A 57,220-nucleotide genomic window follows, 5' to 3' on the forward strand; every position below is an offset into this window, starting at 1 on the left:
GGGATGTGGAGGCGCTTGGCTTCCTCGATCGCGATGGCTTCCTTGTTGGTGTCGATGATGAAGATCATGTCCGGCACGCCGCCCATGTCCTTGATGCCACCCAGCGCCCGATCGAGCTTGTCGCGCTCGCGCTGAAGCGTCAGACGCTCCTTCTTGGTGAAGCCGTGGGCTTCGCCCGACAGCATCTCGTCGAGCTTGCGCAGGCGCTGGATCGAGTTCGAGATCGTCTTCCAGTTGGTCAGCATGCCGCCGAGCCAGCGGGCATTGACGTAATACTGGGCCGAACGCTGCGCGGCATCGGCGATGATGTCCGAGGCCTGGCGCTTGGTGCCGACGAAGAGGACGCGGCCGCCGCGGGCGACGGTGTCCGAGACCGCCTTCAGCGCGGTGTGCAGCAGCGGCACCGTCTGGGCGAGATCGAGAATGTGGATGTTGTTGCGCGAGCCGAAGATGAACGGCGCCATCTTCGGATTCCAGCGATGGGTCTGGTGGCCGAAATGGACGCCTGCTTCGAGCAGCTGACGCATGGAATAATCTGGCAATGCCATGGTATTTTCCCTTTTACCGGTTGAGCCTCCACGGAAAAGAAGCAGCCGGATGGCTGCCACCGGTGGGACCGGACAGGCGAGGAAAGTCGACCGTCAGTCCCGAATTCCGTGTGTGGAATGACCGCGCCCATACACCTTCATGCGCCTTCGGGCAAGGTCAAAGTGCTTCGGCGACCCGGAGCGCGCCTGCAGCAGGAGCGTCACAAAAGGCGTTTGGAGGGACGGCCGTCGCCGGACTTTGCCGACTTTTGCCTCTATTCGCAGCGTGTCGCGTCGAAGAGGTCGAGCTGGCTCAACGAGCCGGTGAAGACATAGGTGCCGAAATCGAGGCGCAGATCGTCGGAGACGCCGTTCTCGTAGAGGACGTAGCTCGTCTGGAAGATCGGCATGCCGTCCGGATCGCTGTCGCTGTTGTAATAGGATTCGGCGATCTTCCAGGATTTCAGCCCGGACAGACGTTGACGGATGTCGGACGCGGGAGCCCGCGTCTCGGCCATTGCAGCCGGGTCCTTGTCGGGAGCAGTTTCCCCCGCTCCCTGCGGCGCCCGCTTGGGCGACGCGTCGGCGGCTGATCCAGGCGAGGCACCGCCCGGAACCGTGGTGCTGGGCGCCGTCTCTGCGGGTGTTCCGGCCTCGGCACCCGGTGCTGCCGGCACATGTGGTGTGATGATCGACGTACTGGTCAGGAGCTTTTCGGAATCGTCGTCGCCGTCGAACAGTTTCGTCTCGACGATCCGCTCGCCGGCCTCGGCCTTCGCGATGAGTTCGGCGGTATGCTGCATCGGAAAGGCCGAGCGCGGCAGGTCGAAGCTTCGCGCAACCGGCGCCTGCATCGAGACCCTCGTGGCATCCCCGTCATGACGCGCCTCGCCCCGAATCTCCTTTTCCGGCGATCCGTCGACGAAGGTCTTGGTCGAGAATTCAAACTCGGTGCCGGCACGGTTCTCGGTCGAGTTCGTCTGCTGATCCGTCAGGGTGATCTCTTCCTCCTGCTGGAAACGGGCGACGAAGCGGTAGTCCAGATCGTAGACGCCGCACTTGTCCGTTTTCAGCACCATGGCAATTCTGCCTTCGGCCGAGACGATCCCGCTTGATTCGGAAGCCAGGCTGAGATTGTAGACGGCCTGATGCGGCGCCAGCGGCATGGCAGCATGGGCTGCCGATGCCGAAAGCGTTGCCATGACGATCAAACTGCGGGACATCATGCGGGAGCTCTCTCGAAACGGTTCGCAGGCCAGGACAACACTCCTTGCGATCCCGGTTCTTTCGCATTGTCACATTCCAGCGAACAAAGGACAATTCATGACTGACGCCATCGATACCCGTCTCTCCAACGCCGGCGTGGTGTTGCCCGTCGCAGCCGCCCCCGCAGCGAACTACGTGCCTTATGTCGTCTTCGGCTCGTTGCTGCAGACCTCCGGCCAGCTGCCGATCGATGGCGGCAAGGTCGCGGTGACGGGCAAACTCGGCGTCGACGTGACGCTCGACGACGGCCAGGCGGCGGCACGTTACTGCGCGATCAATATCCTGGCGCAGGCAAAGGCCGCCCTCGGCGGCGACCTCACCCGCATCGTCCGGCTCCTGAAACTCACCGTCTTCGTCGCCTCTAGCCCCGACTTCACCGAGCAGCACAAGGTCGCCAACGGGGCGTCCGACTTCCTCGTCGCCATCCTCGGCGACGCCGGAAAGCACTCCCGCTCGGCCGTCGGCGTCACGGCCCTGCCGATGGATGCCGCGGTCGAGATCGAAGCGCTGTTCGAGATCCGGTGATGTCCATGGCCGTCGAAACGTCCCTCGACTGGCTCACCCGCCAGCCGATCGCCCACCGCGGGCTGCACGACGGCAATGTCGCCGTCATCGAGAACACCCTCGCGGCGGCAGCCGCCGCCATCGCCGGCGGCTATGCCATCGAGTGCGATGTCAGCCTGACCCGTGACGGCGTGCCGGTCGTCTTCCATGATCCGACCCTGGAACGACTGACCGCGGCATCGGGCCGGGTCGCCGACTGGTCGGCCGAGGAACTCTCCTATCTCAGGCTTGGCGACACCGACCAGAAGATTCCGACCGTCGCCGAGTTTCTCGCCTTCGTCGACGGGAAAGTTCCCGTGGTGATGGAGATGAAGGGCACAAGCCCCGAGGATGACTCAGCCTTCTTCGCCGGTCTCTGGCCGGTGATCGCGGGGTATAGTGGGCCGCTGGCGCTGATGTCCTTCGACGCCTGGCTGATCGACCAGGCGCTTGCCGGCTGCGACCTTCCCGTCGGTCTGACCGCCGAGGGCCTGCGGCCGGAACTGCTGGCGGCGCACAGGGCTCTGGTCGAGCGCGGCTGCAGCTTCGTCTCCTACAGCGTCCACCATCTCCCCAACACCTTCGTCGACTGGTTGCGCACGGAGCGGCGTGCACCCGTGATCACCTGGACGGTTCGCATGCCCGAGGAGGTCGCCCTGACGCGGGCCTATGCCGACCAGATGACCTTCGAGGGCTTTGTGCCGCAGGCGTGATGCTTGCAATGCACAAAGGGGGCGATAGCTTTCCGGCATGACACAGCATCAAGGGCCCGAAGCATCGGACGGATCGGCGGCAGAGCCGGGCTTCGCCATCCGTGTTGCCGGCGAGATCGGCAAGATACCGGCGGACGTCTGGGACAGGCTGGCGCGGGTGGAGGATCCGGCGGCAGCTTCCGAGAGTACTGGAACACTCTCCGACAACCCTTTTACATCACATGCTTTCCTGAAATTGATCGAAGACAGCGGTTGCGTCGGCGGTCGAACCGGATGGCAACCGCAGCACCTCGTCCTCGAGGATCCGGACGGCACGGTGATCGGTGTTGTGCCGGCCTATCTGAAGGGCCACAGCCAGGGCGAATACGTCTTCGACCATGGCTGGGCCGATGCCTTCGAGCGTGCCGGCGGGCGGTATTATCCGAAGCTGCAGATTTCCGTGCCGTTCACGCCGGCAACCGGGCCGCGGCTTCTCGTGGGAAATGCCGCAGGCGCCGACGTCCGCCGGCTGGCGCTGTGCGAAGGCATCAAGGCCTATGTCGGCCAGACCGGCGTCTCCTCGGCGCATGCGACGTTCCTGACGCCCGTCGACCTTGCGGCGATGGATGCGGACGATTTCCTCCACCGGACCGACCAGCAGTTCCACTTTCGCAATGAGGGCTTTGCGTCCTACGAGGATTTTCTGGACACCCTCGCCTCGCGCAAGCGCAAGGCGCTGCGCAAGGAACGGCGCGAGGCCCTGTCGGCCGGCATAGAGATCGAGTGGCTGACCGGCGCAGACATCACCGAGGAAGCCTGGGACGCATTCTTCGACTTCTACAACGACACCGGCGCGCGCAAATGGGGCCGCCCCTACCTGAACCGGACGTTCTTCTCGCTCATCGGCGAGCGCATGCCGGAGCGAATCCTCCTGGTCATGGCGAGGCGCGGCGGACGCTACATCGCCGGCGCGCTCAACCTCATCGGCGGCGATACGCTTTATGGCCGCTACTGGGGCTGCATCGAGGAGCATCCCTTCCTGCATTTCGAGGTCTGCTACCATCAGGCGATCGACTATGCGATCGCGCACAGGCTCGCCGTGGTCGAGGCCGGCGCGCAGGGCGAGCACAAGCTCGCCCGGGGCTACGCTCCCGTGACGACACATTCGGCGCACTACATCCGCCATCCCGGGCTTCGCGATGCGATCGAGGACCATCTGGAATTCGAGCGGCGCGAGGTCGAAAAGCGGCAGATGATTCTCGCCGAGCACACGCCTTTCAAAAAGTGCGAGGATTGACGGACAAACCGTTCCGTCAGAGACCGGCGACCGGACACGTGCTGGAGGGAGACGCCCGATGACGGAAACCTACGATCCGACGAACATCTTTGCCCGAATCCTGCGGGGGGAGATCCCGCGCCACGAAATTTTCGAGGACGAAGTCGCCCTCGCCTTCATGGATGTCATGCCCCAGTCGAAGGGCCATTGCCTGGTCATCCCGAAGGCGCCGTCACGCAACCTGCTCGACGCGTCCGACGACACCCTTGCGCAACTGATGCCCCGCGTTGCCCGCCTCGCCCGTGCCGCGCGCAAGGCCTTCGATGCCGATGGTATTCTCGTCAGCCAGTTCAACGAGGCGCCGGCGGGGCAGACGGTCTTCCACCTGCATGTCCACGTGATTCCCCGCTATGCGGGAGTGGTCCTTGTCCCGCATTCCGGCGGTATGGCCGATCCCGGCATGCTGGCGGAACAGGCGGCCCTCATCCGCGCCGCCCTCGACTGACGGAGACGCGTCGCGCGGCGGCCTGAAAGCCAGGTGTCAGCCCATGGCCAAGGGCACCCCGACCAGGATGGCCTCCGCCACCAGAATGCCGATGACGACGCGCCGTCCCGCCGCGAGGTAGGCGGCAAATCCGGCGGCCAGGGCGCCGATCCGCACGGCATCCGGAATCTCCGCCAGCGATCCAGAAGGGTAGAGCACCAACCGGCCGATGACGGCGGCGACCATGCCGGTGGCGACCGTCCGCGTCAGCGCGACATAGGGCGACGCGTCGTCGAGACGGCTTGCCGACAGGACGCCGAGATAGCGCCACATGTCCGTCGGCAGCCAGCCGGCGAGGAGGATGAAGACATACGGCCACCAGGTCGCCGTGAGGGAGTGGAACGACAGGTCGCTCATGCCGAGCGCCTCGCTTCGATCGTTCGCCCGATGACGAAGGCGAGCGCACCGCCGCCGATTCCCGCGATCAGGAGATCGAACTCCGGCGACAGCCAGTGTGCCGGCGGCACGCAGAGGATGCCGAGAAAGAGTGCCAGGCGCCCGGACAGATCGCGCGCGGAGCCGAACAGCGAGGTCAGGAAATAGACCGGCGTCAGGAAGGCCAGCGCGCCGGTCGCAAGCGCCGGCAATTGCCCCATCAGGTTGAAGACGAGAGCCACGACGATCGTGTTGACCGCCGTTAGGAGGATGGCGAACGAGCCGAAGAACAGCGCCCGCCGTTCCCGCGGCACCTGGTCCACCCGCTCCATCGCAAACACCCAGCCGGTGATCGCGACGAAATGCGACAGGAACAGCAGCGTGATCGTCCGCGTCTTCGGCGTCCGTATTTCGGCGAGCAGGGCCACCACCATCGGCATCAGGCGAACCGACGACAGGCCGACGGCGAGCGCCGCTGCGGGCAGCGATATGCCGGCCGTTATCGCGCCGACGAGAATGATCTTGGCCGGGAGCGCCCAGACGACGAAGGTCATGAACGACGCCTGCAGCCAGTCGATGCCGGCATCGCGCGCCAGCGCCGCAAAGCCGATGAAAGAGACGGTGAGAATGAGGGCCGGCGGGCTGAAGATCCCCAGCATGCCCTTGGCGACCCAGTGATAAGCCGAGGGCTCCGCTTTGCTGTCCTCGCTGGCGCTCATGTCTAATGTCCCATTCCCGGGTACCGCGTCGTGTCGGCGCGCAAAAAAGGGCCGCCCTCGCGGGCGACCCTTTGCCGTTTTCGAGCCGAGGCTCAGTCTGTCTTGCGGGGCGTCTTCACGGATGCGCGCCTGGTGGTCTTGACCGCCACGTCGCCCTCATCCTCGTCGTCCTCGCCGTCGTCGTCCTCATCGAACTCTTCGCCATCGGCCAGAACCTTCGCCCGGGCACCGGCACGCTTCGACTTGGGGTTCTCGTCGGCGATCGACTCGAGGGCGAGCTTCTTGCCGCCCTTCTCGTCCTCGACGACGGTGACCTTGACGGTACCGCCCTTCTTCAGTTTCCCGAACAGCACCTCGTCGGCGAGCGGCTTCTTGACGAACTCCTGGATGACACGGGCCAGCGGCCGCGCGCCCATGTGCTCGTCATACCCCTTGTCCGCGAGCCAGACGACCGCCTCGGGCGTAAGCTCGAAGGTGACGCCGCGCTCCGACAGCTGGGCCTCCAGCTGCATGACGAACTTCTCGACGACGCGGTTGATCTCCACGGGGCCGAGACCGGCGAACGGGATGATCGCGTCGAGACGATTGCGGAATTCCGGCGTGAACAGCTTGTTGATCGCCTCGACATCGTCGCCGGTGCGCCGTGTCGAGCCGAAGCCGATCGCCGCCCGTGCACCTTCCGCCGCTCCCGCGTTCGTCGTCATGATGAGGATGACATTGCGGAAGTCGATCTTCTTGCCGTTGTGGTCGGTGAGCCGGCCGTGATCCATGACCTGCAGCAGGATGTTGAAGAGGTCCGGATGAGCCTTCTCGATTTCGTCGAGCAGCAACACGCAATGCGGATGCTGATCGACGCCGTCGGTGAGGAGCCCGCCCTGGTCGAAACCGACATAGCCGGGAGGTGCGCCGATCAGCCGCGAGACGGTGTGCCGCTCCATATACTCCGACATGTCGAAGCGCAGGAGTTCCAGGCCGAGGGCGGAGGCCAGTTGCTTGGCGACCTCCGTCTTGCCGACGCCGGTCGGGCCGGAGAAGAGGTAGCTGCCGATCGGCTTGTCCGGCTCGCGCAGGCCTGCACGCGCCAGCTTGATCGTCGCCGACAGCGCCTCGATCGCCGCGTCCTGGCCATACACCACCCGCTTCAGCTGCGTGTCGAGATGGGCGAGGACTTCCTCGTCGTCCTTCGACACCGACTTCGGCGGGATGCGGGCCATCGTGGCGATGGTCGCCTCGATCTCCTTCACGCCGATCTTGCGCTTTCGCTGCGCCTCGGGGAGCAGCATCTGCGACGCCCCGGTCTCGTCGATCACGTCGATCGCCTTGTCCGGCAGCTTGCGGTCGTTGATGTAGCGGGCCGACAGCTCGACCGCCGCCTTGATCGCATCATTGGAGAACTTCACCTTGTGGAAGTCCTCGAAATAGGGCTTCAGCCCCTTCATGATGGCGATGGCATCGTCGATCGTCGGTTCCTTGACGTCGATCTTCTGGAAGCGCCGGACGAGCGCCCGGTCCTTCTCGAAGAACTGGCGGTATTCCTTGTAGGTGGTCGAACCGATGCAGCGGATGGCGCCGTTCGAGAGCGCCGGCTTCAGGAGATTAGAGGCATCCATGGCGCCGCCGGACGTTGCGCCGGCACCGATGACGGTGTGGATCTCGTCGATGAAGAGGACGGCGCCCGGATACTCCTCGAGCTCCTTGACGACCTGCTTCAGCCGCTCCTCGAAATCGCCGCGATACCGTGTGCCGGCGAGCAGCGTTCCCATGTCGAGCGAAAAGATCGTCGCGTCGGAGAGAACCTCCGGCACGTCGTTCTCGACGATCCGCTTGGCCAGGCCCTCGGCGATGGCCGTCTTGCCCACGCCGGGATCACCGACATAGAGCGGGTTGTTCTTGGACCTGCGGCACAGAACCTGGATCGTCCGGTTGATCTCCTCGGTGCGGCCGATCAAGGGATCGATGCGCCCGGATTTCGCCTTCTCGTTCAGGTTGATGCAGTAGGCGGTGAGAGCATCCTGGGTCGTTTTGCGCCTGCCTTCCTCATCGGGTCCCATGGTCGACTGGTCGTCCTCGGCGCCCCGCAGCGGGCGACTTTCCGACCCGCCGGCGCGCTTGGCAATGCCGTGCGCGATGAAGTTCACGGCATCGTAGCGGGTCATTTCCTGTTCCTGCAGGAAATAGGCAGCATGGCTCTCGCGCTCGGCAAAAATCGCCACGAGCACGTTCGCCCCTGTCACTTCTTCGCGACCCGACGACTGGACGTGGATCACGGCACGCTGAATCACCCGGTGGAAGCCGGCCGTCGGTTTGGAATCTTCTTCATGCCCGGTGACGAGGTTGGCCAGTTCGGTGTCGATGTATTCGACGAGGCTGGCACGCAGCACGTCGAGATCGACGTTGCATCCCTTCATCACCGCGGCTGCGTCCTTGTCCTCGAGCAGCGCCAGCAACAGGTGTTCGAGCGTGGCAAACTCCTGCTGCCGCTCGTTGGCGAGCGTCAGAGCCTGATGCAGAGACTTCTCAAGGCTTTGCGAAAATGTCGGCAAGCTTCACCTCAATTCTTTTCCATCACGCATTGAAGCGGATGCTGATGCTGGCGGGCGAAATCCATGACCTGCGTGACCTTTGTCTCCGCGACCTCGTAGGTAAAGACCCCGCATTCACCAACGCCATGGTTGTGCACATGCAGCATGACGCGGGTGGCAGCCTCGCGATCCTTTTGGAAAAAACGCTCCAGCACATGAATCACGAATTCCATCGGCGTGTAATCGTCATTCAGAAGCAGAACTCTGTAAAGGCTGGGCTTCTTCGTCTGCGGCTTGGTCCGGGTAATGACCGAGGTGCCCCTGTCGGGGTCCGTCCCCCGCTGCCGGCCCGCTTGTGAACGCAAGATGCCCGTCTCCAGCCCTTTTCCCGATCCGTCGATCACTGCCGCCACCTCTGTCATCCACAAGCTATGTAATGTGCCGCGTTCGGATTTTAAGGCATGTTCGATCGCCATGAAAGTTTCCCGACTGACGGCCATCGCATAGCCGAACGGTTTGCGATTCAAGATAATTTCCTCTCGTCCGGTTTTGGCCCGACTTCCGCTCTACAAGCGACCGATAAGTGCTCGGGTCACTCGATTTCCCCAGTTCGCCGGTGTGGAGCCTGGCCCGCCCGGATGCTTGTCCGGCGGCCGACAACACTCCGGCAACCATAAACGGATTGGTAATCCGCACCGCTTAGTCTCCCCTCTATCGAAGAGACGCCGATCAACGGCTTCCCGGTCGGCGCAGTGTCGATCTCGCGGAAAGTCCGGCGTGTCCCTTTTGACCGAACCGAGAGAGTTGCTCGTGCGTATAGGAATTCCAAGCCGCAAGGTTCGTCTGATCGGCTTGAGCAAGGTCGTTGGCGTCTGCGCGATCGCCACTGCGATCCTCTCGCAGTCCACCATGCTGGCTTCGGCCGACAGCAATGACGCCGCGTTCGTGATCGACGCCAACAATGGCAAGGTCCTCTACTCGGAGTCCGGGGATGCCCAGCGCTATCCCGCCTCGCTGACGAAGATGATGACGCTTTACATGCTTTTCGAGGCCATGGAGAGCGGCAGAGTGTCCAAGAGCACGCCGATGAAGGTTTCCTCCTACGCCGCCGCACGGCCGCCGACGAAACTGCGGCTGAAAGTCGGCTCGACGCTGAAGGTGGAAGAGGCGATCCTTAGCCTCGTGACGCTCTCGGCCAACGATGCGTCGGTCGTCATCGCAGAGCATCTCGCAGGGTCAGAGGCCCGGTTCGCGGAGCAGATGACGGCAAAGGCGCGCCAGCTCGGCATGCGGCAGACGACATTTCGCAATGCCAACGGGCTGCCCAATCCGGGGCAGGTCACGACCGCCCGCGACATGGCGACGCTCGGCATCGCCCTGCGCGAGCATTTTCCCCGCGAATTCGCCTACTTCAAGACGAAGTCGTTCAACTTTCGCGGCCGGACGATCAACGGTCACAACCGGCTGGTTGGCCGCATCCAGGGCGTCGACGGCATCAAGACAGGCTATATCAACGCCTCCGGCTACAATCTCGTCTCCTCCCTCCTGCGCGACGACAAGAAGATCGTCGGCGTCGTGATGGGCGGGAGTACGGGCGCTGCCCGTGACAAGAAGATGGCCAATCTTCTGACCAAATATCTGGCCCAGGCGTCGACCCGCACCGGCGGACCGCTGATCGCATCGCGTGCCACGGAGCCACGCGTCACCGTCGCCGCAGCGGCGCCGACTTTCAGCTACCAGCCGCCCTCGACCGTGCCGCTGCCACGCATGCGTGAAACGATCAACGAGCGCATCGCCGAGGCCTATGGCGCCGATGCGGATGCCGCCCATGCGATCGCGCGCATCGCCGCCCCCGCCAGGCCGATCGTCGGCCGTGCGGCGCTGCGCGCCGCGCTCGCCGCCCCTCGGCCCGCGCGCCTGGCGCCGGTCCATTCCCTCGCGCCGTCGCGTCCGGTGCCGCCCGGTGCCATTCCCGGCGGAGGCGACTACGATCCGATGACGACGGGGACCATACTGTCTCGTGCTGCGTCCCCCCAGCCGACCCCATGGGTCATCCAGATCGCGGCCATGCCGGAGAAGGACCGCGCCATGGACATGCTGGCAGAGGCCAAGGCGCGCAGCGGCGCGGCTCTCAGCGACGCGCAGCCGTTTACCGAAGTGGTCGCGACTGGCTCGCAGACGCTCCACCGGGCACGCTTCAGCGGCTTCCAGTCGAAGAACGAGGCGAACCAGGCCTGCGCGGCGCTGAAGCGTCACTCCTACAACTGCTACACCGTCGCCAACTAAGCGCCGCCGGATCCTTCCGCCGACGTCTGCCGTAGGAATTGAGATCCCGAGAGCGATCGACCGTCGATCGATCGGGAACCCGTATCCGCAATCCAAGCCACTAAGGCGCCTATCCAGCCGCGTTGAGGACTGCCGCAATGACCATCGATCAGGAAAGCCTCGGCCACATGGATCACGCTTCCAACAGATTTGGCGGGACCGTTGTCGGGATGCATCCCCTGCATCAGGCTTCGCGGCGCATCAACGAGTTCCGCGAGGGACGTTCGCTGCTCAAGGCGAAGGATCTCGTCGGCCTGCTGCTGTGCCACGGCGCACGGGCATGGCGCGCATCCCAGCCGGCAGCCTCGCCGCGGCTCGTCGTCTATTCACCCGTCGGCGACCGCGCCATTCGCTTGCGCATTCGCTGAGGCGTCCGCCGGAGCCTCACTCGCGAGCGACAGTTCGTAGCAAATGATGCGCCTGCATGCCTCGCGGGGCAGGAATTGCTAAATCAGGCCGAGTTCGGCGAGTTCGCGCCGAAACTCCGGCGGCAAGGCGTCCGAGCCGCCCTCCCCGACATCGCCCGGCGCTTCGGCTCCATCGAGATAGCGCCAGCCCTGGAACGCGCGACGGGGCTGCCAGTCGGTCAGGACGAAACGCGGCTCGAGCACGATGTGGCAGCGCTTGATGCCCTCGGCATCGACGACCGGCCGCAACTCCAGGATCGGCTGCCGAACCTGCACCTTCCCCTTGATCACCCAGTAAAGCGATCCGCCATCCAGAAGTTCGTGCGCGCGCTTCGGCAGCGAACGGGTCTGATGGATCTGTTCCTGCGGCAAGCCGCGACTGGCCGCGTCGCGCAGTCGATCCGCGACCCAGGCCTGCAGGTCCTCGACCGAATCCGCGCCGACGCAGAGCTTGACCATGTGAAGCGACATGGCGCCTTCTGCCGCGGCAGGCCGTTCGCCGTCAAGCGACGGTGTGGATCTTCCGGGTCTTGCCCCTTTGCCAGGCCTCCACGCCACGGTCGCATGTGATTGCCGGCAAGGCTTCAATTTGCGATGACCGTACCCGGACAAGGCACGGGGACCGGGCGGAACACATGACGAGTTTGGACATTCGGGACGGTATCGCCCTCGCCGTCTTCATCGGCGGTTGGTTCGCCTACAACTGGCTGACGGACAAAAGTCCCTGGTCTCGCCGGGGGCTCAGTCAGGCGATGAACGTCCAGCGCCGCCGCTGGATGCAGGTCATGCTCAGTCGCGATCTCAGGATGATCGACACGGCGATCATGGCGGGTCTGCAGCAGGGCACCGCCTTCTTCGCATCGACCTGCATCTTCGCCATCGGCGGATGCTTCGCCCTTCTCGGCTCCGGCGCCCAGATCGCCACCATCGCCGCCGACCTTCCCTTCCACGGCCAGGTCGAGCGCGGACTGATCGAGATCAAGCTCCTGGGCGAGGTGACCATCTTCGCCTATGCCTTCTTCAAGTTCGGCTGGGCCTACCGGCTGTTCAACTACTGCACCATTCTGATCGGCGCCGTCCCCATGCGCTCGGATGCCACGATCGACCCGGAGGCGGCGCAGCGGGCCGTCTTCCGCGCCGCGCGGATGAACCAGCTGGCGGCAAGGAACTTCAATGCCGGCCTGCGCGGCGTTTTCTTCGCCATCGCCTTTCTCGGCTGGTTCATCGGTCCCTATTTCCTGATCGGCACGACGCTTTTCGTGATGGCGATCCTCGCCCATCGCCAGTTTTTCTCACCGGCCCGCTTCGCCGTGGCCGACGACGACGAGGTCTTTCTTCCATGTCCGCCGCCGCAGAAACAGCCGACCCAGCCAACCTCGCTGACGGAATCCAGTCCCTGATCACGTCGATGGTGGCCGAGCGTGGTCCGGACAAGACGGTCTGCCCCTCGGAAGTCGCGCGCGCGATCGCCGGGTCGGACGAGACGCAGTGGCGCCTCTTGATGCAACCGATCCGCCGCGTCGCGGTCGCGATGGCCAGGGCTGGCACGGTCACGATCCGGCGAAAGGGTCGCACCGTAGATCCCGACGACTTCAAGGGGATCTACAGGCTGGGAACCGCCGGAGACGCGACGCTTGCGAGAGCGGACGATCCAGCCGGAGACCCCGTGACGGAGGGCGCAAGCGCTGATGGTGCGGGGAACAGCGCATCTGTGCGCCCCCTCAGCCAGTAGACCGCCAGGCCGATATATTCGCGCATCGAATCGTTCACCTTGTCGAGATTGCGCATCGATGAGGTCGAGGGCCGCCAGACGAGATTGCCGGCCGGCGTGCGGTAGTCGACGGGATAGGGAACGACGTCGAAGCCCGCCTTGCGGAAACACCCGACGCTGCGCGGCATGTGCTGCGCCGACGTGATCATCACCCAGATCTCCCCCGGCTTCGGATCTGCCAAGGCCCTGGCATAGACGGCATTCTCGTAGGTGTTGCGGGCACGTCCCTCGAGCACCAGCCTGTCACGCGCGATTCCCTGCGACAGGAAGAACTGTTCGGCCGAATCGACTTCCGGCACGTCCTCCTCGATGAGGCCGGCGACGCCGCCGCTGAACAGGAGTTTCGCGTCGGGAAAACGGAGTGCGAGCGCAGTTGCCGCCGTCATCCGGTCGGCGGCCTCGTTCAGCTCCACTTCTCCGCGAGTGCGCGCGACGCGCGTATCGAGCGCTCCGCCGAGGACGACGATTCCGGTGATTCTCGCAGGCAGTTCGGGCCGCGGAAACCGGTTCTCGAGGGCGGCGGTCATCAGGAGACCCAGCGGGCTGACCGAGACGACAAGGAGCAGCACGAGGACGAGCAGCGTCACTCCCGCGGCCAACCGTCTGAGGCCGAAGAAGCCGAGCACCAGGCCCAAGGCTAGAAGGCCGGCCATGACGACGAGCGGTTGGAGGACCAGCCAGGCCAGTTTGGAGACGATGAAGAACAAGCAGGCGACTTTCCGACGGAGGAGCCTTTTCCCTTAGCCGCAGATGTCAGGCCATGCCATCGCCGCCATCAAAAGACGACGGCGATGGCGGAAGTCGCGCGTCAGACGCGATCCCAGTTGGGCGCAAACGACGGATCGACCAGACGCTTGCGCCTCAGGGTCAGCGCCGTCAGCGCGGCCTGTTCGTCGGGGCTCAGCTCGAAGTCGAACACCGCCAGATTCTCCGCCAGGCGCTCCGGCGTCTTGGTGCGTGGGATGGCGGCGACCCCGTCCCGCTGGATCTCCCACCGCAACACGATCTGCGCCGGTGTCTTGCCATGGCGCGCGGCAATGCCAACGATTTCGGCATTTTCCAGGATATCCCCGCCCTGCCCGACCGGCGAGTAGGCGACCATGGCCATGCCGTGCCGTCGGCAGGCGGAATAGATCGCGTCCTGCGACAGGAAGGGATGGTACTCGACCTGATTGCAGGCGAGCGGTGCTTCCGAAAGGGCCGCGGCCTCGTCGAGCATCGCGCTGGTGAAATTGGCGACGCCGATATGCCGGGTGAGGCCGAGATCGATGGTCTCGTTCAAGGCATCGATCGATTCTTCGAGCGCTACGTCGGCGTTGGGCCAGTGAATGAGGAGGAGGTCGACAGCGCCGATGCCGAGCGTTTCGATCGCCTCCCTCGCCGAGGCCTGCAGCTTGCCCTCGGCGATGTCGGCCCACCAGACCTTGGTCGTCACGAAGAGATCGTCACGCGCGATTCCCGACTGGCGGATGCCCTCGCCGACCGCGGCCTCGTTCTTGTACATGCGCGCGGTGTCGATGTGGCGGTAGCCGGTCTCGATCGCCTTGGCGACCATCTCGCTGCAACGCTGGCCTTCCAGCGTGTAGGTGCCGTAGCCGATCGCCGGAATCCGTGCGCCGTTCGCTTCGATGATCTTCATGCCGATGCCTTTCTGTGCCATCACGTCGCCCCTGCGGACCGCCGCTCCTGTTGCCCAGGAGATAGGCGGATGATCCGGGTTTCCAGTCGACAAGAGATGACATAGCCGCAATGACGCATGGCGAGACCGGTATCGAGCCGGAAAAGAAGGGCGGACGGATCGAGGCGCTCGATCTGGCCCGTGGCGCCGCTTTGCTGGCGATGGTGGTCTACCACTTCACCTGGGACCTCGAGAATTTCGGCTATGTCGATCACGGACTGACCGGAAGCGGTGGCTGGAAGGTCTTTGCCCGCTGCGTCGCGTCGAGCTTTCTCTTCCTCGTCGGCGTCAGCCTGGTGCTGGCGCATGCCCGAGGCATCCACTGGCGATCGTTCTGGCGGCGGTGGATCGGGGTTGCCGCCGGTGCCGTGGCCATCACCCTCGTCACCTTCTTCGTCACGCCGCAGGGTTTCGTGTTCTTTGGCATCCTGCACGAGATCGCGCTGGCGAGCCTTCTCGGCCTCGCCTTCCTGCGTTTGCCCTTCGCTGCGACGGCCTTGGCGGCTGTCGCGGTCGTCGCTCTGCCACAGTTCCTCGCGACGGAACTCACCAACCCGAAATGGCTGGCCTGGATCGGCATGGCGGCGAAACCGCCGGTCTCCAACGACTATGTCCCGCTGTTCCCCTGGTTCGGCGCGGTGCTCTTCGGCATGGCCGCCGCACAGGCATCAAGCCGCCTCGGCCTCTGGGAGAAGCTGCGCGGGATGAACCCGGCTCTCCGCCCCGCCGCGCCCATTGCCTGGCTCGGACGCCATTCGCTGGTCTTCTACCTCCTGCATCAACCGCTGTTGTTCGGCCTCGTCGCGGGAGCCGCCCATCTGTTCCCGCCCGATCCCTCCCGCATCCTGCAATCGGATTGTCGCAGGGGTTGCATGGTGGAGCGGCAGGATGCCGCCTTCTGCACGCGCTATTGCAGCTGCATCAACGATCGCCTGGCGGGCGCGGACCTCCTGACGGCGTTGCTGGCCGGGACCACCACCGAAAGCGAGAACGCTACCATCGGCGGCATGGTGCTCGCCTGCTCGGCGCCGGATCCTTGACCCGCTTCAGCTTTCCTGCGGCACGCCGAGCTCGGCCATGCGGGTGAGGCAAGCCTCCTCGGCATTGTCGAGTTCGGCCATCAGCTCCTCGATATCGCGCCGCTTCTGCTCGAGCTCCAGCCGTTTTTGGCTGACGCGCCGGACGATGGCGCGCAGCTGCCCCGCCTCACCCGGCGGCGTCTTGTACATCTGCATGATCTCGCGGATCTCGGAAATCGAGAAGCCGAGCCGCTTGCCACGCAGGATCATCTTCAGGAGATGCCGGTCCGAATGCCGGAAAAGCCGCGTCCGCCCCCGCCGGATCGGCGCAATCAGCCCCTCGTCCTCGTAGAATCGGATGGTCCGCGTCGAGATGTCGAACTCTCGCGTCAGCTCGGTGATGGTGTAGTAGTCGCGCATCGAGATTCCCCAGGGACGACCTGTCTGGCGCATGACTTACGTAAAAGTCAATTGCCACCCCTGCCAGCAAATCTCGCCGTTGGCCGACTGGCCTGCGGCGTCACCCGAATGGACCCTGCGTCGCGACGGATGGCTCATTTCATGGCTGACGGTGATTGAGGGGCGGCCAGGTCCGGCGGCAGCTCCTGCACGCCGGCACCTCCGGCATGGCGTCGCTCGTACGGCCAGCCCTTCACTGCCATGGCGGTTTTCCGAACCAATACCGGGCACTTCTGCCACCCATGTCCTCTGTGCCTATGGGGCGCGACACATAACAGTGAAGGCGTCACATTTTCGAGCGGCCCGGGTTTTGGCGAGGATGAGGCCTGCAACACCTCACGAATTTCCTCCTCGGAGCGATCACTCGGTCGATTGCCCGCAACAGCTGCGTCACCCCTCTGCTTGTCTGCCGGGCGCACTTCGGGCTCTTATATCCAGCACGTCGAAGCAAGGCCGGATCGCAATCCTCAGAATCTTTTTGGTGACAGGGGCGTACGATGAGAATGGACGGCAAGGAACCCGCCCAACTCGACGCCGATATCGCAGCCGCGACATTCGACGCGCCATCGACCGAGGTGCGTCTGTTCATCGTCAGCGGCATGCGGTTCGTTCGCGAGGGGCTGGTTCGCTCGATCGGAAGGCGCAAGGGCATCTCCGTCGTCGGCTCCGGTGACTTCGGCGCGGCCGTCTCGCAGCAGCTCCTCCTCGCAGAGCCCGACGTCGTCGCGATCGATACTGCGGAGCAGAACGGGTTCGAGGCGGCGCGGGCCATCCGGGCCGGGGCCGGGCCGGCCACGAAGCTTGTCGCCTTTTCGGTTGCGGACACGCGTGACGCGGTCTTTGCCTGCGCCGCGGCCGGTTTTTCGGGATATGTGACCCGCGATGCGGAGGTCGACGACCTCGTTCGTGCCGTGCGGGAGGCGCGCGCAGGGCTGTTGACCTGCACCCCTCACATGACCGCCGCCCTGTTTGACTATCTGTCACACCTCCTGCAGCGGCCGGACCCGGCCACGGAGAACATTCTCACCCCGCGCGAGAACGAAATCCTCGACCTTGTCCATTCGGGTTGCTCCAACAAGGAGATCGCCCGCAAACTCGATATCAGCCCGGCCACGGTCAAGAACCACATCCACAATATCCTGGCGAAGCTCAAGGTAGACCGCCGGGCCAAGGCCGCGGCCGTCGCCCGCTCCTGAACTCCCTTCCCGCCATCGCGCGATTGCAGCCACGCTGTAGCCAGAACGGTCCAGGCTGGATCTAGACCCTTTGGACGCGATGCCTGGGCCAAACGGCTCTGTCGGCCATGCACCCTTTCGCGACCGCAAGTGGTCCGTACGATCGGGCCTCTCTAGCCCCCCGATGATCCATAGGAGCCTTTGTTCCGAGGAAGGCACGATCTGCCACCGCGACCTTTGGTCTTGCGGTGCAAGCTGTCCTTGACGGGAGACGATGCGATGCCTGTCACCCCTGCCTATCCGGGCGTCTACATCGAGGAAGTGCCGAGCGGTGTGCGCACGATCACCGGTGTCGCCACGTCCATCGCCGCGTTCATCGGCTACACGGCGCGGGGGCCGGTCAATGCCGGGACCGCGATCTTCAACTTCGGCGACTTCGAGACCGTGTTCGGCGGGCTCGATCAGCGTTCGCCGCTCAGCTATGCGGTCGAGCACTTTTTCCGCAACGGCGGCGGGCAAGCCGTCATCGTTCGTGTCGCCAGCGGCGCTGCGGCGGCCTCGATCGGGCTTTCCAGCGCCGCTTCCGGCGGCACCCACGTCCTCACCGTCACGGCCCGCTCGGAGGGCACCTGGGGCAACGGGCTACGACTCGCGGTCGACTACGACACGGCGATCCCGGCCAGTCTCTTCAACCTCACCGTCACCGAGTTCGTCGACCGCGGCGGCACCCTGCAGCCGGCGCGAACGGAGACGCACCGCAACCTTTCGATGAATTCCTTCGCGCCGAACTATGCGGTGGCGACCGTCAACGCCGCATCCGAGCTGGTGCGGCTGGAACGTACCGGAACCGCGGCGAGCCTGGCCGGGCTGGTCGACGGCAACGGCACCAGTACCAGCGGCGTGCTGACCGAGCCGGAGCTGGTGGCGTTGAACGACGACCGACGCCGCCTGCGGATCGCCCTCGACGGCGGCCTGCCGCGGGAGTTCGACATCTTCGATGCCGGTGGCTCGATCACCGGCGCCAACCTCAACGCCAAGCTCGACAATCTCGCGACCCGGATCACCAGCCGCGTCGTCGCGCTCGACCCGTCCCCGGCCTTTGCCGGCTTCACCGCGGTGCGCTCCGGCGCGACCATCGTCGCTACCTCCGGCACCGCCAATGGCAGCGGTGAGCGCTCGTCGGTGCGCTTCAGCCCCGCCAGTGTGCGCAGCGCCACGGTCGCCCTGAAGCTCGGAACGCTTGCCAATGGCCGGGAAGCCGATGCAGCCGCCCTCATCCGCCCGGCGGCGACGGGTACGGTGAGCGGCAGCCTCGCCGCGGTGAACATCGGCGCCCTGGCCCAACCGGCGGCGATCGCGGTCACCATTGACGAGCCGGGCGCCGCGAGTGACGGGCCGTTCACCCTGCCGCTCTGGGACGCGGCCGGCCGCCCGTCGACCCTTGCCGGCGTGGTCTCCGCCGTCCAGGCGGCGCTTGCCGCCTCACCGAAGGCGGCCCTGCGCGATGCCCGAGTCCTGCTCGTCGATGGCCAGATGGTCATCGTGTCGGGCGGCGCAAACCCGAGCGCCCGCCTGACCTTTTCCAATGCCGCGGCCGACACCACAGCAACGACGCTCGCTCTCGCGACCGGCGCGGCCAACGTCGCGGGCTATGCACTGGGACTCGGGGCGACGGTCGCCGCCCAGCTCAATCCGGTACCGGGCGACGACGGCCTGCCGCCGAGCGCGGCCGGGCTTGCCGGCAGCCGGGCGGCCAAATCCGGGCTCTATGCGCTCGAGGATGTCGATCTGTTCAACATCCTGACATTGCCCGAGCAGTCGGATGCCGCGCTTCTCTCGACGGCCCTTGCCTATGTCCGGGAGCGCCGTGCCTTCCTCCTCGTCGACCTGCCTGCTGAAACCAACACGCTGACGGAAGCGCAAGCCTGGCTTTCGGCGAACGGCTCGCTGCGCGACCAGAACGCGGCGGTCTATTTCCCGCGCATCCTCGCTGCCGACCCGCTCGATAACAACCGCTTCCGCACCTTTCCGAACTCAGGGGCGATCGCCGGGCTGTATGCGCGGACGGACGGCGAGCGTGGCGTGTGGAAAGCGCCGGCCGGAACCGACGCCGTGCTGCGCGGCGTCCGGGCGCTCGATTACGTTTTGACCGACCCGGAAAATGGCGTGCTGAACCCGCTGGGGATGAATTGCCTGCGCAATTTCCCGGGGTTCGGGCCCGTCGTCTGGGGCGCGCGCACGCTCCGGGGCAGCGACCAGCTCGCTTCGGAATGGAAATACGTGCCCGTGCGCCGCCTCGCCCTCTTCCTCGAGGAGAGCCTCTACCGCGGCACGCAATGGGTGGTCTTCGAGCCGAACGACGAGCCGCTCTGGGCGCAGATCCGGCTGAACGTCGGCGCCTTCATGAACAACCTGTTCCGCCAGGGCGCCTTCCAGGGCCGAACGCCGCGCGACGCCTATCTCGTGAAATGCGACGCGGAAACCACGCGGCAGAACGACATCAATCTCGGCATCGTCAACGTCGTCGTCGGCTTCGCGCCGCTGAAGCCGGCCGAGTTCGTCATCATCAAGATCCAGCAACTTGCAGGCCAGATCCAGGCGTGAGGGGAATTCGATGGCGCAGTTCAGCATCAACGCCCAGCGCTTCGACCCGTACAAGAACTTCAAGTTTCGCGTGAAGTGGGACGGGCGCTATGTCGCCGGCATCTCGAAGGTCGGGGCGCTGAAGCGCTCCACCGAGGTGGTCGAGCATCGCGAGGGCGGCGACCCCTCCACCGGCCGCAAGTCGCCGGGCCGGACGAAATACGAGGCCATCACGCTCGAACGCGGCGTCACGCACGATTCCGAATTCGAGAAGTGGGCAAACAAGATCTGGAATTTCGGGTCGGGCCTCGGCGCGGAGGCCTCGCTCAAGGATTTCCGCAAGGACATCATCATCGAGGTCTACAACGAGGCCGGACAGCTCGCCCTCGCCTACAAGGTCTTCCGCTGCTGGGTATCGGAATACCAGGCCCTGCCCGATCTCGACGCCAATGCCAATGCTGTCGCGATCCAGACGCTGAAGCTGGAGAACGAGGGCTGGGAGCGTGACACCGCCGTTGTCGAGCCCTCCGAGCCGACCTTCAGCGAGCCTGCGTGAGGGCGTGATGGCGCAGGGCATCCCCTCAGGCGCGAGCGGCCCGGGGTCGACGATCCGGGCGGTCGCTCAACTGTCCCCTGACAGGATCCTCGCGCTACACGATGCCGGTGCCGGTCTCGACGGGACCGAACGCGTGCTTCTCGCTTTGTCGATTCACCAGCCGGGTGGCGAGGCCAACGTCCCCCTCGGGATTCGCGACCGCATCCTGCTCGACATGTACCGCGTCACCTTCGGGTCCGTCATCGACGCCGTGGCGACCTGTTCCGCCTGCGCGTTGCAGATGGACGTTCCCCTCGATGCCGCAACGCTCGTGGTCGAGGCGAAACCCGATGCGTCGCCGCAGATCCTGGTCGACGACTGGAGCATCCTGGTCCGGCCGCTCGACACGGCCGACCTTATCCGGGCCGCCCTGTGCCAGGATCGGACCGCCGCGGCGCTGACCCTGGCCCATGCCGCGATCGTCTCGGCAACTTGTGAGGGAAAGGCCGTCGCGCCCGACGGACTGCCACCCGCGATCGCCCGCGCGGCCGAAGAAGCTGTCATGGCACTCGACCCCATGGCGGAGACGGTCGTCGACGTTGCCTGCCCTGCCTGCGGCAGCGTGACGCCCCTGGGGTTCGACGTCGGCGCATTCCTTTGGCGCGCGATCGACCAGGCAGCCTGCGGCCTGCTCGATGACGTGGCGACGCTCGCCCGCCGTTACGGCTGGTCCGAGCGGGACGTGCTGGCGATGAGCCCCCACCGACGTCTCCACTATCTTGCCGCGGCCGAGTGATGGGTACCACGCCTCCCCGAGTACTGCGAGAATGGGCCGGCTGCGCCATGGCCCGACGAGGTGGCGCATGACGCTCTTTGCACGTCTTGCCCTGCGTGTTTCGGGTGCGGCCCCCTTGCTGCAGCCCCGCACGGCAGTGCGTTTCGCACCCGCCGTGCCTCTCCACGGAGGCCCTTCCTTCGCCGCGAGCCCTGCCCCCTCGGTCTCAGCCGCCGCCCCCGTCCCCGCGCAACCCGCCGGGCCGGAGGGTCGCGCGCCGGTCACCGCGCCGGCATCAGTCGCGGCGCGCGGTCCAGTCGCCCCGTCACGGCGCGCCTTCGTGCCCGATGCCGCGCCGATGCGCGGCCCGGGCGCGACACCGTCCCGGCACGATGTGCCCGCCGCGCCGCTCGTTGACCGCGCAGTCCATCCCCTCTCGGCCATGCCGGCCGCCACGGCGCCCGCGGCTGACGGCGAACCGAGAGGCGTCGTGGCGGTTTCCCGCGATCCTGTCGCACCGGTTCCGCTTCCGATGGCGCCGGCGCCCACTCCGGCGGCTCCCTTTCGCCCGGCTATCGCCGCGTCCGAAGACGGTGCCGCATCCCCGAATTCAGATCTTCCCGCGCGCGCGCCGCTAGCGACGCCCCCATCGGCGCCCCCATCGGCACCGGGACGCGGTCGCCTGGACCGGATCGCGCCACCCCATGCGGAGCTCGCGACCGTCGTCGAGGTGCGGATCGGCGCGATCGAGGTTCACACCCCGCCCCCGCCAGCGCCCGTGGCGCGCGGGGAAAGTCGCCTGATGTCGCTCGACGCCTACCTCGCCCGAGGGCGGCGCCGATGAGCAACGCCCTCGCCATCGCCTCGGTGACCCGGGTGCTGCAGGATCTCCTGCACTCCGGCCTCGTTTCCTCGGGCATCAGCGGCGCCGTCGGCGGCACGATCACCGTCACCGCGCTGCCGCCGAACCGGATCCTCGGTGAGAGCGGACAGGCGACGGAAACCACGCAGCTCAACCTCTTCCTGCACCAGGTCACCCCGAACTCGGCCTGGAACAACCGGGATCTGCCGACGCGCGACGGCCGCTTCGACCGCGTCGCCGATCCCATGCTCGCGCTCAATCTCGGCTATCTTCTCACCGCCTACACCGAGACGGAACTCCAGGGCGAGATTCTGCTCGGCCACGGCATGCAGCTGCTGCATGAGAACGCCGTGCTGTCGCGCACCTTCATCCGCAACATCCTCGCCAATCCGCCGGGCGGCGGCCTGGGCAGTGCCGCTCTGCAGGCGCTGATGAATTCCGACCTCGCCGACCAGCCGGAACTGATCAGGATACGCCCGCAACCGCTGTCGATGGATGACATGTCGAAGCTGTGGACAGCGTTCCAGACCCAATACCGCATCACGGCCGCCTATGACGTCTCGGTGGTGCTGATCGAGCGGCAGCGGCCGAAGCGGACGCCGCTGCCGGTGCTTTCGCGTGGTGAGCGCAATCCGGAAACGGGCCGCGATGCAGGCATCGCCGTCCAGCCCTCGCTGATCCCGCCGGTGCCGACCCTCGGCGAGATTGTACCGGAACGGCGCATCGCGGCCCGCCTCGGTGACCGCGTGACGCTTCGGGGACACCATCTCGCCGGCGAGGCCATGGCCACCGAATTCGTCGAGGAGCGGAGCCAAAGTGTGCTCCTCCTGCCTGCCAGCCTGCAGGCGGATGGCAGCCTCGGCGTCGACCTGCCCGACCCGCCGTCCCTCGCCGGCCCGCCGCCGCCGCCGCCACCGGCAAGCTCGCCGCTGAATCCGGCGAACTGGCGGATCGGCATCTGGCGCACGGCGGCGGTGATCGAGACGGCCGGGGAGATCTCAAGGACGAACGCACTGCCGCTCGTGCTCGCGCCGCTCGTCCAGCAAATCAGCGCAAACCTCGTTGCTGCCGTCACGACCTTCACGGTCACGGTAAGCCCGCCGGTGCGGCGGGGACAGACGGCGGCGCTCATCGTCGGGACGCGAAGCCTTGGCGCGGCTGCGTTTGCCGGTGCCGCGACCACGACCCTCAGCTTCAGCGGCGGCGGGTTCACGGCCGGGACGACCTTCCCGGTCCGCCTTCGGGTCGACGGGATCGACAGCCTCCTCGTCGACCCGACGGTAACGCCGCCCGTCTTCGACCCGACGCAGGAGGTCGCGATCGCATGAACGCGCCCGATCGCCCGACCCGTAGCGAACTGAACCAGCGCGACCTCGCCGCGCAGCTGGGCCGTATCGAGGCGCTGCTGCAGCGGGCACTGGAGCGCGCGGAAGGCGCCAGTGCGGCGGATGTACCGGATGTACCGGATGTCGCGCCGGATCCGGCCGGGATGGTGGCGCGACTTGCGGCGATCTTCCGCCTGTCGGATTTCGAACGCGACATCCTGCTGCTCTGTGCCGCTCCCGAGCTCAGCTCCCGGGCCGGCGAGCTCTGCGCGCGGCTGCACGGGGACCCGCAGCGCCGCTTTCCGACCCTGGCGATGGCGCTCGCGGTGCTGCCGCACCCGCACTGGAGCGCCCTCGCCCCACACGAGCCCCTGCGTCGCTGGCACCTCGTCGTCCTCGTCCGCGACGGGTCGCTGACCGACGCGCCGCTCGCCCTCGATGAGCGCATTCTGCACGCCTTGGCCGGCGTCGGAGGAATCGACGAGCGCCTCTCGCACCTGCTCGAACGGGTGGCCGCGTCGGGGCGTCTCTCCCCGTCGCACGCGACCGTCGCCGAGCGGATCGGTGCGCTGTGGGCGCCGACGCTCGAACACATCCCGATGATCGAGCTGATCGGGCCGGACGCCGAGGCAAAATTCGCCATCGCCGCCACGGCAGGCCAGTCGCTCGGCCTCTCGACCTTTCGCATGCGCGCCGAGGATATTCCCGCCACATCGGCAGAGAGGACCACGATCGCCCGGATCGTCGGACGCGAGCTCGCGCTCGCCGAAGCCGTGCTGGTGCTCGATTCGGGCGCGGCCCGCGACCGCTCGGACCGGGTGATCGCGCATTTTGCCGCAAGCATTCCGGGCCCGGTCATCCTTGCGCTCGAAGAGCCGCTGTCCGATGCCACGCCGCGCCGGATCCGCCTCGACGTCGCCGCGATGTCGGAAGAGGAGAACCGTGCCGCCTGGTTCGACGCGCTCGGCCCCGGCCATCCGGAGGTCGATCGGCTCGCCGCATCCTTCCGGCTCGATGGCGCACAGATCGCCGCGGCGGTGGCGAATGCCGAGGTCGGCAGCACGGGCGATGTCGGGACGCGGCTGTGGAATGCCTGCCGGCTCGGCGCCCGACGCCGGCTCGACGACCTCGCGCAGCGGATCGACGCGCGCGCGACCTGGGACGACCTCGTGCTGCCGGCGCCGCAGGTGGCGACGCTGCGCCAGGTCGCGATGCACGTCCGACATTCGGGAACGGTCTATCGCCACTGGGGATTTGCCGAGAAGGCGAACCGGGGGCTTGGGATCGCGGCTCTGTTTGCCGGTCCCTCCGGCACTGGCAAGACCATGGCCGCGGAAGTGCTGGCAAACGAGATCGCGCTCGACCTCTACCGCATCGACCTCAGCCAGGTGGTCAGCAAGTATATCGGCGAGACGGAAAAGAACCTCCGCCGCATCTTCGACGCCGCCGAAACCGGCGGCGCCATCCTCTTGTTCGACGAGGCCGACGCGCTGTTCGGCAAGCGCTCGGAGGTGAAGGACAGCCACGACCGCTACGCCAATATCGAGGTCAGCTATCTCCTGCAGCGCATGGAGGCCTATCGCGGCCTCGCGATCCTGACCACCAACCTCAAGACGGCGATCGACCAGGCCTTCATGCGCCGCATCCGCTTCCTCGTGCACTTCCCGTTCCCCGAGGCAGCACAGCGGGCGGAAATCTGGCGTCGCATCTTTCCGCAGGAGACGCCGACGGCCGGCCTCGACCATGCGCGCCTTGGCCAGTTGACGATCACCGGCGGCAATATCCGCAATGTCGCGCTCAATGCCGCCTTCCTCGCCGCGGACCGGGGCGCGCCGGTATCGATGGACGACATCCGCCGCTCGGCGCTGGCGGAATACGCCAAGATCGAGAAGCCGATGACCAGCACCGAACTCGGAGGCTGGTCATGAGCCGCCGCGTGATCTTGGACATCGGACGCATCGTCGTGCAGGGGCCGGCCCCGGCCGATCCCGTCGCCTTCCGCAAGGCCGTCGAACGCGCGGTCGCCCGGCACATCGCCGCGGCGGGCCCGGGCGCGATCGAGGGCGGTCGGCACAAGGGCGGCCGCATCGACCTGTCGACCGGCGAGCCGGCGCCGCTCGGGCGCGCGATCGCCGCCTTCGCTTTGGGGAGGCCGCGATGAGCGCCGCCCGTCTTGCCCTCGTCCCGAGCCCGGCGGTGCCGCCGAAGACCACCGTCACCCCGGCCACGCTGGCGGTACAGCGCAAATGTGCGACTTGCGAACACGAGGACAGGCTGCAACGTCGCCCGCGCGCCGGGCAGGCCGGCGGGCCGCTGGCGCGTCTTGGGGAGCGGCTCGAAGGAGCGGTGCAGCCGAAGCTGCGGATCAACGCGCCGGGGGACCGTTACGAGCAGGAGGCCGACCGCCTCGCCGACCTCGCCTTCGCCGGCCCGCCGCAATTTGCCCTGCCGCGGTTCGACGCCATCGGCCTGACGGCGCCGGCCTCGTCGCTGGGAATGGGGGTCACGCCGCTGCAGCGCCATGTCGATCCGGCGGCAGAGCGGACGATTGTTCAGCGCGACGCCGAGGACGTGGTGCCGGACGTCGCCGACAGGGACGACGAGGGCATGATGCAGATGCGCCGCAGCGTCGCCGCGCCGGCGATGGAGCATGCCGCGGACGCGTCGCCGACGTTTGAACGCGAGGTGGAGACGGCGCGCGCAAACGGCGATCGACTGCCGCCGGCGCTGCGCAGCGACCTGGAAAGCCGGCTGGGTGTCGATCTGTCGCGGGTCCGGATCCACACCGACCAGCGAGCGGCCCGTCTCGCCGCGTCGGTCGACGCGCTTGCCTTCACCGTTGGCAGCCATGTCTGGTTCGGCGCCGGCCGTTTCGATCCGGCCTCCGACACCGGGCGACGCCTTCTCGCGCACGAGCTCGTGCACACGCTGCAACAGGAACCGGCGCAGATCCGGCCGGCCCAGGTCCCTGCCGCACCGCTTGCGCAGAGACCGGCGGGCAACGGCTTGGACGGCGGTCCGGCCGAGACGGCAGTCGCCGCCGCCGAGCCGGGCCTGGTGCAGCGTGCCGACACCTTCGTTCCGGAAGGCCTGCCGTCGGGCGAGGACATTCACCAAAGCGTTCTCGGCCGGATCGCCAGCGACGGGAAGAACGGCAACCTGTTCACCGAAGTGCGCATTCCCGGTGCCAGCAAGTCGGCGGTCGGGGCCGACCGGACCGGCCGCGCCGATCTCTACATGGTCGAGAGCGGCGAGAAGACGACGATTGCGGTCAACATGGATGCCGGCGAACCCGTGGCGTTCGCCTCCCACAAGGATCTTCGACGGGGTGGCGCGGCCTTCTCGCACGCGACGCTCGGCGCCCCCAAGGGCGCGAAGAAGGGCGGCTCGGACTGCGGCGTCGACGCCAACAACAAGAGCAAGAAGGTCTGCCGGCTGGACATGGTGCCGAAGGACATCCGCTTCGGCGACCTGAAGCCACCGGCGCCGGTGGAGATCCTGCTCGGCAAGGGCCAGATCTCGAACTATCGCAAGGGCGTCGCCAACACGGCATCGGCGCTGAACACCTTCATCACCCAGAACCCGACCCTCGCCGATCCGGAAAAGACCGCGCTCGGGCAGCCCATTCAGTGGACGCCCGATACCGGCACGATCGACGAGAAGGCGATCACGATTCCTCCGTCGGTCGCCTTCGGCACCGAGAACAAGTTTCCGAAAGTGCCGCTGCGGCTCTATCGCGGCCTGAAGCGCGACGATCCGATCTCCGGCCTGAAAGGCCAGATCGCCGTCTACAAGGACAAGGAAGCCGGGATCTGGGCCTATGAATGGATCCCGACCGAAATCCCTGTGTCGGTGAAGGCGCCGACTTCGTCGAAAAGCTTCAAGGATGCCGTCGAGCGGATCAACGAGCTGATCGGCGATCTCACCGCGCCGCCCGAGAAAACGGGAATGGGCAAGTTCGCCCGCCGCAGACGTTCCCCTGCAGACGGGCGGATCGTCGCGCCGCAGATTCGCGTGCAGCGCAAGGGCACGCGCAGCTTCGATCCGGTCGAGTGGCCAAAACAGTATGGCGACTGGAAGACGAGCGCCAAGCCGCTGATCGAGACCGACGCCGGCGCGGTTCCACGCGTCACCTCGGCGATCGTCGAGGTCAAGGAGCGTTCGAAACTTCCGCTTTCGCTGCCGCAGAGCTTCGACAAGACGGCCAAAGACTACCGCAAGCTCGAACGCTGGAGCACCTGGGGCGGCGTATTCGGCCGGCTGCGCAGGGCGCTCGGTCCGCTCTTCGTCAAGTTTACCCGGTTCTACGAGAAGGCCCGCGACAAGTTCGAGGAGTTGCGCAGGTCGAAGGCGGAGTCAAAACCCGGCAGTGGCATCTTCGGGGCGATCCTGCGCGGCGCCTTCAAGATCGCGACGAACTTCGTCAGGGTGATCATCCAGCGGGTCGCGGCCAATATGAAGACTGCGCTGACGACCGCCGGCAAAGTGCTGTTCGACGATTTCTTCCAGGACACCTTCGTCGAGAAGCTGATCGAGGCGAAGACCGACCTTGAGGCGAAAGTCGCAGAAATCGAGGCGGAGGCGCAGGGCGCCGTCGACGACAAGATCAACGCGATCATCAAGCCCTACGAAGAGAAGATCAACTTCATCACCACCCTCGCCCAGGAGCTTGGCGACCTCAACAGCCTCGTCAGCAAGGTCCGATGGGGAGCAAGGGTGATTCAGTGCCTGACGCCGCCGGGTGTCGGCTGCCTCAAGCTGATCCTGCAGGAGGCGGCGGAGAAGGTGCTGGAGATGGTCGCCGGGACCTGCTGGTTCCAGCAGAACTTCATCGTGCCGATCTTCAAGAAAATCTCGTTCTTCACGTCCTTGCCGCGCACGCTCAGCGACTTTCTGATCGGCAAGATCAAGGAGATGCTGCCGTTCGACGCGGCGCTGAAGGAAAAGATGTTCCCGAAGCAGGATGTCTCCGTCGCTCTCAGCAACAAGGACATCGACTGCGAGTCGCACCCCATCACCAAGGAGCAGCGCGAGCTCAACCTTCTGTTCGACGCCTATGGCCCGCAGAAGGTTCGCGACCTGATCAAGCTCCTGGAGAAGGGTGGCGTGGACGAGAAGAGGGCCATTTCGATGGCGGAGATCGCCAAGCTGCGCGGCCTGCTCGAGAAGATGAAGAAGGGCGAGCTGACGCAGCAGCAGATCAAGGACGCGCTCGCCAGGCACGACCCGGCGAAGGGTTTTGGCAATCCGGCCATCGACGGGGTAGTGACCACGCTGAAGGGCAGCGGCGGCGCGGCCACGGGCCCCGCGACAGCGGGTGGTGGCACGTCCAGTGGTACCGCGCCGGCAGGTGGCGGGACGACTGGTGGCGGGACGCCGGGCACGGGCGGCGGCGGGGCGTCGCAGGCGCGGCGGGTCGCGGCCAAGGACGCGGTTCCGACGTTCAAGGGCGACGGCACGTCAAACTGTGCCCAGATCGACGTCGACGGCGGCCATGTCGACGACAAGAACGGTCAGGAAACGAAGATCAGCCTCCATGGCTGGGCCAACAGCACCTATGTCGGCGAGATCTACGATGTGCCTGCCACGGTCGCGAGCGTCACCGACCGGGACGATGCGGCCGGCAAGCGGCGCATCATCAGGTACAGGCTGAAGCAGGGGGCCCAGTTCAAGCACAAGGTCGCCGGGTGCAAGGATTTCGGCTACGCGGCCGGCACCGAGGCACCGCAGACCTTCGAGCTCGCGCCGGCCCCGGCAAAGGCGGCGGCGCCATGAGCGCGCGCGCCGCCCGTCGCCTGTTGCGCCGCCGGGGCACGTCCGCCGGGCCGGTCGCCGTGCCGGCCATCGTCAACCGCGTGCTCTCCCGGACCGGCCAACCGCTCGACGCGGCGACCCGCGCGCATTTCGAGCCACGCTTCGGGCACGATTTCTCGAAAGTCCGCATCCATGCCGATGCGGAGGCCGGGCAGTCCGCCGCGGCGGTCAGCGCAGATGCCTATGCCTATCGCCAGGATATCGTCTTCGCGCCCAACCGTTACGCGCCAACGACGATCGCCGGGCGGACCCTCCTGGCGCACGAACTCGCCCATGTCGTGCAGGACGCCGGCATGCCGACCGCCGGCCCGCCCGTCGCGACGACGGCGCCATCGGACGCCGCCGAGCGCGCCGCGGATCAGGCGGCCTCGATGGCGCTCTCCGGCGGCTTGCCGACCTCGGCTCTACCGCCCCTGACGGGCAAGCCGGCCGGTGGGCGTCTGCATCGCCAGTTCGCCGGCTGTGCCGACATGCTGGCGGAACCGAACCAGAGCATGCTCTCGGGCAGTCTCGTACACCGCCTCATCGGGGTGCACTTCGCGGCGACCGCGAAGGGCGCCGTCGCCGTCGCGATTCCCGGCGGATCCGCCGGGCCGCTGCGGTCGATGGGACTCTGCGGCGGCGACGACAAGGTCATCAACCCGCAACTCGTCGGCGGCATGAGCGGCGCGGGCTTCCCAGACCTGGCGCGGATCACCCCGGGCGGCATTCTTCAGGTGGCGGAGATCAAGCCGGCGACGACAGAATGCCTGATCGACGGCGAAGAACAGCTGATGCGCTATATCGACCAGGGCAATGCGCGCGACGACGGCCAGACAGCGTGGCGCGCCTCGCGGGGCATCAGCGTCGTCTCGCCGATGTTGCCGGGCGCCTATACTCCGCCGACCATCGCCTTGCCGGGCTTCGTCATTCGGACCGCCTGGTGCGGGCCGGGCTTGATGGCCTACAACGTGAAGCGGCATGGGCGCGTGCCCGTGCCGGCGACCCGCCGGGTCGGCGTCCGCGAGCGCAACCGCGAGCGGGTCCGGATCGAGGCCGACCCGCGGCTCGTGCCCGTCGTCGTCGGCGCCGGGGCGACTGCCGCCGTCGTGGTCGCGGGCCGGGCCCTGTGGCCGCATTTCTGGCGGGTGGTGGCGACGCGCTTCGCCATCCGCGGTACCGCCATGCTCGCCCTCTCGGCCGCGGACGGCCCCTTGCCGGTCGGCGAGCTTCTGAGCCTCGGCATCGCCCTCGTCACCGTCGCGCAGATCGCCTCCGACTGGAACGATCTGTGGCGAGAGGCCGACGCCGTCGCCAGCCGGGAGGGCGCATGATGCTTGCGGGAACCGCGCCATGACCTCCTTTCCCAACTCCCCCAAGCTCGTCAAGGGCGGCATCGTGGAGGTCGATGCCGGGAGCTCGGCCGTGCTGCGGATCATCCCGCTGCAGTACAATCCGGACAGCGTCAGCCGGACGCTGCAGGTCCAGGGCGTCGGCGACAACAGCCAGCGCTCCGAGGCACTGCGCCTGCGTGGGCCGCCGGTGGAAACCGTGCGGATAGAGGCCGAGATTGACGCGACCGACGAGTTGGAGACGCCGGGCAGCCACCAAGCCGCCGCCGAATTCGGGGTATTCCCCAAACTCGCGGCACTGGAGCTGCTCATTTACCCGACCAGCGCGACTCTGCAGCGCAACAACGGCCTTGCCGGCAGCGGCACGCTCGAGATCGCGCCGATGGAGACGCCGCTGACGCTGTTCGTCTGGAGCAAGAACCGGATCCTGCCCGTGCGCATGACCGATTTCAGCGTGACCGAGGAGGCGTTCGACGCCGCGCTGAACCCGATCCGCGCCAAGGTCAGCCTCGGCATGCGCGTCCTCAGCATCGACGATCTGGGCTTTGCGCACCGCGGCGGCGGCATTTTCATGAGCTACCTGCAGGCCAAGGAACAGCTGGCACGCAGGGCGCCGAGCGGCGCGCTCGGGACACTCGGGATCGGAGCCTTGTCATGAACGATCCGGTGCAGGCCCTCTTCCAGGCTGGCCTGTTGAAGGCGACCTCGTTCCCGCCGACGAGCCGCTATCACGGCGTGCCGACCGCCCACCTGGCATTGCCGGACGGCACGGACGTCGTCTATCTCCGCCGCCGTATCGTGCCGCCGCCGGAGCGTTTCGCCACCCTCACCGAGTACATCGTCGTCCAGGGTGACCGGCTCGACCGCATCGCGGCGGCGGCGACAGGCGATCCCGAACAGTTCTGGAGCCTCTGCGACGCCAATGGCGTGCTGCGGCCGAACGCGCTGACCGAGACTGTCGGCCGCCGCATCCTCATCACGCTGCCCGAGGGCGTGCCAGGGCCGGAGGGGGGCTGACCATGGCGATCAAGAACCTCAATCTCACCCTGATGATTGGCCCGGGCGTGCCGTTGCCAGCGCCGCGCGAGGTGATGGATGCGCTGTCCTCTGTCGAGGTGACGCAGGCCTCCGGCGACGAGGAGAGCGGCTTCGACCTCACCTTCACCCTCGACAAGCGTTCGCCGCTGTCGACGCTGTTCCTGATCTCGGGCGGTGCCAGCATTCCGCTGGTGCGGGTCATCCTCGTGGCGACGCTCGGCGGATCGGCGAACGTCCTGATCGACGGGGTGGTCACCCATCATCAGGTCGAGCCCGGCGCCAACGGCGGCCCGTCGACGTTGAAGATCCAGGGCAAGGACCTCAGCGCGGTGATGGGCTTCATCGACTTTTCCGGACTGCCTTTTCCCGCGATGCCCCCGGTTGCCCGCGCCGCGCTGATCCTGGCGAAATATGCCTGGCTCGGCATCATTCCCATGACGATCCCGAGCATTGCCGAGGACCTGCCGATCCCGACCGATCGCATTCCGCTGCAGATCGACAAGGACCTGGATTATCTCAGGCTGCTTGCCCGTTCCTGCGGCCATGTCTTCTACATCGAGCCCGGCCCGAAGCCCGGCGTGAGCGTCGCCTATTGGGGACCGGAAATCCGGGTCGGCGCACCGCAGCCGGCGCTGTCGATCGACATGGACGCGCACAGCAATGTCGAGAGCCTGTCCTTCCGCTACGAGACGGACCGCAAGGAAATTCCGATCGTCTTCATCCAGGAATCGATCAGCAAGGCGCCGATCCCGATCCCGATCCCCGACGTGACGCCGCTCAATCCGCCGCTCGGCGCAATCCCGCCGCTGCCGCCGAAGATCACGCTCCTGAAAGACACCGCGAACCTCTCGATCCCCGGCGCCCTGATGCGCGGCATCACCTATGCCGCCGAGCATTCCGACGCGGTGTTCGCCAACGGCACGCTGGACGTCCTGCGTTATGGCCACGTGCTGCGCTCGCGCCGACTGGTCGGCGTGCGCGGCGCCGGCCTGGCCTTCGACGGGCTGTATTACGTGAAGAAGGTGACGCATCAGCTGGAGCGGGGCCGCTTCCGGCAGAGTTTCGAACTTGCCCGCAACGGCGTCGTCTCCACCGTCCCGAGGGTCGCGGCATGACGGAGACCGGCCCCTTCCTCGGCAAGTTCCGCGCGATCTGCGTCAACAACGTCGATCCGATGATGCTGGGCCGTATCCAGGTCATCGCACCGGACGTCTCGGGGGTGATGCTGTCGAGCTGGGCGATGCCGTGCCTGCCGGTCGCCGGCCTGCAGATGGGGATCTACACCGTGCCGCCGCCCGGCGCCGGCGTCTGGCTCGAGTTCGAGCGCGGCAACCAGGACTACCCGATCTGGGTCGGCTGCTATTGGGGCTCGGGCGCCGAGGTGCCGGCGCTCGCCCGGCTGGTACCGCCGGCGGTGCCGGGCATCACCCTGCAGACGACTCTACAGAACGGCATGACGATCAACGACGTCCCCGGCCCGACCGGCGGAATCATGCTGAAGAGCGCCACCGGCGCGAAGCTGATCGTCAACGATACCGGCATCTACATCCAGAACGGCAAGGGGGCGAGCATCACCATGGTGGGGCCGGCGGTGACCGTCAACGGCGGCGCCCTGACGGTGATCTGAGGAGGAAGGGAAGGACATGCCCGGGTTCGTTCTGCATGTCGGCGCCACCGTCCTCTGCTCGCATGCCGGGCAGGCACAGCCGACGACGCCGGTGCCACGCGTGCTGGTCGGCGGGCAGCCGGTGGTCACCATCGCAGCGCCCTGGGTGGTTGCCGGCTGCACCATGCCGCCGCCGCCCGCGGGCAACGGCCCCTGCGTCACAGCCCAGTTCGTCAGCGCGGCTCTGCGCGTCACCGCGCTCGGGCAGCCGGTCCTTTTGCAAACGTCTCAGTCGCTCTGCGTGCCGACCGGGACACCGCTGATGCCGGTGGTCACGCAGATCCGCGTGATGGGGAGCTGAGAGATGCACATCGCCTATCCCCTCCACATCGACGACCGCGCCCGAACCGCCTCGGCGACCGACAAGGCCTATCTGCTCCAGCTGGTCGTGTCCGTCAACGTGGTGGAAATTGAGTGTAGCTGAAGCGGCTCCGTTTCAGGCGACTTCGGTGGAAATCTGTTCGGGTTTTGCAGTGTTGCCCATGGCCATGAGGTCGGCCATGGGTTCGGTCTGCATGTAGCGGTTCTGGATCTGCCATTCGTCGTTGGCCTCGAGAAGGACGGCGCCGATGAGCCGGATGATGGATCCCTCGTTCGGGAAGATTCCGACGACGTCGGCACGCCGCTTCACCTCCTTGTTCAGGCGCTCCAGGGAATTCGTCGAATGGATCCGGGTCCGGTGCTGACTGGGAAAATCCATGTGCGCCAGCACGTCGGTCTCGCTGTTGTCGATGAAGGCCCCGAGCTTTGGACACTTTCCCCGAAGCTGGTCGGCGACGTGGCGCAGCGCCTGGCTGGCGCTAGCACGATCGGGCTGGGCGAAGGCTTGGCGCAGCGCGGCCGCCGCCATGCTCTGCTGCGCCTTCGGGACATACGACAGGGCGTTGCGCATCCAATGCACCCGGCAGCGCTGCCAGGAGGCGCTGAACACCCGGCGAATGGCGGCTTTCAGCCCTTCGTGAGCATCCGAGATCACGAGCTTCACGCCGGACAGGCCGCGGCGCACGAGGCTCTTGAGGAAGCTCGACCAAAACGTCTCCGCTTCCGAGGGGCCGATGTGAAGGCCGACGATCTCGCGCTTGCCGTCCGTGTTCACGGCCACGGCGATTATGGCGGCGACCGAAACGATGCGTCCACCCTCGCGCTGCTTCAGGTAGGTCGCATCCAGCCAGAGGTAGGGCCAGTCGCCAGTGAGAGGACGGTCGAGGAAGCCGCCGACGCGTTCGTCGATGTCTTTGCACAGCTTCGATACGGTGCTCTTGCCGATCCCCGACAGCCCCATGGCCTGTACCAGATCGTCGACCCGCCGGGTGGAAACGCCGCTGATCCAAGCTTCCTGAATGACGGCAACCAAGGCCTTCTCCGAGAGCTTTCTCGGCTCCAGGAACGGCGGGAAGTAGCTGCCCTGCCGAAGCTTGGGTATCCGAAGCTGCAACGAGCCGAGCCGCGTGTCGAGCGAGCGGTCGCGGTAGCCATTGCGATAAGTCGCCCGTTCCTGCGTCCGTTCGTGGCGCCCGGCGCCGATCATGCCTTCAACGTCGACCTCCATAAGGAGCTGCATCACGCTCTCGGCTATCGTTCTCAGGAAATCGCCGTCCCCGGCTTTCGCAAAAAGCTCGGCAAGCGGTAGTCTGTCCTCGGTCATCGGGTTCTCCGGTCAGGTTGAAGTCTCGCAACTCCACCTTAGCCGCCCTATCCGGTGACCGCCTCAGCCACACCTTTCAATGTCGGAATTTCCACCACGAGCGCGGACACTACCCTCCAGCTCATCGAGCAGGTCCTGTTCACCCAGCCGGGGGAGCGGGTGAACCGGCCGGACTTCGGCAGCGGCGTGCTGCAGCTGGTCTTCGCGCCGAACAGCCCGGAATTGGCCGCGACGGCCGAGTTCCTGGTCAGGGGCGCGCTGCAGCAATGGCTGGGAGACCTGATCCTGGTCGAGGACGTTTCCGTTACCTCCGATGATGCCCGCCTCAGCGTCGCGATAACCTTCATCGAGCGCCGCAGCGGCGATCGCACCACGGCGGAATTCACCCGGGAGGCGGCGCCATGATCTACGCCTGCTGTACGCCGCGTCGTCTCGAAACCGTCCGGTCCGACGGTAGTTTCAATGGCATCGACGTGCTCGAAGTCCTCGACCTCGGCGCCCCGGCCGGTACGCCCCGGCAGCGCACGCTGCTGCTGCGGCTGCTGCTGCCGGCGGCGGGGCTTGGCCGCGACAATGTGCTGATCGAGGGCGGCGAGCGGGTCGTCGGCATCGAAGTGCTCTGGGCGCATCCGGCCGACGCCATCCCACCGGCCGATCTCGGCGCGGAGGACGGGGCATTCTTCGCCGCCCTGCCAGGCGCGGCGGATACGCTCGTCGTGCGCACCGGCATCGCGGGCGACTACTCGACCTATACGCTGCGCATCGTCCGCTCGACGCTCGATCCGCGCGCGCCGGACAGTTTCGATCCGCCGCTCTCTGCCGTCGATTTCTCGTTCAAGGTCGAATGCCCCAGCGATTTCGACTGCCGCAGCGCCGACACCTGCGCGCCGGAACCGGCCGAGGAGCCGGCGATCGACTATCTGGCCAAGGACTATGCCAGCTTCCGCCGGCTGATGCTCGACCGCATGGCACTGCTGATGCCCGGCTGGCGCGACCGCACGCCCGCCGACCTCGGCGTCGCTTTGGTGGAGACGCTGGCCTATGTCGCCGACCATCTCAGCTACCAGCAGGACGCGATCGCGACCGAAGCCTATCTCGGCACCGCGCGGCGCCGCGTCTCTGTCCGCCGCCATGCCCGGCTGGTCGATTACCCGATGCACGACGGCGGCGCCGCGCGCGTGCTCGTCCAGCTCGCCGCCACACCGGCGGCAGACGACACCGACCCGGCGAACCCGATCATCGTTCCGGAACACACGATGCTGTTCACCCGCGTGCCGGGAGCGACGGACCGCATCCCGATCACCAATCCGGCCGGCGGCAAGCCGCACCCTCTCGACGTCGCATTGCGCAGCGACCCGACCGTCTACGAGACGATGCATGCCGCAACCCTCGTGAAGGCGCATGCGCACATGACGTTCTACACCTGGAGCGACGCCGAATGCTGCCTGCCGACCGGCGCGACGCGCGCGACGCTGAAGGGGCATTTCCCGCGACTTGCGCCGACCGCCCCCGGGGGGCCCGGCGACATGCTTGTCTTCGAAGAAGTGGTAGGCCCGCGCACCGGCAAACCGGAGGACGCCGATCCGGCCAAGCGCCACGCCGTCCGACTCCTTGCGGTCAAGGCCTTCCAGGACAAGACGGATCCGGGCGATCCCGACGTGCCGCTGACCGACCGGGTGACCGGGGACGAGATTACCGAACTGCTCTGGCATGCCGACGACGCCCTGCCGTTTGCGCTCTGCATTTCCTCGCACTCCGATCCCGATCTCGGCGAGGTGCCGGTGGCGGACGTCACCGTCGCGCGCGGCAACATCGTCCTCGCCGACCACGGTCGCACCATCGCGGACGAGACGCTCGGGACGGTGCCGGAGCCGCACCTCTTTCTTGTCGCCGACGAGTCCGACCAGTGCGCACGGCCGAAGCGGGTCGCCGTGCCGCCGCGCTGGCGGCCGGGCCTGTCGCTCGGGCCACTGACTCACGTCTTCCCCTATGCCGCGGACATCCCGCCGCCTTCGGCCCGCGCCGCCCTGACCTGGACCGCTGCCGAGCTTCGCCCGGCCATCACCGTCACCGAAACCTCCTCCCCCGGCAGCCCACCTTTCACGGCCGAGCGCGACCTTCTCGGCAGCGATGGCGCCGACCGGACTTTCGTCGTCGAGGTCGAGGACGACGGCCAGACCACACTGCGCTTCGGCGACGGCCGGCACGGCCTGCGGCCGCGGTCGGGCGCGCGCTTTGTTGCGACCTACCGGATCGGCCAGGGCGCCCGCGGCAATGTCGGGGCCGAGGCCATCGCCCACATCGTCAGCGACGACTTGCGCCTTGCCGCCCCGCGCAATCCCCTCCCCGCCGCCGGCGGCCTCGACCCCGAGGGCGTCGAGACGGTTCGACAGCGTGCGCCCTTCGCCTTCCGCACGCTGGAGCGCGCGGTGACGCCGGAGGACTATGCGCACCTTGCCGAGCGCGATCCGGCGATCCAGCGGGCCGCAGCGACCTTCCGCTGGACCGGCAGCTGGTACACCGCCTTCGTCACCGCCGACCGGACCGGCGGCCGCGCGGTCGACGACGGCTTCAAGGACGCAACCCGGCGGCGTCTCGATCCCTATCGCATGGCCGGCATGGACCTCGAGATCGATGCCCCGCGCTTCGTTCCGGTCGAACTCGACCTGACGGTCTGCGTGGCGCCTGACTATTTTCGCGCAAATGTCGCCGTGGCGGTGCGAAAAGCGCTGGGCACAAGCCCTGACGGCCTCTTCCACCCAGACCGCTGGACCTTCGCCCAGCCGGTCTATCTCAGCGCCATCATCGCCGTCGTGCAGGCAATCGCCGGCGTTCGGTCAGTCGAGGTCACGCGCTTCCACCGCCAGGGACGACCGGATGGCAAGCCTCTCGATATCGGCCGGCTCGACATCGGCCGGCTCGAGATCGCCCGGCTCGACAACGACCCCAACCTTCCGGAGCAAGGCGTGCTTCGCCTCACCCTTGGAGGCGGCAAATGAGCGAGATCATCGTCGGCGACGCGAGACTGCCGGCCGGCGAAGGCAGCTGCGGATGCTGTTCCGGCACCGGTGCCAGCCTCCCCACGCCACGCAGCAATGCGCCGGGCCAGCGCGCGATCGCCTATCGCGTCGGCACGCATTCGGCGTTCAAGGCCACCATGCTGGCCCGGCTCTCCGCCCGCGAGTTCAAGGCTCTCAGCGGGTTGAGGACGCGCGACGACGATGACCCGAGCATCGCGCTGCTCGACGCCTTTGCCACCACCGCCGACGTCCTCTCCTTCTATCAGGAGCGCATCGCCAACGAATCCTTCCTGTCGACGGCGACGGAGGCCTTCTCGGTCGCCGCCCTCGCGCGGCTGATCGGCTACCGTCTCAATCCCGGCGTCGCCGCCTCGGTCGACCTCGCCTTCACCATGGAGCCGGCGCCCGGCGCGCCGGAAATGGCGGTCGCGGTCACGACGATCCCCGCGGGCACCAAGGTGCAGAGCGTGCCGGGTCCCGGCGAGCGTTCGCAGACCTATGAGACCCTCGAGGACATCGAGGGCCGCGTTGCATGGAACGCCCTGAAACCCCAGCAGATGGTCACCCATCGCCTGCGCCGCGACGACCGGATTGCCTTCCTCAAGGGGGCAGCGGTGCGGATCGCCGTCGGGGACGTGGTGCTCCTCGTCGGCCCGGAGCGTATCGCGGCGCCGGGCGACGAGCATTGGGACCTGCGCATCGTCGTGTCGGTCGAGCGGGATGTCGAGGCCGACCGGACGACGATCACCTTCGACCGCGGCCTCGGTGTCTGGGTGCCCGACAGCCCGCCCTCGATCGATCCGACGCTCTATGTGATGCGGCGACATGCAGCCCTCTTCGGCCACAACGCGCTGCATCCTTCGGTGCTTCACCCCGACGTCGCGGCCAATGTCGTGGGGATCGGCAAAAAAGGCGACTGGGACTTCAAGATCGAGGACGAGACGATCTACCTCGATGCGCCCGTCCCCGGCGTCGTGCCGGGCAGCTGGGTCGTTCTCACCCGCGCCGCCTACACCGAGCTCTACCGGGTGGTCGCCGTCGCGGAGACCGGAAAGTCGGGCTACCTGATGTCGGGCCGGACAAGCGCCCTGGTTCTCGACACGGATGAGAACCTGACGAAATTCGACGGCGCCGACTATCGCCGCACCGCCGTTCTCACCGAAAACGAGAGCCTCGACCTTGCCCGTGCGCCGATCGTCGAGCCGGTCTGGGGCGACGACATCGTACTGGATGGCCCGGTGGAGGGGCTTTCCCCCGGCCGGAGACTGGTCGTGCGCGGCCGGGCGCCCCGGGTCCGCGCCGATGGCGCCCTCGCGCTCGTCGACGCGCAAGGCGACGAGTTCAAGCCCGGTGATGGCGAGCGCCTCAGCGTCGTCGGGCCGCCGGTCGAGGTTTCCCCCGGCCTGCTGCGTTGGCGCCTGCGCACCTCGGAGGGTCGCGAGGGCACGCTCGACCGCGCCGTGAATGCGGCGCCGCTGCGTTTCGTCGCCGCCGGCCGGGACGACCCGGTGATTGCCGAAGTCGCCATCCTCGGCTCCCTCGACGCCACCGACCCGATCCACGGCCGCCTGATCCTGGAACGGTCGCTGATCCATGCCTATGACCGCGGCTCGGCTGAAGTCCTCGCCAATGTGGCCCCGGCCAGCCATGGCGAGAGCGTCACCGACATTCTCGGCAATGGCGATGCCAGCCGCCCGAACCAGCGCTTCGCCCTGCGCCAGGGCCCGCTGACGCATGTGCGCTCCCCGGCGGGCGGCAGCGCGTCGACGCTGACGGTCCGGGTCAGCGACGTCGCCTGGACGGAAGTGCCGGACCTTTTGGGAAGCGGCCCCCGCGACCGGGTCTACACCACGCGGCTGGAGGACGACGGGACGACGGTCGTCGCCTTCGGCGATGGCGTCACCGGCGCCCGGCCGCCGACCAGCCGCGACAGCATCGTTGCCTCCTACCGCAAGGGGATCGGCCTGGGCGGGCTCGCGACCGCCGGCCAGATCACCCTCCTGGCGGCGCGCCCGCTCGGCGTGAAATCGGTGACGAACCCGCTGGCGGCAGAAGGCGCGCAGGATCCCGAGCGCGTCGAGGACACCCGCCGGAACGCGCCGACCAGCGTGCTGACGCTCGGCCGAGCGGTCTCGCTCACCGACTACGAGGACTACGCCCGCACCTATCCCGGCGTCGGCAAGGCGAGAGCAGACCTCCTGTGGCGCGCCGGCGGCCGGCGCATCGTCATCACCGTCGCCGGCCCCGACGGGCGTGCGGTCCAGGCCGGCGGCGACCTGACCCTCGGTCTGCTCCGGGCCGTGCGCCGTCACGGTGATCCCAACGTCGCGGTCGAGGTCGTGCCCTATCGGCCCGTCGCGGCGCGGGCTCGGATCCGGGTCAAAATCGCCAGCGACCGCCGGCCGGACGACGTGCTGCCCGCCGTCGCGGCGGCGCTGCAGGAGGCCTTCGGCTTCGCGCGCCGCTTTGCGCAGCCGCTGTTTCTCAGCGAGGTGATCAGCGTCGCCAGCGCGGTGCCGGGGGTCGTCGCCGTCAACGTCACCGCGCTCTACCGATCCGTGCCGCCGCTCGAGACGCCGGTGCGGCAGGCCAGCCTTCCCGCCGCGTCCGCCGAGATACTCGATGGCGTCGCGGTCGGCGCGGAACACCTGACGCTGTCGGCCCTCGAGGAACTGGAGGCGATGCCGTGAGCTTCGACGCGAAAACCCTCTACGAACTGCTGCCGGCCATCTACCGCCTGCGCGATGCCGGCGAGGGATATCCGCTGCGCGACCTCGTCGCCGTGCTGGCCGAGACGGCTGCGATCCTGGAGGAGGACCTCGAGCAGCTCTACGACGACCAGTTCATCGAGACCTGCGCCGACTGGGCCGCGCCCTATATCGGAAGCCTCGTCGGCTACCGCACGCTGCATGGCGTCGTACCGCGCATTTCCAGCCCGCGGGCGGAGGTGGCCAACGTCGTCGCCTTCCGCCGCCGCAAGGGCACCGCCTCGATGCTGGAGGAACTCGCCAACGACGTCACCGGCTGGCGCGCCCGCAGCGTCGAGTTCTTCGAACGCCTGGCGACGACGCAGTATCTCGACCACCTCCGGCCCGGGAGCGCCTACACCGCTGATCTGCGCGACTGGGAGGCGCTCGAGCGCGCCGGCTCGGCCTTCGACCGGCAGCAGCACACGGTCGACCTGCGCAAGGTCGGTTCCGGCGGGCGCTACGGCATCGGTAATGTCGGCCTTTTCCTCTGGCGGCTGGCGGCCCGTCCGATCGAGCGCGCGACGGCGGCACGGGTCGATGCACGTCGCTTCCTCTGCCATCCGCTCGGCATCGACGCGCCGCTCTTCACCAATCCGGAGCCGGAAGGCGCGATCACCGAACTCGCGACGCCGCTGCAGGTGCCGGCGCCGATCAGCCGCCGCGTTCTCGCGGAAAACCTTGCCGCCTATTACGGCCGCGGGCGCAGCATTCTCGTGGAGACGCGGGAAGCGCCCGGGCAGCCCCTCGTCGCCGTACCGCTGGGCGACGTGACGGTGTGCGACCTTTCCGACCGTGGCCCGGGAATGTGGGCGACGGCGCCTCAGGAAAAGCCCGTGGCAATCGATCCCGTGCGCGGCCGCCTGCTCTTCCGCAATGCCCGGCCGGCCGGCAGCGAGGTTCGGGTCAGCATCTGCCATGGCGCCGTGGCCGATATCGGCGGCGGCAGCTACGATCGGCCGGACGCCTTCCTCGGCTCGAACCTGCCGGTCGTGCGGGTTTCGGAGGATGCAGGCGACAAGGCGACGATCCAGGACGCCGTCGCCGCCCTGCCGAACGGCGGCATTGTCGAGATCGGGGACAGCCGCACCTGTGCTGGCCCGAACGCCCTGACGATTCCCACGGGTGCGACGATGGTCCTCAGGGCCGATGCCGGCATGGCGCCGACCGTCATGCTGCCGGCGCCGCTCGCCGTCGCAGTCGGCGGACCGGATGCCACCCTCGTCATCGAAGGAATCGTGATGGCCGGGCATCCGATCACCCTCGGCGCCACCGCCGCAGGCCTGCGCCGGCTCGTCATCCGGCATGCGACGCTCGTCCCCGGCCTCGCACTGGACATCGACGCCGCTCCGCAATCCACCGGCCCCAGCCTCGTCGCCGATCTGGTCGATGCCGAGATCATCATCGAAAGCAGCATCGTCGGCGGCCTCAGGGTTTCGCCGGCGACGACGGCGATCACCAACAGCATCCTCGACGCGACGGCACCCGGCGAGATTGCCTTTGCCGGCGCGGTGTCGGGGGCCGGCGGGCCACTGTCGCTGGAAGCTGTCACCGCCGTCGGCCGCGTCGATGCCGCCGAGCTCAATGCCTCGAACACGCTCTTCGTCGCCACGGCCGAGGCCGGTAAGCCGCCGATCCGCGCGGAACGCATCCAGACAGGCTGCGTGCGCTTCTCCTATGTCGTTCCCGGCTCTGTGACGCCGAGGCGCTATCGCTGCCAGCCGGAATTCGAAAGCGCCGCCGAGATCGAGCGGCGGGAAAAGGCGACCGGCACGATGCTTGGCGAGGCCGAGAAATCGGCGATACGCGCGGCGGTGCGAGCCCGGCTCGTCCCGAGCTTCACCTCGATGCGTCACGGCCGGCCGGCCTATCTGCAGCTCCGGCGGCAGGCGCCGCCGCAACTCACCGCCGGCGCCGACGACGAAGCCGAAATGGGCGCCTATCACAGCCTGTACATGCCGCAGCGAAGAACCAACCTCGACGTGCGGCTCGACGAGTATCTGCGTTTCGGTCTCGCGGCCGGCGTCTTCTACGAGACCTGAAGGAGGATTCGATGAGCGGGGACTTCAGTCGGCACACATTCGACGCCCGCCGGCACTTCAACGCCGTCCACATGCAGCAAGGACGCGTCGCGCTCGATTCCGACTGGAACGAGCAGGTGGCGATCGCCGACCGTCGCCGCCGCGCCGAAATGGTGGATACGCTCGGCCGCCTGGCCCTTCCCCGCGAAACCCCCGACGGATTTCGCATTCGCCTCGCCAGTCTGCCCGGCGGCGGCCGCACGCTGTCGATCGGCCGTGGCCGGCTCTATGTCGACGGACTTCTGGCCGAGAACCACGGCGCCGCACCATTCGCCTTCGACCGCGGTGTCGAACGTCCGGACGGTCGCGGCACGATCGGCGTGCTGGCCGAGCCGATGGGGTCGGGGCCCGTCGACTATTTCGCCCAGCCGCACTGGCCGGCGCCCGACGCGCTGCCCACGACGCCCGGCCCGCATCTCGTCTACCTCGATGTCTGGGAACGCGAGGTCACGCACATCGAGCAGCCGGATCTCCTGGAAAAGGCGCTGGGGGGCGTCGACACCACGACGCGGACCGAAATCGTCTGGCAAGTGCGCGTGCTGGCGAATGTCGGCGCCGGCGCGACCTGCGCCACGCCGCTCGATGCCTTGCCGGGCTGGACCTCCCTCACCCGCGCCTCAGCCGGCCGGCTCACCACCGAGCTCAATCCGGCCAGTCTTCCGAGCGACCCGTGCCTCGTCCCGACCGCCGGCGGCTATCGCGGGCTCGAGAACCAGCTCTACCGGATCGAGATCCATCATGGCGGCGCCCCGGGTACCGCGACCTTCAAATGGTCGCGCGACAACGGCACGGTCGCGACGACGGTTGAGGAGGTCGTCACCCCGTCCATCGTCGCCGTCGCCAGCATCGGACGGGACAGCATCCTCGGCTTTGCCGCAGGGCAATGGATCGAGCTCACCGACGACCGGCGGGAGTTCGCGCGGCAGCCCGGCGCCATGCTGAAGATCGCCTCCGTCGACGATGAGAACCGGCGCATCACCTTCGCATCCCCGGTTCCGGCCGATCTCCTGCCGACCGGCGTCGGCGCCGACAAGCTCGCGATCCGGCGCACCCGGATTCGGCGGTGGGACCAATCCGGCGTCGTGCGCAACGCGGCGGGGACCATGGTCACGGATCTCGATGCGGCCGGCAGTAGCGGGACGATCGCCGTGCCGGCTGGCGGCATCCGGATCGAGCTCGAACAGGGCATCCGGATCGGCTTCGACCTCGCGGCCGCCGGCGGCGTCTTTCGACACGGCGATTCCTGGGGATTTGCGGCCCGCAGCATCGACGCGTCGATCGAAGTCCTGACCGCCGCGCCGCCGCGGGGGCTCCACCATCACTATGCGCCGCTGGCGCTCGTCACCTTCCCGGACGGCGTACGCGACCAGCGCCGCGCCTTCGCGCCGCTCGCCGGCGCGATCAGCGTCTGCGACGTGCTGAGGCCCGACATCGACGGCCGCCTTCGTCCCCTGGTTCCGGCGGCGGAAATCCCGGTCGACCTCCTGTCGAGCGGCCTCGGCGTGCTCCTGAAGCAAACACTCGATTCCGATACCGTCAATGGCGGATCGGTCTACGTCACCGCCGAGATCCCCTATCACCTGCAGCCGCCCTATGCCGGTGCCGGGGCCGGTGCGATCGTCGGCTATCAGCCCATCGTCCTGCCGGCCGACGTCGAGTCCGAGGCGCCCGGCATGGTGGTCTGGCGGCCCTTCGGACAGACGGTGTCGTTCCTGTCGAATATTCTCCAGCAGGAAGTGCCGCGGATCGGCAATGCGACCTTCGACAACGAGTTCGACGTCATCAATCTCGACAAGCGACCGTCGAGCTGGGCCATCGCGCCGGGAAACGTCGTCGTCCAGACCAATGCGACCGCCGGCACCCGCGCGTCGACCGTGGCCACGCCGCCCGCCCCGACCATGGCGATCCACCGCCACAAACTGCGCGACGGGCCGATGCTGATCGATCTCACCGTCGACACCCCGCTCAATGGCAGCGTCGGTCTGGTCTACAACTATCTCGCGCCGACGGATTTCTGCCTGTTCATCGCCAGCGAGGTCTTCGTGCCCGTCGGCTTCAGCGGTGCCATCGCCTCGCTCGTTCTGTCGCATATCCAGATCAAGGGCGGCGCGCTGGTACAGGCGGCATCCAGGGATATCACCATGGTCTCGGGGTTGAGTGACCCGCGTCGGATCCTGCTGGCCGTCAAGACGACCAGGGACAGGCTCCAGTTTGGTTATCGCGCCGAATACAGCAGCAGTAACGCGAGCAGTGTCGCCCTGGACTTTCCGGTGCTCGGACCGCTCATCCCCGGGAGCCGCGTCGGCGTGATGACGATCGGGACCGGGACCGCCCGTTTCAGCCGCCTCGCCATTTCCTATGCCGACGAGCGCACGATGAACCTGATCCCGGCGGGGCTCGCGTCCCGGCTGCTCGGGCGGCTCGTGGTCAAGCGCCAGCTGTTGTCCGAGGTGCAGCCGCCGGGCATCGTCGCGCCGCGCGTGCCGGAGGCCGATTTCGAAACCTGGTTCTGGCTGACGCCGCCGGCTGGCGCCTATTATGGCTACCGAAGCGGTACGGCATCGCCCTTCCTCGGCATCGGCGCGGGCCTGCTGATCGCCGCGGGAGCCAACCTGTGAGGGCGGTCTGGTCGCTGTGGACGAAGCCGCTGCATGCCAGCCAGCACACGGGGTGGCCGACGCCCCAGCACCACCTGCTCAGCTGGATCCTCTCGGTCTGCACCGCCCGGCAGCACTTCGTCGAGACGCATCTCGTCACCGACAGCGCGGGCGCAGACCTTCTCGTCGACACGCTCGCTCTGCCCTTTGACAGCGTCGATCTGTCGCTCGATGCGCTCGGCGAGCACGACCCGGACTGGTGGTCGCTCGGCAAGCTCTATGCCTACCGCGCGCAACACACGCCGTTCGTCCATATCGACAGCGACGTGTTCCTGTGGAAGCCGCTGCCGCCGGAGCTTCTGGCCGCGGACATCTTCGCCCAGAGTCCCGAAACGGCGCCCTATGGCAGATCCTATTACCGGCCCGAGTCGATCGAGAACGACATCCGCCGCCATGGCGGCTTCATGCCGCCGGAATTCGCGTCGCACCTGCCGCTCGGCGGCGAAATCCGGGCCGCGAACTGCGGCATTCTCGGGGGGATGCGCACGGACTTCATCCGCCATTATGCCGATGCGGCGATCCAGCTGGTCGAGCATCCCGACAATGCGTCGGCCTGGGCCACCCGTCCGCGGCGAGACCAGGACTGCGTGACGGTCGAGCAATTGACCCTGACCGCCTGCGAAGCCTGGCACAGCGACCGGGACTCCTCGCCCTTCCGCGACGTCCGCCTCGCCTACCTGTTCTGGAGCGAGGCAGCGGCGTTCAGCGAGGCCGAAGCACGCGGCTACACCCATCTCGTCGCCGGCGCCAAGCGGGAACCACAGGCTCTCGCCGCGCTCGAGCAGATCGTCGCCCGCGAGCATCCCGACCGCTACCGCCGCGTCCTCGCCCTGTGCCCATCCACGTAACAGGAAATCAAATAACTTAATATAATTCAATGTCTTGTATCTTGTTTTTAAGACAAGAGTTCAAAAACTGGCCAGGCGAATCGTCTGGAGCGACATGATGGAAACCAGGGAGGCGAAGCGCGTCCTTCAAAAGCTTCATGTCGGGGGGCTTCGGGAATCGCAAGAGTCCGTTAGTTTGGTGCCGCGGGCCGGCGGCCCATGCCCCGCCTGAGGCGAACCAGCCCATCGACTTCGCATCGATACCCAGAAAGAGCCATACGATGTACGCCCTCACCATCGCCAACAAGAACTACTCCTCCTGGTCGCTCCGTCCCTGGGTGCTGATGCGCACGCTCGGCATCGACTTCGAGGAGCGGATGCGCCCCTTCGCCGATGGACCGGATGCACCGCCGCGGGATTTTTCGCCGACCGGCAAGGTGCCCTGCCTAGAGGATGCGGGTCTCGTCGTCTGGGACTCGCTCGCCATCATCGAATATCTCGCCGAGCGCCATGATGGGGTCTGGCCATCATCGGCGACGGCCCGGGCCTTTGCGCGCTGCGCGGCCGCGGAGATGCATTCGGGCTTCCAGGCGTTGCGGAACGAGTGCTCGATGAGCGTCGGGCAGACCGTCGCCCTGTCGCAGAGGTCTCCGGCCCTGTCGGCCGACCTGCGGCGCATAGCGTCGCTGTGGAACGAGGGCCTGACACGGTTCGGCGGCCCATTTCTCGCCGGCCAGGATTTCTGTGCGGTCGACGCCTTCTTCGCGCCGGTCGCCTTCCGCATCCGCACCTTTGGCCTGGAACTGGACGGTCCGGCCGCCGACTATGCCACGCGCCTCCTTGCCCTACCCGCCATGCAGGAATGGGAAAAGGCGGCCCTGGCGGAGACCTGGCGCGACTCGAGCCACGAGGCCGAAGTCCTCGCCGCGGGAACAGTGTTGGAGGACCGGCGCGCCGTCGCCTGACGGCGGCGCGAAGCCGTCAGGCGACGGCCGTATCGCTCACCCGGGTGCGGCCCCGAACCACCAGGCCGCAAGGCCGAGAAAGGCGAAGAAGCCGACGACGTCCGTGACCGTCGTCACGAAGGTGCCGGAAGCCAGCGCCGGATCGGCGCCGACGCGGTCGAGCAGAAGCGGGATCAGGATGCCGGCGAGCGCGGCCGCGACCATGTTGATGATCAAGGCGATGCCGATCACCTCGCCAAGCCCGCGGCTCTGGAACCAGAGCCCCGCGACGACGCCGATGATCACGGCGAAGGCGATGCCGTTGACGAGCCCGACGAGCAGTTCCCTGCGGATGACGCGGCCGGCATTGTAGATGTCGATGTCACGCGTCGCGAGCGCACGCACCGCCACCGTCATCGTCTGCGTGCCGGCATTGCCGCCCATCGAGGCGACGATCGGCATCAGCACGGCGAGCGCCACCATCTGCTCGATCGTCGCATCGAACAGGCCGATGACCAGGGAAGCGAGAATCGCCGTCACCAGATTGATGAACAGCCACAGGAAGCGCGAGCGCACGGTCGTCGCGACGGTGTCGGAAAGCTCCTCGTCACCGACGCCGCCGAGGCGCAGGAGATCCTCTTCCGCCTCCTGCTGGATCACGTCGACGACGTCATCGATCGTCAAGACGCCAACGAGGCGCTCCGTCGCGTCGACCACGGCGGCCGAGAGCAGATCGTACTGCTCGAAGATCTGCGCCGCCTCTTCCTGGTCCATGTCTGCGGGAATGGCGTGGCGCGTCTCATGCATGATCTCTTCGATCGTCGCCGGACGGCGCATGCGCAGGATCCGGTCCAGATCGACCGCGCCGAGCAGCTTGAACGAGGGATCGACGACGAAGATCTGCGAGAAATTGTCGGGAAGTCCGGCTTCGTCCCGGAGATAGTCGATGGTCTGGCCGACGGTCCAGTAGGGTGGCACCGCGACGAATTCGGTCTGCATGCGCCGGCCGGCCGATTCGTCCGGATATTCCAGCGCCCGGCGCAGCCGGATGCGCTCGCGGAACGGCAACTGGGCGAGGATCTCCTTGCGGTCCTCCTCTTCGAGATCCTCGAGGATGTAGACGGCATCATCGGAATCGAGCGCCCGAACCGCCTCGGCGATCTGCGCGTTCGGCATCGCGTCGACGATCTGGAGCCGGATCGCCTCGTCCACCTCGGTGAGCGCGGCATAATCGAAATCGTCGCCCATCAGCCGCACCAGCGACTGGCGATCGTCCGGGCTCAGATGTTCCAGAAGGTCGCCGAGCTCGGATTCGTGGAGATCGCCGACGTCCTGCTTCAGTTGGAGAGCATCGTCAGCGGCGATCGCCTCCGTGACCCTATGGAGATAGCCGGCATCGAAGTCGCCGTCGGCGTCGTAGATCTCGACACGCTCTGCCGCTTCGGGAGCGGCGGCGGGGTCGAGAACGTCGCTGTCGGGCCCTCGATCAGCCATGCTCGCCCCTCTTCCTTCGCGGTGAATCACCCGCGAGGTCTAGTGCATCGGCGCGAGGATGGGAAACCGCAGTTTTTGCAGAATCGAGCCGCACGTCGCGCGCACGGCCACCACCGACAGGGTTGGCCTCTCCGAACCCACCGCGACGGTCATTAGAACGCGAGCGCGGCCGTAACGGCCTGATGACGGAATCCCAGTTCCAGAGTAGTCAGGTCCGTCGGATCGGGCTTCCGACCTATCGCCACAGCCCTGGATCTCACTCCATGAACCGCGTCATCGCTCTCGCCATCCCGCTCGCCCTTCTCGCGTCTTCGGCCCTGGCCAAGGACGTCGCCTTCAAATTGTCGAACGCCACGAGTTCGGCCGTCACCGAATTCTATCTGTCGCTCCCTGGCGACGACGAGTGGGGCGAGAACCTCGTCGTCGAGGCGATCCCGGCCGGTGGCAGCGCCCCGGCCCAGATCACCGACACGGACACCTGCATCTTCGACGTGAAGACGGTCTTCGCGGACGGCACCGACACCGAGGACCGCGAATACGACCTCTGCGCCAATTCGAACTACAAGATCGAAGAAGAATAGACCCGACACAATCACCGGCAGAAACGAACAGGCCCGGACTTTTCCGTCGGGCCTGTTTTCGTTCGGGGGGTCTGCATCAGGCCCTGTGCCCACCCGAACCGATCGGACGCAGGCGCTCTCAAGCCCGGATGCCTGTCAGCGAATGAGCGACCCCAGCGTTCCCGGCGCGCCACCGGTATTCCCGGTGCGGCACCGGATGAAAGCGCGCTCCCCTTCGGCTTCGCCGAGGGCCCGAGCGAAGCCGGACCCGCTGTGCGAATCTCGATGCTGCTCGAAGCGATCCGCAGCGGACTGGAGGGCGAACTGCCGGCAAAATTCCTCCGAGCCCGGCGTCTCCCGATTCGCCGAAATGCTGGCGCCAGCGAAGGGTGTGTGGGGAACGCGCGGGGTATCGCCGGACGGGGCAACGCAGCCCCCAAGGGCCAACAGAGCCAGCGCGCTTGCTGCCAATTTCATCTCGACTCTCCGGATTTGTCTTGCGGGCTTAATCGCAGGGGCGGGCTCTGGTTCCGAAGCCCTTGATCCACCGTGGCTCAAGCCGATACGCCGGTGCATCGCAAGCACGAAGACCGGCAACGCCGCCATGACGCCGAAGATGTCATTCCGCTGATGGTGGTCCCGGCCGGTAGCGCCGGGATAACGGCAGTTTCCAGCAAGGCTGAAAACTGGTGCGGTCGAGAAGACTCGAACTTCCACGGGTTGCCCCACAGCGACCTCAACGCTGCGCGTCTACCAATTCCGCCACGACCGCACGCCGTGTTCACCGATCCCTGAAGACCGGCTGCGGGCATGTAACAAACGATCCCGGCCGGCACAAGCGATTTGGCGAAACGGGGCGGAAAATCGTCACGAGGCTCGAAGCGCTGGCACCGGGGACCGGGGATTGCTACATCGGAGAGATGATGTCTCCCCTGCCCGAGCCTGCCGAAACTCCTGTCTCGCCGCGCCTTGCCGTGTCGCAGGAGCGATTCCTGGCCTCCACCGGGTCGCCGGCGGTGGAATGGACGATCTGGCCCGGCCTGACCCCCTATGCGGACGCCGTGGCCTTTATGGACGAGCGCGTCGCGGGAATCGCGGAGGGGATCGCGCCCGAGACGATTCTCCTGCTCGAGCATCCCGCGCTCTACACCGCGGGCACGCGCGCCGATGCCGCCGACCTCGTCGATCCCGATCGGTTTCCCGTCCACGCCAGCGGGCGCGGCGGCGAATACACCTATCACGGGCCCGGCCAGCGGGTCGCCTATGTCATGCTCGACCTGAAGCGGCGACGGCCCGACGTGCGGGCCTTCGTCTCGGCGCTGGAGCACTGGATCATCGCGACGCTCGGCGATTTCCAGGTGCGCGGCGAACGGCGGGAGGACCGCGTCGGCGTCTGGGTGCGCCGGCCCGAAAGGCCTTGCGCGCCCGACGGGTCGATGGCCGAGGACAAGATCGCCGCGATCGGCATCCGCCTGCGCAAATGGGTGACGTTCCACGGCATCAGCCTCAACGTCGATCCCGATCTCGGGCATTTTTCGGGGATCGTCCCCTGCGGCGTCAGCGATCACGGCGTCACCAGCCTCGTCGACCTCGGCTTGCCCGTCTCGATGGCGGAAGTCGACGGGGCCCTGCGCCGGCAGTTCGAGCGGGTTTTTGGCCCGACTCGCCCTTCGTCGGAGATCGACGAGGACCGCTGAGCCGCGGCGCCGTATCACGCCGTCGGCAGCACGTGAAATTCGGCGTCGGCGCCAGCGTCGGCGTCCGTCACGTCGAGGGATGCGATCCGCGCCCCAGGAGGGCCGCGCCAGACGCGCCGAAGCATTTCGTCGACCTCATCCGGCGCGCCGCTGAAGACAGCCTCGACGCCGCCGTCTCGGCGGTTGCGCACCCAGCCGGCAAGGCCGAGGCTCATCGCCTCGGTCTGGCACCAGGCGCGATAGCCGACGCCCTGGACGCGCCCGGAAATCATCACTCTGACAGCCTTCGTCATCCCGTCCCCCGATTGGCCGCGTCGCCTGTCGCAGTTCCTCCGGCGGAACGGCGCAAGTCGACTATTCGAACGCCATGATCACCGCATCGACTGCCAGACTGTCGCCCGGAACGGCGTCGATCCGTTCGACGACGAGGTCGCGCTCGGCCCTGAGCACGTTCTCCATTTTCATCGCCTCGACCACGGCCAGTGTCTCGCCGGCCTTCACCGCCTGTCCGACGACGACCGCGATCGAGACGACAAGGCCGGGCATGGGGCAGAGCAACAGACGGGAGGTGTCGGGAGGAACGCGCTCGATCATCAGTCGGTCGAGCGCGGCGATGGCCGGCGACATCACCCGTGCCTCGAACCAAAGGCCATCCAGAAACAGCGCGAAGCCGGACGGACGCTGGCGCAGCTGCACGAAGACGTCCTCGCCGTCGATCGTCCCGGAAAAACTCGCCTCGCCCGCGCGGTAGCCGCTCGCGACGACGGCAGCCTGCCCGCCGACTTCGAGCGTCAGCCTGCCGCTTCCCGCATCGAAGCTTGCGACCGCGACGGGAATGTAGGCGCCGTCGATCTTCGCTTCCCAGGCGCCGGCGATGTTGCCGCCGTGCGGGCGGAGCCGGTCGATATGGCGGTCGAGCCTCCGGTGGCGGGCGATCTCGACGATCGTGGCGATCAGCGCGGCCCGCTGCTGCAGAGCCTCACTCGCCGTCGGCCGCTCGAAGCCGTCCGGAAACTCCTCGGCAATGAAGGCGGTGGACAGGCGTCCCTCCTGCCAGCGCGGATGGCGCATCAGGGCGGCAAGGAACGGAATGTTGTGCTCGATGCCGTCGATCTCGAATCGCGACAGTGCCGCGCTCATCGCCGAGATCGCCTCGGCGCGCGTCGCCGCATGGGTACAGAGTTTCGCGATCATCGGATCGTAGAACATCGAGATTTCCGATCCCTCGGTCACGCCGGTGTCGTTGCGCACCGTGGCACTGCCGAGGTGTCCTTCCGCCGGCGGACGGTAGCGCGTGAGCCGGCCGATCGACGGCAGGAAGGAGCGGAACGGATCCTCCGCATAGATGCGGCTTTCCACCGCCCAGCCGTCGAGGGTGACGTCGGCCTGCGCGATGTCGAGAGTCTCGCCGGCAGCGATGCGCAGCATCTGCTCGACGAGGTCGACGCCGGTGACCAGTTCGGTGACGGGATGCTCGACCTGCAGCCGCGTGTTCATTTCGAGGAAGTAGAAATTGCGCGCCGCGTCGACGATGAACTCGACGGTGCCGGCGCTCTGGTAGTCCACCGCCCTGGCCAGGGCGACCGCCTGCGCACCCATCGCAGCACGGGTCTCGGCGTCGAGAAAGGGCGATGGCGCCTCCTCCACGACCTTCTGGTTACGCCGCTGGATCGAGCATTCGCGCTCGCCGAGATGGATGGCGTTGCCGTGGGCGTCGGCGAGGACCTGGATCTCGATATGGCGGGGATCGACGATGAATTTCTCGACAAACAAGCGGTCGTCGCCGAAGGAGGATTTCGCCTCGGACCGGGCGCGCTCGAAGCCGTCCCGGCATTCGGCCTCGCTATGGGCGATGCGCATGCCCTTGCCGCCGCCGCCGGCAGACGCCTTGATCATCACGGGATAGCCGATGCCGGCGGCGATCCGTACCGCCTCGTCGGCGTCAGCGATGATGCCGAGATGGCCCGGGACGATGCTGACGCCGGCGGCCTTGGCGAAGAGCTTGGATTCGATCTTGTCGCCCATCGCCCGGATCGCGCGCGGCTTCGGACCGATGAAGACGATGCCCTCGGCTTCCAGCATCTCGCAGAAGCTGGCGCGCTCGGACAGGAAGCCGTAGCCGGGATGCACGGCCTCCGCTCCCGTCTGCCGGCAGGCCTCCAGGATTTTCTCCGGGACGAGATAGCTTTCGGAAGCGGCCGAAGGCCCGATCGCCACGGCCTCGTCCGCCATCTCGACATGCACGGCACCCCGGTCCGCCTCGGAATACACCGCGACCGTCGCGATCCCCATCCGACGCGCCGTCCTGATGACGCGGCAGGCAATCTCGCCGCGATTGGCGATCAGGATCTTCTGAAACATCTGGCGTCCCCCCGGCGCTTCTTTGGTTCCTGTCTTGGCGCGGGTCGAACCGTCCCGCAAGCGCGACGAAAGACGGGCTCCCTCGGCAACGCTGCCGATGGTCGCGCGCTGTCACGCCGACCGACCCACATTTCGTCATGACGACAGCTCATCTGGAACGTCATCTTTCGCATATAAGCGTCTGCAATCATTGTATCGAGACGGCCATCAACCCCGCTCCGGCGACAGGGACGATCGACGCGCTGCCAGCCGGTTCTCTCGCCAGGCGATGTAGACGCCCGAAGCGACGATGATGGCGATGCCGATCCCTTTGCCGGCATCCGGCATGTCGCCGAAGAGGAGGAAGCCGAGGATCGTCGCTGAGACAATCTCGAAATAGCCGAAGGGCGCGAGCAGCGACGCGGGCGCCAGTCGGTAGGCCTGGATGAAGAGAAGATGGGCAACCGTGGCGAACAGGCCGGTCGTCAGGAGTAGGCCCCAGACTGCGGCGCCCCGCGGCACTTCGAGGCCGAGTTCCGCAATGCCGGCCTGGGTACCGACGAGGCAGATCACCAGCATCGACACCGATCCGCCGATCCCGGCATAGAAGTGCATCGCGAGCGGCGACGTCCTGCCGGAAAGATGGCGCGACAGGACGAGGTAGAGCGCGACCAGGGCCGCCGTCATCAGCGGCAGCGTCGCCACCAGCCCGAGCGCGACGAAATTCGGCCGGATGACGATGACGGCGCCGAGAAAGCCGACGAACACCGCCGTCAGTCGTCGCCAGCCCACCGTCTCCTTCAGCAGGACCGCGGAAAGCAGCGTCACGATCATCGGCTCGACGAAGAAGATCGCCGTTGCATCGGCCAGCGGCATGTTCTTCAGCGCCAGGAAGAACAGGAAACTTGCGACGCCGAGGGCAACGCCGCGAAAGAGGTTGAGGCCGACATTCTGAATCCGGAGGCTCTGCCAGCCCTCTCGCCCGATCAAGAAAGGGAAAACCATCAGGCTTTGGAGGACGAAACGCAGAAGCGCGATCTCGCCGGCCGGCATCGCGTGTCGCTCGCCGAGCATCTTGGCGGCGGCATCGAGCCCGGGAACGAGCAGCGCCCCGAGGATCATCAGCATGATGCCGCGCGGGATATCGTCACGGGCATGAAGGGAAGCGGTCGTGTCCGGCATGCGCGAACCATGGCAGATCGGCCCATCCGCCGCTATGAGTGCTGCGAACTTCAGGAGAACGCCGTGACGACGCTGTACATCGACGCCGACGCCTGCCCGGTGAAGGACGAGGCTCTCGAAATCGCCGATCGGCACCAGGTGGCTTGCGTCTTCGTGTCGAACGGCGGCATGCGGCCCTCGCGCTATCCCGGTGCACGCATGGTGACCGTCGCCGATGGCGCGGACGCGGCCGACGACTGGATCGTCGAGGCGCTGCTCGCCGGCGACATCGTGGTGACCTCGGACATCCCGCTTGCCGCACGGGCGCTCGACAAGGGCGCGAAAGTCGTCAACTCGAACGGCCGCGACTTCACACCGGAATCGATCGGCACGGCGCTGTCGATGCGCGCCTTTCAGCAGCACCTGCGCGAGACCGGCGAGAGCAAGGGCTACAACAAGAGTTTTGCCGCCGCCGACCGCTCGAGATTCCGGCAGAGCCTGGAGCGCATCCTGCGGTCGCTGCGATAGACCGGCCACGCGCCTGACATCGTCGCAACGCTGCGACCGGCAGCCGGCCAGTTCGGTGGAGCCTGCCCGGAAGACCGGCCATGATGCCTGGGACCGCAAAGGTTACATGGCATTCCCGCACAAAAACGTCAGAGCTTTCAGCGGCCTTCGCTCGCGATACGGCTTGACCCGCTCTCGCCCGACGCGCCAATGATCAGCACCTTCCGCTGCGTTCACAGAGCAGTCGGGACGGCGGTTTCAGAGGGGGAGACGAAGACCGATGGCCGGCGTTAAAACCAACAAGGGTCCGCTGATCTACCGGCAGAAGCTCGCCACGCGCATCACGCACTGGCTGTGGGTGATCTGCCTTTTCTTCCTGCTCCTGTCCGGCCTGCAGATCTTCATGGCGCGTCCGGATCTCTATATCGGCAAGCAGTCCGGCTTTGCCTTCGACAATTCCTTCTTCACGATCGGCGCTGCCTTCGAAGGCTCCGCGATGCGCGGCTTTACGGAAATCTTCGGCTACCGCTTCGACACCACCGGATGGCTCGGCGCGATCTGGGTGAATGGCAACCTGCAGGGCAAGAGCTTTCCCGGCTGGCTGACCATCCCCTCCTACCGCGATCTCGGCTCCGGACGCGTCGTGCACTTCTTCTTCGCCTGGCTTCTGGTGGCAACCCTGCTCGGCTGGCTGATCTCCAGCCTCGTCAACGGTCATCTGCGTCGGGACATCCTGCCGAAGCCCTCGGACATCCGCCGTATCGGGCCTGATATCGCTGCCCACGCGCGGCTGCGCTTTTCGCACGGCCGCGACTACAACGTGCTGCAGAAGCTGTCCTACGCCTCGGTACTGTTCATCGCGCTGCCGCTGATCATCGTCACCGGCCTGTGCATGTCGCCAGGGGTGAATGCGATGATGCCATGGATGGTCGACCTCTTCGGCGGCCGCCAGACGGCCCGCACGATCCACTTCCTGACCATGCTGGCGCTCGTTGCCTTCGTCTTCGTCCACATCGTCATGGTGCTGGCGGCAGGGCCGCTGAACGAGATCCGCTCGATCGTCACCGGCTGGTACCGCACCGATCCCGGCCTTGAACCAGACCCCGCCCCCGCCCCGGAACCGGAGACGACATGATGCGCCCTCTCGACATCACCCGCCGCCGCTTCCTCACCGGCGCCACCGTCGCGACCGCGGCACTGCCGTTGAGCGGCTGCTTCGACGCCGCCGGCCGGCGGGACGGAACCGTACGGAGCGTGCTCGAATACGCCAACTCGCTCACCTACCGGGTGCAGCGATTGCTGCTTGGCTCGAACAGCCTGGCGCAGGAGTTCTCCCAGAGCGAGATCCGCCAGCCGCAGCGGCCGAACGGGTCGACCAACCCGCAGGACGCCAACTATCTCGCGCATGTCGCGAGCGACTTTTCGAACTATCGGCTGGCGGTAACCGGACTGGTCGAAAGGAACCTCAGCCTGTCGCTCGACGAAATCCGCAACATGCCGTCGCGCACCCAGATCACGCGCCACGACTGCGTCGAGGGCTGGAGTTGCATTGCGCAATGGACTGGCGCGCCGCTCGCGGGCATTCTCGACGCCGCGCAGGTGAAGAGCCAGGCGCGCTTCGTGGTCTTCACCTGCATGGATACCTATGGCAGCGGCTTTGCCGGTGGAGTTCCCTACTACGAGTCGATCGATCTCGCCGATGCCCGCCATCCCCAGACGATTCTCGCCTACGGGCTGAACGGCGAGACTCTGCCCGTCGCCAACGGCGCGCCTCTCCGCGTCCGGGTGGAGCGCCAGCTCGGGTACAAGATGGCCAAATACATTTCCGGGATCGAGCTGACGGCCACGTTGGACGGACATGGCCAAGGCAAGGGTGGATACTGGGAGGACAATGGCTACGACTGGTTCGCCGGGATATAGTTCTTCCATCCTGTGGACCTTCGATCCGAAAACTCTGGAGCGCTTAGCGATTCTCCGGGAAGACGGCCCTGAAACACCGAAGTGCCGCAAATTGTAAGGGCTCACAGAACCCATTGTTAACGGTTTTGATGGACCATCCTTGCTGAATATAAGGCAAGGAAACAGTTGCCATGGGCGCGAGACGGTGGTCCCTCACCGATAAGGAAAACGACCTTCCGCAGATCTTTGCGATCCAGTTGATGGAGCATCTGGTCGTTCCGACCTTCGTTCTCGATGCATCGGGGGTGTGCATCCTCTGGAACCTCGCCTGCGAGCGGCTGACGGGTCTGGCGGCGTCCGAAGTGGTCGGAACCCGGGACCACTGGCGCGGCTTCTACCGGGCCCGACGGCCCT

The 57,220-nt window shown here is 66.9% G+C and carries 50 protein-coding genes, 1 tRNA gene and 1 pseudogene (2 of these 52 only partly in view); 36 read left to right on the top strand and 16 right to left on the bottom strand.

Going from position 1 to position 57,220, the window contains the following annotated elements; all coding sequences use genetic code 11:
* Together rpsB and Sa4125_RS11270 are read right to left on the bottom strand one after the other, a co-directional pair.
* A protein-coding gene (gene rpsB, locus Sa4125_RS11265; RefSeq protein ID WP_224007278.1) for a 30S ribosomal protein S2 crosses the window boundary here: on the bottom strand, positions 1–548 show its 5' portion. 292 nt of this gene lie to the left of the window's left edge; only the first 548 of its 840 coding nucleotides appear in the window; it begins with the start codon at positions 546–548; its stop codon lies off the left edge, out of view.
* A gap of 254 nt (positions 549–802) precedes the next feature.
* Positions 803–1,753 carry a DUF1849 family protein gene (locus tag Sa4125_RS11270; protein ID WP_224007281.1) on the bottom strand — a complete coding sequence of 317 codons (951 nt, stop codon included), beginning with the start codon at positions 1,751–1,753 and terminating at the stop codon, positions 803–805.
* A gap of 97 nt (positions 1,754–1,850) precedes the next feature.
* Between Sa4125_RS11270 and Sa4125_RS11275 the strand changes: the two genes are divergently transcribed.
* The 4 genes from Sa4125_RS11275 to Sa4125_RS11290 are packed head-to-tail and all read left to right on the top strand — an operon-like array spanning position 1,851 to position 4,809.
* Positions 1,851–2,318, top strand: coding sequence for a RidA family protein (locus Sa4125_RS11275; protein ID WP_224007284.1), 468 nt, complete (start codon positions 1,851–1,853; stop codon positions 2,316–2,318).
* 5 nt (positions 2,319–2,323) lie between these two features.
* A complete protein-coding gene (locus Sa4125_RS11280) occupies positions 2,324–3,049 on the top strand; it encodes a glycerophosphodiester phosphodiesterase family protein (RefSeq protein ID WP_224007287.1) in 726 nt (241 codons plus the stop codon).
* A 37-nt stretch (positions 3,050–3,086) separates the two neighbouring features.
* Positions 3,087–4,325, top strand: a complete 1,239-nt coding sequence (locus Sa4125_RS11285) for a GNAT family N-acetyltransferase (protein ID WP_224007289.1) — start codon at positions 3,087–3,089, stop codon at positions 4,323–4,325.
* 58 nt (positions 4,326–4,383) lie between these two features.
* Entirely contained in the window at positions 4,384–4,809 is a 426-nt protein-coding gene (locus Sa4125_RS11290) for an HIT domain-containing protein (protein ID WP_224007292.1), read from the top strand.
* 36 nt (positions 4,810–4,845) lie between these two features.
* Here the strand turns inward: Sa4125_RS11290 and Sa4125_RS11295 are convergent, their stop codons facing one another.
* From Sa4125_RS11295 to clpS, 4 genes are all read right to left on the bottom strand, one after another.
* Positions 4,846–5,205 carry an AzlD domain-containing protein gene (locus Sa4125_RS11295; RefSeq protein WP_224007294.1) on the bottom strand — a complete coding sequence of 120 codons (360 nt, stop codon included), beginning with the start codon at positions 5,203–5,205 and terminating at the stop codon, positions 4,846–4,848.
* Entirely contained in the window at positions 5,202–5,942 is a 741-nt protein-coding gene (locus tag Sa4125_RS11300; RefSeq protein WP_224007296.1) for an AzlC family ABC transporter permease, read from the bottom strand. Before Sa4125_RS11300 ends, Sa4125_RS11295 begins: the two co-directional genes overlap by 4 nt.
* A 92-nt stretch (positions 5,943–6,034) precedes the next feature.
* Positions 6,035–8,485 carry an ATP-dependent Clp protease ATP-binding subunit ClpA gene (gene clpA, locus Sa4125_RS11305; RefSeq protein ID WP_224007298.1) on the bottom strand — a complete coding sequence of 817 codons (2,451 nt, stop codon included), beginning with the start codon at positions 8,483–8,485 and terminating at the stop codon, positions 6,035–6,037.
* Between the two features lie 8 nt (positions 8,486–8,493).
* Positions 8,494–8,886 carry an ATP-dependent Clp protease adapter ClpS gene (clpS, locus tag Sa4125_RS11310; protein ID WP_224007760.1) on the bottom strand — a complete coding sequence of 131 codons (393 nt, stop codon included), beginning with the start codon at positions 8,884–8,886 and terminating at the stop codon, positions 8,494–8,496.
* Between the two features lie 430 nt (positions 8,887–9,316).
* On the opposite strand from clpS, the gene Sa4125_RS11315 reads away from it, so the two are divergent.
* Positions 9,317–10,750, top strand: coding sequence for a D-alanyl-D-alanine carboxypeptidase (locus Sa4125_RS11315; protein WP_224007300.1), 1,434 nt, complete (start codon positions 9,317–9,319; stop codon positions 10,748–10,750).
* A gap of 137 nt (positions 10,751–10,887) precedes the next feature.
* Positions 10,888–11,157 (top strand): hypothetical protein, encoded by a 270-nt coding sequence (locus Sa4125_RS11320; RefSeq protein WP_224007302.1) that lies wholly within the window; start codon positions 10,888–10,890, stop codon positions 11,155–11,157.
* 78 nt (positions 11,158–11,235) lie between these two features.
* Here Sa4125_RS11320 and Sa4125_RS11325 read toward each other — a convergent pair whose 3' ends face one another.
* Positions 11,236–11,667 (bottom strand): DUF1489 family protein, encoded by a 432-nt coding sequence (locus Sa4125_RS11325; protein ID WP_224007304.1) that lies wholly within the window; start codon positions 11,665–11,667, stop codon positions 11,236–11,238.
* A 164-nt stretch (positions 11,668–11,831) separates the two neighbouring features.
* Between Sa4125_RS11325 and Sa4125_RS11330 the strand changes: the two genes are divergently transcribed.
* Both Sa4125_RS11330 and Sa4125_RS11335 read left to right on the top strand, forming a co-directional pair.
* Positions 11,832–12,596, top strand: a complete 765-nt coding sequence (locus tag Sa4125_RS11330; protein ID WP_224007305.1) for a DUF599 family protein — start codon at positions 11,832–11,834, stop codon at positions 12,594–12,596.
* Positions 12,597–12,604: 8 nt separating this feature from the next.
* Positions 12,605–12,751 (top strand): annotated as a pseudogene (locus Sa4125_RS11335) (DUF3253 domain-containing protein); the annotation flags it as partial.
* Positions 12,752–12,798: 47 nt separating this feature from the next.
* Here Sa4125_RS11335 and Sa4125_RS11340 read toward each other — a convergent pair.
* Together Sa4125_RS11340 and Sa4125_RS11345 are read right to left on the bottom strand one after the other, a co-directional pair.
* Entirely contained in the window at positions 12,799–13,674 is an 876-nt protein-coding gene (locus tag Sa4125_RS11340; protein ID WP_224007308.1) for a YdcF family protein, read from the bottom strand.
* A gap of 101 nt (positions 13,675–13,775) precedes the next feature.
* Complete coding sequence (locus Sa4125_RS11345; RefSeq protein WP_224007311.1) at positions 13,776–14,606, bottom strand: aldo/keto reductase; 831 nt, start codon at positions 14,604–14,606, stop codon at positions 13,776–13,778.
* Between the two features lie 110 nt (positions 14,607–14,716).
* Here Sa4125_RS11345 and Sa4125_RS11350 point away from each other — a divergent pair, with 110 nt between their 5' ends.
* Complete coding sequence (locus Sa4125_RS11350; RefSeq protein WP_224007314.1) at positions 14,717–15,685, top strand: heparan-alpha-glucosaminide N-acetyltransferase; 969 nt, start codon at positions 14,717–14,719, stop codon at positions 15,683–15,685.
* Between the two features lie 6 nt (positions 15,686–15,691).
* Here Sa4125_RS11350 and Sa4125_RS11355 read toward each other — a convergent pair whose 3' ends face one another.
* Positions 15,692–16,084 (bottom strand): MerR family DNA-binding transcriptional regulator, encoded by a 393-nt coding sequence (locus tag Sa4125_RS11355; RefSeq protein WP_224007762.1) that lies wholly within the window; start codon positions 16,082–16,084, stop codon positions 15,692–15,694.
* A 542-nt stretch (positions 16,085–16,626) separates the two neighbouring features.
* Between Sa4125_RS11355 and Sa4125_RS11360 the strand changes: the two genes are divergently transcribed.
* From Sa4125_RS11360 to Sa4125_RS11425, 14 genes are all read left to right on the top strand, one after another.
* Positions 16,627–17,319 carry a response regulator transcription factor gene (locus Sa4125_RS11360; protein WP_224007318.1) on the top strand — a complete coding sequence of 231 codons (693 nt, stop codon included), beginning with the start codon at positions 16,627–16,629 and terminating at the stop codon, positions 17,317–17,319.
* A gap of 258 nt (positions 17,320–17,577) precedes the next feature.
* On the top strand, positions 17,578–19,902 hold the full coding sequence (locus Sa4125_RS11365) for a phage tail sheath subtilisin-like domain-containing protein (RefSeq protein ID WP_224007321.1): 2,325 nt from the start codon (positions 17,578–17,580) through the stop codon (positions 19,900–19,902).
* 10 nt (positions 19,903–19,912) lie between these two features.
* Complete coding sequence (locus Sa4125_RS11370; protein ID WP_224007324.1) at positions 19,913–20,437, top strand: phage tail protein; 525 nt, start codon at positions 19,913–19,915, stop codon at positions 20,435–20,437.
* Positions 20,438–20,444: 7 nt separating this feature from the next.
* Entirely contained in the window at positions 20,445–21,212 is a 768-nt protein-coding gene (locus Sa4125_RS11375; RefSeq protein ID WP_224007327.1) for a hypothetical protein, read from the top strand.
* Positions 21,213–22,031: 819 nt separating this feature from the next.
* Complete coding sequence (locus Sa4125_RS11380) at positions 22,032–23,381, top strand: DUF4255 domain-containing protein (protein WP_224007330.1); 1,350 nt, start codon at positions 22,032–22,034, stop codon at positions 23,379–23,381.
* Complete coding sequence (locus Sa4125_RS11385; protein ID WP_224007333.1) at positions 23,378–25,306, top strand: ATP-binding protein; 1,929 nt, start codon at positions 23,378–23,380, stop codon at positions 25,304–25,306. Before Sa4125_RS11380 ends, Sa4125_RS11385 begins: the two co-directional genes overlap by 4 nt.
* Complete coding sequence (locus Sa4125_RS11390) at positions 25,303–25,539, top strand: hypothetical protein (RefSeq protein WP_224007336.1); 237 nt, start codon at positions 25,303–25,305, stop codon at positions 25,537–25,539. The genes Sa4125_RS11385 and Sa4125_RS11390 overlap by 4 nt, the downstream gene beginning before the upstream one ends.
* Positions 25,536–29,153, top strand: a complete 3,618-nt coding sequence (locus Sa4125_RS11395; RefSeq protein ID WP_224007338.1) for a DUF4157 domain-containing protein — start codon at positions 25,536–25,538, stop codon at positions 29,151–29,153. Before Sa4125_RS11390 ends, Sa4125_RS11395 begins: the two co-directional genes overlap by 4 nt.
* Positions 29,150–30,505, top strand: coding sequence for a DUF4157 domain-containing protein (locus Sa4125_RS11400; protein ID WP_224007341.1), 1,356 nt, complete (start codon positions 29,150–29,152; stop codon positions 30,503–30,505). The genes Sa4125_RS11395 and Sa4125_RS11400 overlap by 4 nt, the downstream gene beginning before the upstream one ends.
* Positions 30,506–30,596: 91 nt before the next feature.
* A complete protein-coding gene (locus Sa4125_RS11405; protein WP_224007344.1) occupies positions 30,597–31,181 on the top strand; it encodes a hypothetical protein in 585 nt (194 codons plus the stop codon).
* Positions 31,178–31,540, top strand: coding sequence for a Base plate wedge protein 53 (locus Sa4125_RS11410; protein WP_224007347.1), 363 nt, complete (start codon positions 31,178–31,180; stop codon positions 31,538–31,540). Before Sa4125_RS11405 ends, Sa4125_RS11410 begins: the two co-directional genes overlap by 4 nt.
* Before the next feature lie 2 nt (positions 31,541–31,542).
* Positions 31,543–32,676 carry a hypothetical protein gene (locus Sa4125_RS11415; protein WP_224007350.1) on the top strand — a complete coding sequence of 378 codons (1,134 nt, stop codon included), beginning with the start codon at positions 31,543–31,545 and terminating at the stop codon, positions 32,674–32,676.
* Complete coding sequence (locus Sa4125_RS11420) at positions 32,673–33,188, top strand: phage baseplate assembly protein V (RefSeq protein ID WP_224007353.1); 516 nt, start codon at positions 32,673–32,675, stop codon at positions 33,186–33,188. Before Sa4125_RS11415 ends, Sa4125_RS11420 begins: the two co-directional genes overlap by 4 nt.
* Positions 33,189–33,204: 16 nt before the next feature.
* A complete protein-coding gene (locus Sa4125_RS11425; RefSeq protein WP_224007356.1) occupies positions 33,205–33,528 on the top strand; it encodes a hypothetical protein in 324 nt (107 codons plus the stop codon).
* Between the two features lie 135 nt (positions 33,529–33,663).
* Here the strand turns inward: Sa4125_RS11425 and Sa4125_RS11430 are convergent, their stop codons facing one another.
* Positions 33,664–34,872, bottom strand: a complete 1,209-nt coding sequence (locus Sa4125_RS11430) for an IS256 family transposase (protein ID WP_223998301.1) — start codon at positions 34,870–34,872, stop codon at positions 33,664–33,666.
* Between the two features lie 54 nt (positions 34,873–34,926).
* On the opposite strand from Sa4125_RS11430, the gene Sa4125_RS11435 reads away from it, so the two are divergent.
* The 7 genes from Sa4125_RS11435 to Sa4125_RS11465 all read left to right on the top strand — a co-directional run bounded on the left by Sa4125_RS11435 (position 34,927) and on the right by Sa4125_RS11465 (position 47,169).
* Positions 34,927–35,277: a GPW/gp25 family protein gene (locus Sa4125_RS11435; protein WP_224007359.1), complete on the top strand. Its 351-nt coding sequence runs from the start codon at positions 34,927–34,929 to the stop codon at positions 35,275–35,277.
* Positions 35,274–37,871: a putative baseplate assembly protein gene (locus Sa4125_RS11440; protein ID WP_224007362.1), complete on the top strand. Its 2,598-nt coding sequence runs from the start codon at positions 35,274–35,276 to the stop codon at positions 37,869–37,871. Before Sa4125_RS11435 ends, Sa4125_RS11440 begins: the two co-directional genes overlap by 4 nt.
* Positions 37,868–40,582 carry a putative baseplate assembly protein gene (locus Sa4125_RS11445; RefSeq protein WP_224007365.1) on the top strand — a complete coding sequence of 905 codons (2,715 nt, stop codon included), beginning with the start codon at positions 37,868–37,870 and terminating at the stop codon, positions 40,580–40,582. Before Sa4125_RS11440 ends, Sa4125_RS11445 begins: the two co-directional genes overlap by 4 nt.
* Positions 40,579–42,681 (top strand): hypothetical protein, encoded by a 2,103-nt coding sequence (locus tag Sa4125_RS11450; protein ID WP_224007368.1) that lies wholly within the window; start codon positions 40,579–40,581, stop codon positions 42,679–42,681. The genes Sa4125_RS11445 and Sa4125_RS11450 overlap by 4 nt, the downstream gene beginning before the upstream one ends.
* Positions 42,682–42,692: 11 nt before the next feature.
* A complete protein-coding gene (locus Sa4125_RS11455) occupies positions 42,693–45,338 on the top strand; it encodes a DUF6519 domain-containing protein (protein ID WP_224007371.1) in 2,646 nt (881 codons plus the stop codon).
* Positions 45,335–46,225 (top strand): DUF6734 family protein, encoded by an 891-nt coding sequence (locus Sa4125_RS11460; RefSeq protein ID WP_224007374.1) that lies wholly within the window; start codon positions 45,335–45,337, stop codon positions 46,223–46,225. Before Sa4125_RS11455 ends, Sa4125_RS11460 begins: the two co-directional genes overlap by 4 nt.
* A 260-nt stretch (positions 46,226–46,485) precedes the next feature.
* A complete protein-coding gene (locus tag Sa4125_RS11465) occupies positions 46,486–47,169 on the top strand; it encodes a glutathione S-transferase family protein (protein ID WP_224007377.1) in 684 nt (227 codons plus the stop codon).
* 36 nt (positions 47,170–47,205) lie between these two features.
* On the opposite strand, the gene mgtE is transcribed toward Sa4125_RS11465, so the two are convergent.
* On the bottom strand, positions 47,206–48,642 hold the full coding sequence (mgtE, locus tag Sa4125_RS11470) for a magnesium transporter (RefSeq protein ID WP_224007380.1): 1,437 nt from the start codon (positions 48,640–48,642) through the stop codon (positions 47,206–47,208).
* A gap of 263 nt (positions 48,643–48,905) precedes the next feature.
* Between mgtE and Sa4125_RS11475 the strand changes: the two genes are divergently transcribed.
* Positions 48,906–49,223, top strand: coding sequence for a hypothetical protein (locus tag Sa4125_RS11475; protein ID WP_224007382.1), 318 nt, complete (start codon positions 48,906–48,908; stop codon positions 49,221–49,223).
* 666 nt (positions 49,224–49,889) lie between these two features.
* Here the strand turns inward: Sa4125_RS11475 and Sa4125_RS11480 are convergent.
* Positions 49,890–49,974: transfer RNA gene (locus Sa4125_RS11480), tRNA-Leu, on the bottom strand.
* A 151-nt stretch (positions 49,975–50,125) separates the two neighbouring features.
* Between Sa4125_RS11480 and lipB the strand changes: the two genes are divergently transcribed.
* A complete protein-coding gene (lipB, locus tag Sa4125_RS11485) occupies positions 50,126–50,899 on the top strand; it encodes a lipoyl(octanoyl) transferase LipB (protein ID WP_224007384.1) in 774 nt (257 codons plus the stop codon).
* Between the two features lie 14 nt (positions 50,900–50,913).
* Here lipB and Sa4125_RS11490 read toward each other — a convergent pair whose 3' ends face one another.
* The 3 genes from Sa4125_RS11490 to Sa4125_RS11500 all read right to left on the bottom strand — a co-directional run bounded on the left by Sa4125_RS11490 (position 50,914) and on the right by Sa4125_RS11500 (position 54,421).
* Complete coding sequence (locus Sa4125_RS11490; protein WP_223998220.1) at positions 50,914–51,192, bottom strand: acylphosphatase; 279 nt, start codon at positions 51,190–51,192, stop codon at positions 50,914–50,916.
* A 61-nt stretch (positions 51,193–51,253) separates the two neighbouring features.
* On the bottom strand, positions 51,254–53,260 hold the full coding sequence (locus Sa4125_RS11495) for an acetyl/propionyl/methylcrotonyl-CoA carboxylase subunit alpha (protein WP_223998221.1): 2,007 nt from the start codon (positions 53,258–53,260) through the stop codon (positions 51,254–51,256).
* A 207-nt stretch (positions 53,261–53,467) separates the two neighbouring features.
* The gene (locus Sa4125_RS11500; protein WP_223998222.1) at positions 53,468–54,421 is read right to left on the bottom strand and encodes a DMT family transporter; all 954 of its coding nucleotides are present in this window, start codon (positions 54,419–54,421) and stop codon (positions 53,468–53,470) included.
* A 63-nt stretch (positions 54,422–54,484) separates the two neighbouring features.
* On the opposite strand from Sa4125_RS11500, the gene Sa4125_RS11505 reads away from it, so the two are divergent.
* The 4 genes from Sa4125_RS11505 to Sa4125_RS11520 form a co-directional block, all read left to right on the top strand.
* Positions 54,485–54,928, top strand: coding sequence for a YaiI/YqxD family protein (locus tag Sa4125_RS11505; protein ID WP_223998223.1), 444 nt, complete (start codon positions 54,485–54,487; stop codon positions 54,926–54,928).
* 259 nt (positions 54,929–55,187) lie between these two features.
* Complete coding sequence (locus Sa4125_RS11510; RefSeq protein WP_223998224.1) at positions 55,188–56,042, top strand: cytochrome b/b6 domain-containing protein; 855 nt, start codon at positions 55,188–55,190, stop codon at positions 56,040–56,042.
* Complete coding sequence (locus Sa4125_RS11515) at positions 56,042–56,827, top strand: molybdopterin-binding protein (protein WP_224007764.1); 786 nt, start codon at positions 56,042–56,044, stop codon at positions 56,825–56,827. Before Sa4125_RS11510 ends, Sa4125_RS11515 begins: the two co-directional genes overlap by 1 nt.
* Positions 56,828–56,997: 170 nt before the next feature.
* Positions 56,998–57,220: the beginning of a diguanylate cyclase gene (locus Sa4125_RS11520; protein WP_223998225.1), read on the top strand. Its footprint extends 791 nt past the window's final position; only the first 223 of its 1,014 coding nucleotides appear in the window; its start codon is at positions 56,998–57,000; its stop codon lies beyond the right edge, outside the window.

Origin of the sequence: Aureimonas sp. SA4125 (assembly GCF_019973775.1) — a bacterium.
Classification (GTDB): Bacteria; Pseudomonadota; Alphaproteobacteria; order Rhizobiales; family Rhizobiaceae; genus Plantimonas.

Bases quoted from the DNA above. Each gene is read 5' to 3' on its own strand.
- Sa4125_RS11410 (WP_224007347.1), top strand. From the start codon at position 31,178: ATGAACGATCCGGTGCAGGCCCTCTTCCAGGCTGGCCTGTTGAAGGCG.
- Sa4125_RS11365 (WP_224007321.1), top strand. From the start codon at position 17,578: ATGCCTGTCACCCCTGCCTATCCGGGCGTCTACATCGAGGAAGTGCCG.
- Sa4125_RS11375 (WP_224007327.1), top strand. From the start codon at position 20,445: ATGGCGCAGGGCATCCCCTCAGGCGCGAGCGGCCCGGGGTCGACGATC.
- Sa4125_RS11425 (WP_224007356.1), top strand. From the start codon at position 33,205: ATGCCCGGGTTCGTTCTGCATGTCGGCGCCACCGTCCTCTGCTCGCAT.
- Sa4125_RS11510 (WP_223998224.1), top strand. From the start codon at position 55,188: ATGGCCGGCGTTAAAACCAACAAGGGTCCGCTGATCTACCGGCAGAAG.
- Sa4125_RS11390 (WP_224007336.1), top strand. From the start codon at position 25,303: ATGAGCCGCCGCGTGATCTTGGACATCGGACGCATCGTCGTGCAGGGG.
- Sa4125_RS11515 (WP_224007764.1), top strand. From the start codon at position 56,042: ATGCGCCCTCTCGACATCACCCGCCGCCGCTTCCTCACCGGCGCCACC.
- Sa4125_RS11275 (WP_224007284.1), top strand. From the start codon at position 1,851: ATGACTGACGCCATCGATACCCGTCTCTCCAACGCCGGCGTGGTGTTG.
- Sa4125_RS11355 (WP_224007762.1), bottom strand. From the start codon at position 16,084: ATGCGCGACTACTACACCATCACCGAGCTGACGCGAGAGTTCGACATC.
- Sa4125_RS11395 (WP_224007338.1), top strand. From the start codon at position 25,536: ATGAGCGCCGCCCGTCTTGCCCTCGTCCCGAGCCCGGCGGTGCCGCCG.
- Sa4125_RS11415 (WP_224007350.1), top strand. From the start codon at position 31,543: ATGGCGATCAAGAACCTCAATCTCACCCTGATGATTGGCCCGGGCGTG.
- clpS (WP_224007760.1), bottom strand. From the start codon at position 8,886: ATGACAGAGGTGGCGGCAGTGATCGACGGATCGGGAAAAGGGCTGGAG.
- Sa4125_RS11295 (WP_224007294.1), bottom strand. From the start codon at position 5,205: ATGAGCGACCTGTCGTTCCACTCCCTCACGGCGACCTGGTGGCCGTAT.
- Sa4125_RS11370 (WP_224007324.1), top strand. From the start codon at position 19,913: ATGGCGCAGTTCAGCATCAACGCCCAGCGCTTCGACCCGTACAAGAAC.
- Sa4125_RS11320 (WP_224007302.1), top strand. From the start codon at position 10,888: ATGACCATCGATCAGGAAAGCCTCGGCCACATGGATCACGCTTCCAAC.
- Sa4125_RS11455 (WP_224007371.1), top strand. From the start codon at position 42,693: ATGAGCGGGGACTTCAGTCGGCACACATTCGACGCCCGCCGGCACTTC.
- Sa4125_RS11280 (WP_224007287.1), top strand. From the start codon at position 2,324: ATGGCCGTCGAAACGTCCCTCGACTGGCTCACCCGCCAGCCGATCGCC.
- Sa4125_RS11445 (WP_224007365.1), top strand. From the start codon at position 37,868: ATGAGCGAGATCATCGTCGGCGACGCGAGACTGCCGGCCGGCGAAGGC.
- Sa4125_RS11420 (WP_224007353.1), top strand. From the start codon at position 32,673: ATGACGGAGACCGGCCCCTTCCTCGGCAAGTTCCGCGCGATCTGCGTC.
- Sa4125_RS11330 (WP_224007305.1), top strand. From the start codon at position 11,832: ATGACGAGTTTGGACATTCGGGACGGTATCGCCCTCGCCGTCTTCATC.
- Sa4125_RS11325 (WP_224007304.1), bottom strand. From the start codon at position 11,667: ATGTCGCTTCACATGGTCAAGCTCTGCGTCGGCGCGGATTCGGTCGAG.
- Sa4125_RS11360 (WP_224007318.1), top strand. From the start codon at position 16,627: ATGGACGGCAAGGAACCCGCCCAACTCGACGCCGATATCGCAGCCGCG.
- Sa4125_RS11400 (WP_224007341.1), top strand. From the start codon at position 29,150: ATGAGCGCGCGCGCCGCCCGTCGCCTGTTGCGCCGCCGGGGCACGTCC.
- Sa4125_RS11345 (WP_224007311.1), bottom strand. From the start codon at position 14,606: ATGAAGATCATCGAAGCGAACGGCGCACGGATTCCGGCGATCGGCTAC.
- Sa4125_RS11285 (WP_224007289.1), top strand. From the start codon at position 3,087: ATGACACAGCATCAAGGGCCCGAAGCATCGGACGGATCGGCGGCAGAG.
- Sa4125_RS11430 (WP_223998301.1), bottom strand. From the start codon at position 34,872: ATGACCGAGGACAGACTACCGCTTGCCGAGCTTTTTGCGAAAGCCGGG.
- Sa4125_RS11475 (WP_224007382.1), top strand. From the start codon at position 48,906: ATGAACCGCGTCATCGCTCTCGCCATCCCGCTCGCCCTTCTCGCGTCT.
- Sa4125_RS11385 (WP_224007333.1), top strand. From the start codon at position 23,378: ATGAACGCGCCCGATCGCCCGACCCGTAGCGAACTGAACCAGCGCGAC.
- Sa4125_RS11465 (WP_224007377.1), top strand. From the start codon at position 46,486: ATGTACGCCCTCACCATCGCCAACAAGAACTACTCCTCCTGGTCGCTC.
- Sa4125_RS11490 (WP_223998220.1), bottom strand. From the start codon at position 51,192: ATGACGAAGGCTGTCAGAGTGATGATTTCCGGGCGCGTCCAGGGCGTC.
- mgtE (WP_224007380.1), bottom strand. From the start codon at position 48,642: ATGGCTGATCGAGGGCCCGACAGCGACGTTCTCGACCCCGCCGCCGCT.
- Sa4125_RS11290 (WP_224007292.1), top strand. From the start codon at position 4,384: ATGACGGAAACCTACGATCCGACGAACATCTTTGCCCGAATCCTGCGG.
- Sa4125_RS11500 (WP_223998222.1), bottom strand. From the start codon at position 54,421: ATGCCGGACACGACCGCTTCCCTTCATGCCCGTGACGATATCCCGCGC.
- Sa4125_RS11350 (WP_224007314.1), top strand. From the start codon at position 14,717: ATGACGCATGGCGAGACCGGTATCGAGCCGGAAAAGAAGGGCGGACGG.
- Sa4125_RS11300 (WP_224007296.1), bottom strand. From the start codon at position 5,942: ATGAGCGCCAGCGAGGACAGCAAAGCGGAGCCCTCGGCTTATCACTGG.
- Sa4125_RS11380 (WP_224007330.1), top strand. From the start codon at position 22,032: ATGAGCAACGCCCTCGCCATCGCCTCGGTGACCCGGGTGCTGCAGGAT.
- Sa4125_RS11495 (WP_223998221.1), bottom strand. From the start codon at position 53,260: ATGTTTCAGAAGATCCTGATCGCCAATCGCGGCGAGATTGCCTGCCGC.
- lipB (WP_224007384.1), top strand. From the start codon at position 50,126: ATGTCTCCCCTGCCCGAGCCTGCCGAAACTCCTGTCTCGCCGCGCCTT.
- Sa4125_RS11440 (WP_224007362.1), top strand. From the start codon at position 35,274: ATGATCTACGCCTGCTGTACGCCGCGTCGTCTCGAAACCGTCCGGTCC.
- Sa4125_RS11270 (WP_224007281.1), bottom strand. From the start codon at position 1,753: ATGATGTCCCGCAGTTTGATCGTCATGGCAACGCTTTCGGCATCGGCA.